Genomic DNA, 52728 nt, shown 5'->3' with positions numbered 1-52728 from the left:
ACCTGTGGTGTCTGTTTTGAAGAATTTCCCATATATGAAAAGCTCAGGCAAGAATTTGAAGGAAACGCAAAGATTAAGTTTTACAGTGCCAATGTTCCTTTACGTCGTGATACACGCGAAAAAACGCTGACTATCATCAAAGAATTGAACTATGATTACGAAACGGTATTTGCAGAAAAATTTGAAATGATTCGTGATAGTCTAGGAATCAACGGATTTCCACATTTACTAATTGTGAAAAATGATACTATTAAGTATTTGGGCGACATGGAAACTGATCGAAAAATTGTGTTAACTAATACACGAAATGTGATAAAAAATATACTAGAATAAATCTATTTTGCATTTTGATAAAAATCGTTAATTCGAGTGAATTTTACGATTGAAAATGAGTGAAATTTGTATCGAGAATAGATTTTTTCATAGTAAAAATGTTCTCGATACTATTCTTCGTACCTCAAAATCACTCGAACCGACGTTTCATGATATTTTTTGAATTCAAATGCTCTATAGGTTAGAATAACATTCAAAATACATACAGAACTAAAGTTTCTACACGAAAAATATAGAGACTTTTTTTGTGCTTAACACTCGTTAACATTCGTTAACCAAATAAAATACTTTTCTATTTCATATTTGTTACATCAAAAAACTACAAAACATTCACTACAAATGAAAAACTACGCACAATCAATCATTGTATTTGTCTTTATCTTAATAAGCACAATTGCAAGCGGGCAGGAATTCCAAGGAGAAGCTACCTATAAAACAAGCCGTAAAATGGATTTCAAACTTGATGAAGAAGGAAAAAATCAAGGAATTGACGAAGACATGCAGAAAAAACTAAATGAAATGCTGCAAAAACAATTTCAAAAAGAATACAAACTTACCTTCAACACCTCCGAATCTATCTATAAAGAAGAAGGAAAACTAGCAGCTCCACAACCACAAGCTGGCGGAATGCAAATTATGGTTATGGGAAGTAGCGAATCAAATATTCTATACAAAAACATGAAAGAGAAACGCTATACGAATCAAGAAGATATCTTTGGGAAAGTATTTCTCATCCAAGACTCGCTAGAAAATAAGGAATGGAAATTGGGCACTGAAACAAAATTTATTGGACAATACCAATGTTTCAAAGCAACGCGCACTATTGAAAGGGAAAAAATTGTAACTATCGGGTTAAATGAAAGTGAAGAAGAACCAAAAGTAACCAAAGAAAAAGTAACAATAACCGCTTGGTACACACCAGAAATTCCAGTAAATGCAGGTCCAGCAACCTATTGGGGATTGCCAGGATTGATACTGGAAGTCAATGATGGTTCGGAAACGATCATTTGTAGTAAAATTGTAATAAATCCAAAAGATAAAATTGTCATTAAAGAACCAACAAAAGGTAAAAAAGTAAACCAAGAAAAGTTTGAAGCAATCATACGTAAAAAAACAAAAGAAATGACAGAACGTTACAGAGGAAACGGTAGAAAAGGAGAAAGTATGACAATTCAAATTGGAGGATAAAAACAAGTGAAATCATGAAAATCAATCAAAAAAAATTCAGCGTATACATACTCTTTTGTATCTGTATTGCAACAATTGCACAGGCTCAAGTTGCGAAAATTCCCTTTGAAAATGACAACTTAATGTTCATCAAAGTAAAAGTGAATGCGCATACAACACCACTAAACTTTGTATTTGATACGGGCGCGTCCACAATGGTGTTAGACGAAACGGTTGCTAAAAAACTTGGCGTAAAAGCAGACTATCAACAACCGACAGAAGGCGCGGCAGGCACCGAAATGTACAACATTGCTTTATCGCAACAATTGCATATTCAGGATATTACCTTAACTTCTCATATGGTTTTAGTCGATTTGGCTCGCTTGTCTAAAAAAGGAAATCAAAAAATTGACGGAATCATCGGCGCAGACATCATGAAAGCATTTGTCACACGACTCAATTTTGATGACAGCGTTATTGAATTGTACAAAAATATCGAAGAAGTCAAAAATGTAGAAACCTACAAAGTTGTAAACGCTTCGTTAGATTTTGCAAATATTCCACAAATAGCACTAGAATTTACACTAGAAAACGATCAAAAATTTAATGGTGATTTTCTATTCGATTCAGGTGCAAATATGACTTTCTTACTCAATACACCATTCGCACAAAAACAGAAAATTGAAAATGTCATCGGAAAAACGATTGAAAACAAAGCGGAAAGTTTAACAACATCTTCCACATTTAAAATAGGGAAAGTTGCCAAAGTAAAACTAGCCGATTTTGAATTTGGTGAAATGCCAATGGATATTTCTCATAGCGAACATGGAGTCATGGCTTCGGAAGTCTACGCTGGAATTTTAGGAATCAAAATCATCAATCGTTTCAATACAATTTTAGATTACAGCAATAAGAAAATCTATCTGAAACCGAATGCTACATACAACAACAAGTTTGAGTTTCCTTTAAGTGGTATTTCTCTTGAAAAAGAAGCAGAAAAGATTCAAATTTCCAATGTAATAAAAGATTCAGAAGCATTTGCAAAAGGCATTCGGGAAGGCGATGAAGTAGTGTCTATAAATGGTAAAAAATTGACAAGTGTAAAAGTATACCGAGAACTTTTAAAACAAGAAAATAAAAAAGTACAAATCGTTCTAAAAGATAAAAAAGGAATTGCGAAAACGGTTATCATTACCTTAAAACGGCTCATTTAAGTCATTAATAATCAGGAATTAAGATAATTTTAACAAAAGATGATTAAACTCATGCGGAAATATTAGGTCTTAATGGTGTTAAAAGTGTAACTTTTCACAAACTTGTGTACTAACACTAAAACTATAAAAAACACCTAATAACAATGAAACGTATTTTAATTTGGAGCTTACTTTTATGTACAGTAAGCACGTTTGCTCAAGGTTTTCAAGGGAAAGCATATTATCAGTCTAAAACGACAATGGATATGGATTTTGGCGGAAGACAAATGTCGGAAGAACAAAAAAAACGAATTGCCGAACGTATGAAAGGCTTTTTAGAAAAAGTATACATTTTAGATTTTAGTCAAACGGCATCTACATACAAAGAAGAAGAAAAAATTGAAGCGCCAGGACAAGGTGGTGGAAGAGGATTTGGACGTATGATGATGGGAAGTTTCTCTCCAGGGAAACAATATAAAAATGTAAAAGATGGTGTAATGATGGAATCGAAAGAATTCTTCGGAAAAGAGTTCTTAATCAAAGATAGTTTGCCGAAATTGGAATGGAAAATGGAAGGCGAAACCAAACAAATTGGAAAATATCTATGTTTCAAAGCAACAGCATTAAAAACAGTTGATGAATTCGACTTCAGAAGTATGCGTAGAAGACGTGATAATAATGATGATAAAACAGCTGAACAGAAAAAACAAGACTCCATAAAAGCAGCAGACGATCCAATGAGTCAAATAGAAGTGCCAAAACAAGTATTAGTGACCGCTTGGTATACGTTAGACATTCCTGTAAATCAAGGTCCTGGAGAATATTGGGGATTGCCAGGATTAATCTTAGAAGTAAGCGCATACAAAACGACCATCTTATGCTCTAAAATTATCATGAATCCTGATGAAAAAGATCCTATTGAAGAACCAACAAAAGGAAAAGAAGTAACACGTCAAGAATACAATGACATCGTAAAGAACAAAATGGAAGAAATGCGAAACATGTATCGCGGTCGTGGCGGCAGAGGCGGCAGAGGCGGAAGAGGATAACCAAAAATCCTAGCCGAACGGCAACTAACCAACAGAAACAAAATCAATGAAAAAAATAGCATTTATCTTGCTATGCATCTGCATGGCACAGGCTTCCTATGCCCAAATTGCATTTGAAGGTGTGGTAAAAGATACACTAGGAAAACCACTCGAACTAGCCAACGTTATTGCGTTAAACAAAAAAACAAACGCGCTAGATTCGTACGGAATTACCAATGATGAAGGACGGTTTCGACTTTCCTTAAAAAAGAATACAAACTACACTATTAAAGTAAGTTTCATAGGACTTGCCACCATAAACGATTCGCTTACCACAAAAGAAGTCGATCTTAAAAAAGACTTCGTTATGAAAGCAGATAATAACCTACAAGCAGTAGAATTGACCTATGAAATGCCTGTTACCATCAAAGGAGATACCATTGTATACAATGCAGATTCCTTTAAAAATGGTTCTGAGAAAAAACTTGAAGATGTCTTAAAAAAATTGCCTGGAGTTGAAGTGACAGATGATGGAGAAATTGAAGTAGAAGGAAAAACAGTTTCAAAAGTTATGGTAGAAGGGAAAGATTTCTTTGATGGCGATAGCAAACTAGCCACCAAAAATATTCCTGCTGACGCAATTGACAAAGTTGAAGTATTGAAAAATCACAACGATGTTTCACAAATGCGTGGACTTGGAAACGATCAGGATAACATAGCAATAAACATAAAACTAAAAGAAGGGAAAAAGAATTTTTGGTTTGGAGAAATCACTGCTGGAGCAGGTCCAGACGAACGTTACGTCGCCAATCCAAGACTATTTTATTACAGTCCAAAATATAGCATAAACATCATTACAGACTTTAATAATATCGGTTCCATTCCGTTTACACGAAGAGATTATTTCAACTTTACTGGCGGATTTAGAAATGCGGCACGTAACACAGGAACCAACTTCAATGTAGCTACAAGTGATATCGGATTCTTAACCTTACGGAACAATAGAGCGCAAGCAATTGACTCAAAATTTGGTGCGGCAAACTTCAGTTACAACGTAAAAAAAACGTGGGATATTAGTGGTTTTGCTATCTATTCGGGTTCGCGAACGGAAATTAGTGAAAACAGTCTCAACGATTATTTAGATGAAAACATTCCTGATGAGACAACAACGACCAATACACGTCAACAAAGTGATTTAGGATTATTTAAAATAAGTACAACCTACAAGCCAAATAGTAACAATCAATTAGATTATGACGCTTTCGCGAAAATATCCAATCAGGGAGAACGCACAGATTTCTTTTCTTCGTTATTAGGTAATATTGATGAAAATCAGGCGCAAAATCCGTTTAGCATCAACCAAAATGTAAACTATTATTACACGCTTGATGAAAAAAATATCTTCGCGTTTGAAGCACAACATTTACTCCAAGATGAAGATCCTTTTTACAATGCACGATTGGCGCAAAGTGAACAATTTCGTTTTACAGATTTGTTAGGATTAAATACTGCGCAATCTGCATTAAACATAGGACAAGATAAACGTGTGAAAACAAATAAACTAGACGCACGAATGGATTATTGGTACGTGCTAAATAACAAAAGTAACATCAACATTACAGCTGGAACAACGTTAAGTAGGCAAGATTTTAACTCCGAAATTTTTCAGCTCTTAGACAATGGAACTGTATCTCCGTTAACGAACGCTTTAGAAAACGTAACCAATGATGTTGTGTATAATTTTAGTGATTTGTACTTAGGATTGCATTACAAAATCAAAGCTGGAAAATTTACATTTACGCCAGGAATTACAGCGCATGCGTACGGAATTAAAAATACACAGTTAAATACTGAGTTTAAAGATAACTTTACACGATTTCTACCAGATTTAGACGTACGATTGCAATTAAAAAGTTCTGAAAACCTAAATTTCAGATATCAAATGCAAACCGATTTTACAGATGTAAATCAATTGGCAGAAGGATTAGTATTTAATAACTACAACTCATTATTTCAAGGAAATAGAACCTTGGAAAATGCACTGTCGCACAACTTGAACTTAAGTTATTTCAGTTTCAATATGTTCAATTATACCAACATATTTGCTTTTGTAAACTACAACAAACGCGTAGATCCAATCAGAAATCGTTCGCAGTTTCTAACAATTCCTGGGACAAATCCTGGCGATCCTGACGTGTTGAGTACCAATAGTGTTTCATCGCCTTTCAACTCTAACTTTGCCGACGAAACAGTTAGTGCAAACGGACGATTTGAACGTACATTCGGAAAATTAAAAGCATCGGTTGGCGGAACACTTTCCCTGTCTAAATTTACCCAAGAAATTAACGGAAACAGAAACGTTAATGAATCGTTTACACAATCCTATCAAACACGATTCAGTACAAACTTTAGAAATGCACCAAACATTGAAGTTGGATACAATTTATCAATCAATAAATACGATCAAGGAAACATTACAAATACATTTACCACCAATAGTCCGTTTGTAAATGTGGATGCGTATTTCTTAAAAAGCTTCATATTTACGGCAGACTATTCATACTTCAATTACAAAAATGAAGAACGTACCATTAACAGTTACAGTTTCCTAAAAGCAGATTTGGCATATCAGAAAAAAGATAGCAAATGGGAATACACGCTTAGTGGAACTAACTTGCTAAATACGAAATCGTTAAACCAAGATAATTCGAGTAATTTTTCAACAAGCACAAGTGAATATTTCATTCAGCCGCGATACATCATTTTAAGTGTAAAGTATAATTTGTAATTTCTTTGCACAAAGCTAGTTCGATATAAAAATAAATAACGATTTTTTTCTTTTCCGAAGTATAGCAGGAATTTTTCGTTAAAAATTTTTGAAGCCTTGGAAAAAATTTAGGAAAATTCATGCGGTTTTAGTTTTTCCCAAAAAGAAAAACTAAAAATACCTCTGGAAAAGTTCCCTTTCTTTTGTTTCTTTTCTTTGGGAAAGCAAAGAAAATGAAAATGAATATATATTTTCATTATTTTAAATGTCGAATAATAAAAAGTTAACTAAATTTTATTTAACTAAAACTTATATTGAATTCACGATGAATAGCAAAAAAGCAAAAGCCTTTCCATCACAGAAAGGCTTTTGTTAATAATACTAAACTGAAAAATTGTTCTTATCCTTTTGTAATAATTTGTTCTACATATACATACGGTCCGTCTGGCGCTGCTTCTGCAATTCGAGCAACATACCATTCGGCTCCAAAAGGCAAATCAGTATTCCAAGGACTTTTATTAGCATCCGCCCAAGTCCAAGCTTTTGAATGGCCACCAGCATCTCTAGGAAATCCTTTTTCAAAAACTACAATTCTATCTTTTTGTGCTCTAAATGGTGCGTTTGTTCTCCATTCTACAAACAATTTTCCTTGTTTTTCATACGTTACCAATTCCCAAGAATAGGTTTTTTTTGCTGTTTGCTTTCTTGTTGCTTCTTCCATAATACACTATTTTAAATATTTGCCTACTCTGAAAAGGATTTTCGGCTTCTTCCTGTTTGGTTGTTTGATGTTTCAAAATTGGTCATATCACAGGAAAAATAATAGCCTGTAAGTACGGAAACTTCACTTCCGTAGATTCCCGCAATGAATGGTGGTTTATACGTATTTATCCGTTAGTTCTTAGCAACCACGCCGTTTTTTGTTTAGTTTTAACAGCAATTGAAAAAAGAAAACAACGTAATCAGTCACAAAACTAAATGACCATGAAAAAACCAAATACACACACAAAAGAATATTCAAAAGAAATGGAACGCTGGAAACATGAAGATGTATTACAACTGGCAAATCATTTCCATAGATTGAAAGAAAATCAATTTGAACGATCGAACGAATTTGCAATGCAAGACGATGATGTGGCACTTTTTGAAACTGTAAAAGAACATATAAAAACGATGAAAATATATTTGGCATTGGACGCAAAAGAGAAAGAGAAATTTACCTTTTTTCCAATACTTTATATAGATGATCATGATGGCAACAAATATCATTTTAAGATGTATGATAAAGCATCGGAATCAAGTCATGGAGAAGCAGAATTTGTGCCTGAAATATTTAAAAATATGATTGCTAAAAATTGGAGTGAAATTGATTTTCATTTAATTGATGACTTATTTACAGCACGCCAAAAAAAGGAAAATGCTCCAGAAGTTACGGTACGTGTAGAACATTATAAAATCTGTGATGAAATTATCGTGGTGTTGCAAAAATTACCAACAATCAACGGAATAACATTCTATTCAGGAATTGATATGAATAAATTTTCAGATAAATATCAAATATCTTTTACACCAGTTTTGGGTTTTAAACACGATCAAGCAACTTCGGAGAATTTTACACTTGGATTCCAAAGTGTGTTAGAATTTTCAAAAGGAGAAGTTTTTGTAGAATATACAAGTCCGTGTCCACCAACATGTTAAAAATTATGCAATGAGTAAAGAATTTTTTGGAAATCTTCGATTACTATCGTCACTTACAATAGTACTTCCGTTGCTAATCGGCATTTGGAAGTACTTTCGTTTGTCAACGATGCAACGAAAACTATTCTATTTAATCGTATTGTTTTCCATTACGGAACTCATTGCAAACATTTTATGGTATCAAAAACTCAACAACTTACCTGTATATCACTTTTATACAATACTTGAATTTCTGTGTATTATTTATATTTACAAAGATGTTTTATATAAACTATTTCCCGAACGTATATGCATCCTAATTGCAGGAATATTTACGGTATTTTGCATTGTAAATATGCTGTTTTTTCAAAGTATATATGTCTTCAACTCAAACGCAACCACAACCTTAGGTGTTTTGGTCATCTTTTTATCCATCAGTTATTTTTACACTTTACTCAAAGAAATTAAATATACTTCGCTAGAGCGCAATCCAATGTTTTGGTTAAATGCAGGCTTTTTGATCTATTTTTCAAGTAACTTGCTCTTATTCTACATCAGTAATAGTTTGTCTACCGAAGCTGCTGAGGTTAATTACCTCGTTTGGGGATTGCATGCTGTTGTTAATATTGTATTAGTCATTTTTTTCATAATAGCTATATGGGTCAATCCGAATCAACACTAACGTTACAAGTCATCATCATTGGAATGATCATGCTTTTTGTACTTGCATTAGCGGTCATTTTATTTTTTATCGTGTATCAAAAACGGTTGCTTGCACAACAAAAAAATCATCAAAAAATTGAAGCCGATTACCAACGAGAATTGTTAGCTGTAGCTATTGAAAGTGAAGAAAAAGAACGTACTCGAATTGGCAAAGAATTACACGATGATGTTGGCGCGTTACTAACAACGACAAAATTGTATTTGGGTCAAATTTCTTCGAAACTTTCGCCAGAAGAATTAACGACGACTACAGATAAAATGAAATCACTATTTGATAATATGATTCAAGGTGTTCGAAACATTTCACAAGATTTACGTCCTGTCATTCTGGAAAAATTAGGACTGTTAGAAGCTGTTGATAATTTGGTGCAAACGGTCAATAATGCTGGAAAGTTAGAAGCTACTTTCGTCGATGTTACAACGAGTCCAATCGCGAAAGCAAACGAATTAAATACCTATAGAATCATTCAAGAATTGATCAATAATACCTTAAAACACGCTATGGCATCCAACCTTTCTGTGACTATTGGACACGAAGGCGATATGTTGAAAATTGTATATGAAGACGATGGAATTGGGCTGCAGCAAGAATACTTAAATCAAAAAGGAATTGGACTCAGAAATATAGAAAGTAGATTGTCTGTATTAAAAGGCACCATACATTTCAATGCACAAAAAATGGGCATGAAAGCCACATTAAAAATCCCTTCATAATCATGAGTGAAAAAACAATAACATTAGGTTTAGTAGACGATCATAACTTATTTAGAGAAGGTATAAAATCGTTGCTCGATAAAATTCTAGAAGTACAACTTGTGTTAGAAGCTGTCAATGGAAAAGACATGTTTACGAAGTTGAAAAATGATGTTCCTGATATGATTTTGCTAGACTTAGAAATGGAGGAAATGAATGGTGTAGATGCTACGTTGAAGCTTCAAGCTGAATATCCTGAAGTAAAAATTTTGATTCTAACCATGCACAAAGAAGAACGTATGATTTCATACCTAATGGAAATTGGCGCCAACGGATATTTACTAAAAGATACAACAGGAGAAGAGTTGGAAGAAGCCATAAAAACAGTAGTTCGAAAAGGATTTTATTTCAATGAATTTGTCTCACAAGCGTTGTTGAAAGGATTAAAAAATAAATCGGGAAAACCGTTAAAAATCGGGAAAGATTATCACTTAACTGCACGTGAATTTGAAGTGTTAGAATTAATAGCACAAGAATGTACAACCGCCGAAATTGCCGAAAAACTATTCTTAAGCGTACGAACAATTGAAGGACATCGTAAAAATTTGATTAGTAAACTTGGTGTAAAAAATACGGCTGGTTTGTTGATAAAAGCGATTAAAGAAAAACTTATTGTGATTTAATTGCCGTGTTACTTTTGTCTAACAGTTTCTGAATCATTTGCGAAATAAAAATACTAAAAATTACAAATCCCATAAAGAAGAAGAAACCGTTTTGAAGTTCTGACTGATTCGTTGTTAAGATTTCTAAACTTTCAATGCCGTTTTCCAATTGCCCAAGCTGACTTGAAATGATGCCTGTAAATCCAATATACGCCATAAAAATTGCTACAACCAATACATCAGCCATAGACCATTTTCCACTTTTAAACACTAAAAAACGAATGATTTTATTCTGTTGAAATGAACGTTTAAAAACAAGTAATAGGCTTGCAACAAGTTTTGAAACGGGAAAAATGACACTAAACAATAGTACTAAAACACCAACCAAAAGTACTTTCAATTCTCCTTGCAAAAGCATCACTTTTGCGACTTCCATAATACTTTTACTCTTGTAATATAACACTTGATTTGTAAACGAAATCGGTTCGCCCATCAATTGTAATTCCATGGAAGAAATACGTGCATCAATAGCAATCATCGGAAGAAATACACCTAAAATCAACAAGTGAAAAGCGGCTAAAACGTACACTGTAATTTTAAAATTTGTTTGGTTTTTCAGGAAGAGCATCATTGCCAAAATACACAGAAAAGCAATAATTAATATTGAATGTACAAGGTTTTGTTTTCCATTGGTAATTTCCAGTTTTTTAGCAATACTTGTGTTGCAATCTGTTGCTGATGCCGCATTATATTTGCTAAGAATGTTGTTATATGTAGTATAATCGATCTTTTGAAAAGTTCCGTCGGTATACGTATTAATTTGTTCAAGAATGTACTTTTTAATATTGTCACGATTTTCATCATTCTCTAAAAAATCGAGAATATCTTCAGTAATCACAGGGACATGTTGTTTCAATTCGCCAAAAATTTCAAAAAAATCAGCACCAGCATTTCGCAATAAAGAACTAAAACTAGCTTTTTGATCATTTTTAGATTTATAAGTCGTTTCAAACTTTTCAATCGCTTCATACAAAAAGGCACGAATTTTAACACGCGCTTCTTTTCGGTCGTCGCCAGTAAGTTTGAGTTCTTTCAGTTTTTTCGTGATAATTTCAGCAAACTGTTCTTCCCAAGCATCAATATTAAACATGCCGTATTTAATGTCTGAAAGTTCAATTTTATCAGCGGTTAACGTTCGTTTTTCAGTTTCAAACGTATAACTAAAAAACGTCGCAAAACTTATCGCGATAAGCAACAAAACTAATATACTATTTAAGATGTGATTTTTAGACACTTGAATTGGTTTGGTGTACATTATTGTAGACGAATGAATGGCTATTTTGTTTCAGAAAATCAAGTTGCTTTTAACTATATTTCAATCCAATTTCCGCTTTCACGCGATCGATAATTTTGATCAATTGTTCGCTAAATGCTAATGGCAATGTAGCACTTTCCGTTTTACCATCGCGGATACAACGGTTTACTTCTTCAATTTCGTGTACATATCCGTTTCCCGTATGCGGAAGATCAAAAACGGTAATTTCTCCATCTATATCAAGTGAAATTGTATTTGCTTCATGAAAACTACGATGCAATTTTATACTTCCTTTTGTTCCATGAATAAAAGCTTCGGTTGGTGTATTGGCTTCAAAAGTAGATGTTAACACAGCTTTTTCATTGGTTGAATAATGAAACAACATGGCGCAAAAACTATCAATTTCTGTTGGAGTCATTCGCGCCACAGCATGAATATCCGAAGGAATTCCTAAAACCAAAAGACTTAAAAAAATAGGATAGATACCAATATCTAATAGTGAACCGCCAGCTAATTTTTTATTAAACAAGCGACTTTCTGGATCAAATTCAGTCCGAAAACCAAAATCGGCATGTACACTACTAATATCTCCAATCACTTTCTCATTCAGAAGTTGCAGCATTTTTTCAATAGAAGGCATAAATCGTGTCCAAATGGCTTCCATTAAAAACAAGTTTCTAGCTTTCGCTTCGGCGATCATGGTTTGGGTTTGTTGCGTATCAATTCCCATAGGTTTCTCGCATAAAACCGATTTGCCTTTTTGAAGACACATCATTGTATTTTCAAAATGAAACACATGTGGCGTTGCAATATAAACGACGTCAATTTCAGGATCATTTACGAGTTTTTCATACGAATCATACGCTTTTTTTGCATTGTATCTTGATGCAAATTCAGTTGCTTTTTCCATACTTCGTGAAGCAACTCCGTGTAAAATTGCTGAGTCTGAACGCTGTAAATCAGCAGCAAATTTATGCGCAATACTTCCCAAACCGATAATTCCCCAATGTATTTTTTTTGACATATTTTTTAGTTGACATGCTAAAAATACGGAAATTGTTTTTTGAAGACTAGGTATAGTCTATCTGTTTTAGTCTAAGGATTATACAACCTCTGGATTACGGAAAACCTTTTTCCAATCATTTTTCATGCTTACTATACTCCAGCCTTGAGCTTTTCCCGCTTTTATTGAAGGATCATTTTTTTCTGCATAAGCAACTTCTCGTTCCGCATCATCATGATTAATTAACAATTGGAAACTTTGAAGCGGATTGGATTTGCAAAAAGTTAAATGTGCTATATCGCCACCATTCAAAACATTCCCAGCAGAAAAAATTGGAATTCTACCTGTGTGTGCATTAATGGCTTCGGGTTTTCCACCGTGCGATGTGTTGTGGAAATTTGCTATTTGTTTGTAAAAAAATGTGTCTTCAGGTTCAATGCCTGCACCAAAAACATATCGGTTAACAGCAAAAGAACCAATTACATTTTCATGTGGAATTTCGTATAATTCTTCAGCAAAAACACGCATAAAATCATTACTGCCACCAGAACAAAGAAATATTTTAAAATCATTGGCTCGGAGATAATCCAATAACTCTGACATAGGCTCATATGTCAACTCTTTGTAGGTGCGTCCTGTTAATTTTTCATTTCCAGTTCCGTCGTGTTTCCATTGTGCCAAGAATCCTTCGACGTTTTCTTTAAACTCACTAAGCGAAATATTGCCTTCAATTTGTTCAAACAATATTTTTTTAAGTGTTGTATTCATTTTGACTTCACCATGGAGAAAATCATTTACTAATTGACTAATTTTTTTATCGGTATTGGTATGGATGTTTTTGGTATTGTTATGGATGTTTTTAAAAAGCTGATATTTTAAAAATTCTATTTGGATGGTTGGTTTTTCGCACCAAAGTGTCCCATCATTATCAAAAGTTGCAATTCTTAGTTTGGGTTCTACATAATCTTTGCCGTTTTCTTTTGTAACTTTTGTGACAAAATCAATGATGTTTTTTCGGGATTCCGATGCTCTCCATGAGGGTAAAATATTTTTAGTCAAATTTTTTGGATTTAATTAATATTTGGGTAAGTTTTTTCGCTGTTTAAAACTAAGGATAATTTGTTAAATAAAACAATAATAAAATAAGTTACGAAAGAAAATACGACATTTTTGTTCTCACATTCATGAAACTTCATGAAAATCTACGCAAATCATCGTATGTTTTTGAGTTATTAGTTTTTCTAATTTTAAAACTAAAATAGCTTCTCAATGAAAAATAGTTTAAAATTGATTACGTATGGTGTTTTGATATCCGTATTCTGTATTTCGTGCGCTTCCTTGCCAATTTCAGAACGAAAACAAGAGTTTATCATTCTAAAAAATAAAGACACGATATATGGTGATAAAGTTCGAGGTGTAAAATGGTTCAACAAACTTGGTCGCGTGACAGTTATAAATGGTACAGGCGAAAATGAAGTTAAAAAAGTATATCCGTATGATGAAATATATCAGATACACTATTATGATCGGAAAAACAGAAAAACGGTGCAGGAAATCGTTGAAGAAAATCCTGAATACAAAAATACGCACATGGAGATGGACGTTGTAATCAATGAAGGAAAGGTAAAATTATACAAACACGATCCTGGACAATGGGCAGACAGACCTTTTGTTGTAAGTGATATTTTTTATGGATATGCATACAAAAGCGGATACAAACAATTTTTGAAACAACTCGATAAATGTGAAGCGTTTCGTGAAAAATTTACCGAAAAGGAACAACGACGACGAAAATATTTAGCTCAATTAATTGAATTTTATAATGCTAATTGTGATTGATAAAATGAAAAATCATGGTAAAAATTACACAATCAGTCTTCAAATACTATGCATCATAAGCCTGCAATTTTTGATACATGCATGTGGCACGACTTCACAGATAAAGAATGAACAAACCGCGGAGAAAAGTTTCATCGTCCTACAAACTAAAGACACAATTTATGCTGAAAAGATTCGATTTTCAAGAAAATTTAATCAAATAGGTAAGGTAAAAATCATAAAGGGAAATAAAGAAAAGATGGTATATGGTTATGATGAAATATATCAAATACATCAATATCGAAAAGATGGAAATTATTATGTAGAAGAAATGGTCATGCTTGCGCCAAATGATACTGTTTCATTGACATTAATGGACGTTTTGATTAACAAAGGAAGTGTAAAACTATACAAACACAATCCGACCAATTGGGGAAACACACCTTTTGTGGTGAGCAATTTTTTTCATGGATATGTACGAACCCGAAGCGATGTTGATAAACTGTTACTACAATTAAATACATGTGTTCCTTTTCAGAAGAAGTTTGATAAAAAAGAGCAGCAAAAAAGTAGTTTGACAACAATGCTGACGTTTTATAATACGAATTGTAACTAAAAAACCGCTTCTGTTATAACAAAAGCAGTTTTCTAAAATGTATAACAAGGCTCAGAATTTTACAATCCGAAAGCTACTTTTTTATAATTTTTAAAGTTTATTTCGCTTTCGCAAAAGTCCAAGCATCGATTCCAGACCAATACCAAAATAGGTGCGATCTTTGTTAATTTGAAAAATTGGAGAAATAGCAAGTCCAGCATATCGTGTCAATGGAAATTCTATTTTTGGATTAATGATAAAACTTATATTCTGAAATTCATTATAATCCCAGTTGTAATTTCGTGAAAATAAAAAAGAGTTAGTACGTTGCCAATTTTCGGGTTCTCTACTATTTGTTAAACCGAGTCCAATTGACAAATTCAGACGGATTGTTCCTCTTTTATTAAACTTATACACTCTTCCGACCATAATTTGATACGTTTCTAATTGATCAAAGTGATTAAATAGTGAAAGAGCATCAAATAGCCCTAAAGAAAAATCATCAGGTTTTGAATCTGGTTCTCTTATATAAATACTATATCCAATTCGAAAGGAATACTTTTCTTTATACACATAATCGATATTAGAATTCAACCCAAAATAATTTCCAGCGTGTAAACCACTAGATGCATAAATAGCATGATTTTCTCCAAATTGAGCATTTGCTGAATACGCGCTTAGTAAAAGCAACAGCAGTACTGTAAAATGTTTCATGATGTAAGTAAAAGATAATAAGGGTTGCATTTCAGAATGAAATCAACCTTGATTTAAATTATTTGATAATTTAATGAATGTAGCTATTTCAAAGATAGTTTTTTAATTGAAATGATGATGCATATGAAGATAAAAATAGAATACATCTTAATTCATGATCAAAATAATATAGATTTTTGACACAAAAAAACCGCTTCTGTGATAACAAAAGCGGTTTTCTAAAATATATAACTAAGCTCTGAATTTTACAATCCGAAAGCTGATTTTACGTTGTCTACATAATCTAATTTTTCCCAAGTAAACAATTCAACGTCTAAGGTTTTGCTTTCTCCATTTGGTGTTACAAATGTTTTAGAAACTATTTCGTTTTTACGTCCCATATGTCCGTAAGCTGCCGTTTCGCTATACATTGGCGTGCGTAATTTTAAACGACTTTCAATCGCCGCAGGACGCATATCAAATACTTCTTTTACTTTTTCAGCAATTTCTCCGTCTGATAAATCAACTTTTGCAGTTCCGTAGGTATCTACAAAGATTCCCATAGGCTCTACAACTCCAATTGCATAGGAAACTTGTACTAAAATTTCGTCAGCAACGCCAGCCGCAACTAAATTTTTTGCTACGTGACGTGTTGCATATGCCGCACTTCTATCTACCTTACTTGGATCTTTCCCTGAAAATGCTCCACCACCGTGAGCACCTTTTCCTCCATACGTATCAACGATGATTTTTCTTCCTGTCAATCCTGTATCTCCGTGTGGTCCACCAATTACAAACTTTCCAGTTGGGTTAATGTGATACTTAATATCATCACCAAATAATGCTTGAATTTCTGGCTTTAATTTTGACTTCACACGTGGAATTAAAATTTCAACAATATCCTTTCGGATTTTTGCCAACATTACTTCATCATTTGCATCAAAATCATCATGTTGTGTCGAAATTACAATAGCTTCCACTCGTGAAGGAACATTATTGTCATCATACTCAATAGTTACCTGACTTTTCGCATCTGGACGTAAATAGGTAATTGCATCATTTTCTCTGCGCAACGCTGCCAATTCAATCAACATTAAATGTGATAAATCTAACGCCAACGGCATCAAGTTTTCAGTTTCTTTTGTTGCATACCCAAACATCATTCCTTGGTCACCAGCACCTTGCTCTTCTTTTGTAGCTCTGTCAACACCTCTATTGATGTCTTCAGACTGCTCGTGAATAGCCGATAAAACGCCACAAGAATTTCCGTCAAACATGTACTCACTTTTGGTGTATCCAATTTTGTTAACGACTTCTCTAGCAATCTTTTGCACGTCTAAATAGGTGTTCGATTTTACTTCTCCTGCTAAGATAACTTGCCCTGTAGTAACTAAGGTTTCACAAGCTACTTTTGACTCAGGATCAAATGCTAAAAAATTATCAATTAAAGCATCAGAAATCTGATCTGCTACTTTGTCTGGATGTCCTTCTGAAACCGATTCAGAGGTAAAAAAATATGACATAATAAATCTTCTTTTTAAAAAATTATAAAAATGAGGAATAAAAAAAAATGATTGCTTGGTCGGCTAAAGGAGTATAAAATTACTGCTTTAGCATTTTTTAATATCCTGAATTTAATTCAGAATCTAGTCTATATTATATACACTAGGTACCGAAGTAAATTCAGTACTTGAGGTTGCAATCAGTTCAAATTTTTCCTCAAAAATCAGATGCAAATGTATGAAAATCTACTTACAAACAAACAACAAAAAAATAGAATTTAACATTTGCTTGTAAAACTGTTAAAATGAAATATTTTTCAAAGAAACATTTGGATATTAAATAAATATAACTTTACCTTTGTAACAAACAAAGACGAAAAATGTTTAAAAAAGTTTGTAATATGTGTTGTATGATGTGTAGCAGAAATGCCGCAGAGGACACTATTGTATTACGCTAACTTTAAAAAAAGCATCTATCAATAAATTTAAGCCTCTGCAATTGCAGAGGCTTTTTTCATGATTATATTTTAAGTTAATTTTTTTTCAAAAAACCAAATGAACACAATTTTTCAAATAGCGGAATTCAAAATGACAATGACTATGTGTTGTTGTATGATGGTTATGTGCATGCTATGCTGTAGCCAACTTCGCTATTATCGAAAAGTTCCAGATAAACTATAGTTAGTTTATTCTATTCATAGAAAAGGTCCTTTTGGTAATACACATCCAAAAGGACCTTTTTGTTTGGTTGAAAAACAAAGTAACGTCCTACTCAACAAATCAACAAATCAACAAATCAACAGATTAACAAATAGACAAATAAACAAATCAAAAACACACAAATACTCTAATACTCAAAAACAAGAACACATGAGCACACAGAAATTCGCAACAAAAGCATTACATTCAGGACACGATACGACGCAAAACGGCGGAACACGAGCTGTCCCAATTTATCAATCAACTGCATACGTATTCAACAACTCAGATCATGCATCCAACTTATTTTCATTAGCAGAACCTGGAAATATTTACACACGAATCAACAATCCCACAAATGATATTTTAGAGCAACGCTTGGCGTCACTTGAAGGCGGAATTGCCGCAGTAGTAACCGCTTCAGGAACAGCCGCAATTGCAACAACGTTCCTTACATTATTAAGAGCAGGCGATCATATTGTTGCATCTAACAGTTTATATGGCGGAACATATAACTTACTCAATGTAACATTGCCAAGACTCGGAATCACTACAACATTTGTAGATCCAAACGAACCAAATAGCTTTAGTGATGCGGTACAAGAAAACACACGAGTTGTTTTTATAGAATCACTTGGAAATCCGAAACTAGATGTCTTAGATATTGAAGCCATTTCGGAACAAGCCAAAGCCAACAAACTTCCACTAATTGTCGACAATACAATTGCAACACCTTACTTATTGAATCCTATCAAACACGGTGCAAATATTGTCATTCATTCACTTACAAAATACATCAACGGAAACGGAACCGCTTTAGGAGGCGCTATTATTGACGCTGGAACTTTTGACTGGACAAACGGGAAATTCCCAGAATTTACGGAACCATCCGCAGGATATCACGGTTTAGTCTACAGTGAAGTCCTAAAAGAAGCCGCTTTTATAGCGAAAGTTCGTATTGAAGGTTTACGTGATTTTGGTTCGGCGTTAAGTCCATTCAATGCATTTCAAATTATTCAAGGACTAGAAACTTTACCAATTCGTATTCAAAAACACAGTGAAAACGCTTTAGAATTGGCAAAATGGTTACAAACACAAGATGCCGTAGCTTGGGTAAATTATCCAGGATTAGAAACCAGTAATTACAAAGCATTGGCCGAAAAATACTTACCAAAAGGACAAAGTGGAATTGTAACATTTGGAATCAAAGCAGGATTTGAAGCGGCAAAACGTATCGCTGACGAAACGAAAGTATTTTCACTCTTAGCCAATATTGGAGATACAAAATCGCTCATCATTCATCCAGCAAGTACAACACATCAACAACTCAATGAAGCGCAACAAACGTCTACAGGTGTGACACAAGATTTAATTCGTTTATCAGTCGGATTGGAAGATGTAGAAGATTTAAAAGCTGACTTACAAGCCGTATTTGAAAATATTGTTGCAGGAATTCCAGCATCCTAAAAAGTACACCATGGGAAAACGTATTGCACATATTACCATTACAGACTTTTTTACAGAAAGTGGCGCGTACTATCCAACGATAAAGTTGAGCTATCAATTTTTTGGACCAGATCGTGCAGACGCGCCAATTGTATTGGTAAATCATGCATTAACAGGAAACTCAGAAGTCACAGGCGAAAATGGTTGGTGGAAAACATTAGTTGGTCCAGAAAAATGTATCGATACCAATCATTACCGCATATTAAGCTTCAATATTCCTGGAAACGGACATACGGAAGAAGCCGGACTCATCAAACAGTACAAAGATTTTGTTGCTAGAGACATGGCAAAAATTTTCATTAGAGGTTTAGAACATTTGAAAATTCAAAACCTTTTTGCTGCCATTGGCGGATCGTTAGGCGGAGGAATTGCGTGGGAAATTGCCGCTTTAGAACCCAATATGATTCAACATTTAATTCCGATAGCTTCTGATTGGAAATCATCCGATTGGTTAATTGCGAATTGCTTCCTGCAAGAACGAATTTTAGAAAATTCCAATCAACCGATTCAAGATGCGCGTATTCATGCCATGTTGTGTTATCGTTCTCCTTTTTCCTTAAAGGCAAAATTTCAGCGAACGCGACACAAAGAAAAAGATTTATTCAATACCGAAAGTTGGTTGCTCCATCATGGCGAAAAATTGCAGGAACGGTTTCAGCTAGCTGCATACAAACTCATGAATCAATTGCTAAAAACCATTGATATTACTAGAGGTCGCGAACCGTTGGAAAAAGTTGTGGCAAACATCAATTCCACAATTCATATGATAAGTATTAACACAGACGTATTTTTCACAGCGGCAGAAAACAAAGAAACTTTTGAACGCTTAAAACATATCAAATCGAACATATACTACGATCATATTGATTCCATTCACGGACACGATGCTTTTTTAATAGAATATGAACAATTGAGTCTATTACTCAGAAATATTTTCAGAGTGCCATCAACATCAAAAGTGTAAAAGAAAAAGAAAGAAAAAACATGAAGGTTTTAAAATTTGGCGGAAAATCGCTTGCAAATGGAAAAGGAATTGATACGGCAATTCAAATTATAACAGACAAAGCTGAAAAGAATGAGCAAATTGCTGTTGTACTGTCTGCGCGCGGAAATGCGACAGATGAATTGTTAGAAATTTTAGAAAAAGCGGCAAATCAAGAAGCGTATAAAACGCAGTTAGAATCGTTTAAAAATTATCAAAATCAACGCGATACTTCCGTAGATTTGTCTGAGGAATTTCAAACCTTAGAAACCATTTTTCAAGGTGTTTCCTTATTGGCAGATTATTCAGAAAAAATACAAGATAAAGTCGTTTCGCAAGGAGAAATTATCGCAGCGAAATTGGTCACAAAGTTACTCAAAGACAAAGGTGTAAACGCACATTTTACAGATACGCGTAAGTTGATAAAAACTGATGATGTATTTGGTAATGCGCGACCTATAGAAGCAATTTCGAGAAAAAATATCATCAATCATTTCAAATCACATAATGGCAATACGGTCAATATTGTCACAGGATTTATAGCTTCTAACCAAAAAAATGAAACGACCACATTAGGAAGAAATGGAAGCAACTATACTGCTGCTTTATTGGCAAATTTTTTAGATGCGGAAGAGTTGCAAAATTACACACATGTAGACGGAATTTTTACGGCGAATCCAGAATTGGTCTCAGATGCTAAAAAAATAGCAGCACTTTCATTCAACGAAGCCAATGAACTTGCAACTTTTGGCGCAAACATATTACATGCAAAGACGATTGTTCCTTTAATTGAAAAAAATATTCCGTTGCGAATTCTGAATACTTTTAACAAGGAAGATAAAGGAACAATCATTGCTGAAAACGCCGCCGAAAAAGGAATCAAATCAATTTCTGTGCTCGATAATGTGGCGCTAATCAACTTAGAAGGAAGAGGTTTGTTGGGGAAAATTGGTGTGGATGCACGAATTTTTAAAACGCTAAGCGAACATGATATCAATGTAAATGTCATTTCGCAAGGTTCATCCGAACGCGGTATCGGTTTGGTTATCGACAGAAATCAAGCTACAAAAGCGGTCATTGCTTTAGAACGTGAATTTGAACATGATTTTTACACGAAAGATGTTAGTAAAATTGCTGTGGAAGAAAACGTAAGTGTCATTTCGATTGTTGGGCAAGATTTAAGCGAATTTCATAAACCGTATACGGCGTTGATTAAAAATCAAATCGTTCCTGTATTATTCAACAATACGGTTTCTGGAAAAAATGTGAGTTTGGTGGTGAAGAAAACACAATTGCACAAAGCGGTTAATGTCATTCACGGTCAAATATTTGGCATTTCTAAAAAAATCAACATTGCCGTTTTTGGAAAAGGTTTGGTTGGTGGTACCTTATTAAATCAAATCATACACAGTAAAAAAGACATTTTAGACAAAAATAATATCAAATTAAATGTATTCGCTGTGGCGGATTCAAAACACGTTTATTTAGATAAAAACGGAATCACTGACGATTGGAAAACTGGATTTCAAACTGAAAAAACGGCATACACGTTAGCACAAATCATTGATTATGCAAAAGCAAATCATTTAGAAAACCTATTAGCAGTTGATACGACAGCGAGTAAAGAATTTGTACATAATTATATACATTTAGTTACAAATGGTTTTGATTTGGTTTCGGCAAATAAAATTGCAAATACAGTTGACTATACATTCTATGAAGAATTGCGGACACAACTAAAAAAACATCAAAAAAGTTATCTGTATGAAACCAATGTTGGAGCAGGTTTACCACTTATTGATACAATAAAACTATTGCACAAATCAGGCGAGAAAATCAAGAAAATTCGCGGTGTATTTTCGGGTTCATTAAGTTATCTATTCAATACATTTTCGGTGGAAGAAATTCCGTTTAGTACTGTATTGCAACAAGCAGAAAACAAAGGATTTACGGAGCCGGATGCACGCGAAGATTTATCTGGAAATGATGTAGCGCGGAAACTTTTAATTCTTGCGAGAGAACTCGATTTAAAACATGAATTGTCAGACATATCCATTCAAAACTTATTGCCAAACGACTTGCAACATATTTCACTAGAGGCTTTCAAAAAGAAAGTCACCGAATTGGATAAAACCTATCAACTCATCAAAGCAAATCAGCAAAAAAATCATGTTTTGCGGTATGTTGGCGATTTATCTACAGAAACAGGAATCTTAGAAGTAAAGCTAATTTCAGTTCCTCAAAACAGTGCTTTGGGGCAGATAAAAGGTTCAGATTCTATCTTTGAAATCTACACAGAAGCTTACGCAACACAACCGTTAGTCATACAAGGTGCTGGAGCTGGTGCGGCTGTAACCGCCAGAGGTGTTTTTGGCGATATATTGCGGTTGACAGAAAAACTATAATCTTAAAAAATACAAGCGTTTCTTTTTTTTCACTTTATATATCATGGGTTTCAACAAAATCGTATAGACAATGTTGAAACCTTGTTTTTTTGATGATTATTTTTAGTAATTAATCATAAACATAAAAGCTTCCAGCTGCTTTTTAGTTGATACCACTTTGAATTCATGTTAAGTATGGTTTTCCCGTAAACTATATGGTAAAATAATCGATAACTTATTCATTAATAATCTTAAAACATAAGAAATCATGAAAAAAAAGAATCTAAAAAGTTTAGCATTGAACAGAAAAACCATCTCAAATTTGGACGCTAGTAAAAATACGGGCGGAGCTGCTCGAACATTTTTATGTGTGTTTACATTACCTAATCCAAATGGCGTAAATACTTGTTTGCAGTCAGCTGAATGTCTTCAAACGCAAACAGGTTGCCCAAGTATTCTAATCACATGTATAACACAAACAGAATTTCTTACCTGTAGAGATTGTGAATAGTAGAAAATAATACGTTTTAACCCGAAACTGTCTCAAAAAATATAAAACATACAACTGAGACAGTTTTTTTATGCGAAAAAATATAAAAATCACAGTATGAATACAATAGGTTGTAATTCATAAAAAAAGCATTAATAGTGTGGAAAGTACCGTAAACAGTGAATTAAGAGCGAAAATAACTCAAGTCGTTGGTATTGTAGTGATATAGGCATTATAAGAATGTAATTTGTTAAAGATTAGATAGCTATACATTTGAAAACTAGAAGAAAAAAAATTATAAATCCGACGAAATGTTCGTTTGCGACGATGAAATGCAATTTTCTACAGATGGTCGTCAAGAGGTATTTAGCTAATTTTAAACAATAACTTCGAAACCCCCAAATCACTATACAATGAGAGGAAAACTACCATTTACTCTTATCTTCATGTTTTTCTGTTGTGCAGAATTTTATGCCCAATGTAATGGAATAGCCAATAATGCTTGTTCTACAGCAGCACCTACAATTATCGGAAATAGCATTACATGTACACCGCCAGCAAATCAAAGAGGAAGGAGAAATTTTTTAGTCACCAACATGATTGCAGGTGCAACCTACAGAGCTTCAAACTGTGGTTCTGGATTTGATACACAAATGACAATCAGAGATGCCGCAGGGAATTTTGTTGGTTTTAATGATGATAATGGACCAGCATGTACAGGAACAGCCGCATCAATCGATTTTACACCAACAACTACAGGCGATTATAGAATTCATCTGAATAGATACAACTGTTCTACAGCATCAAACGTATTAAATGGTGACATTGTCGTAACACTTATTACAGCAGCTCCAACAGGTCCGTTAAATGATGATTGTACAAGTGCTACTTCATTAAGTGTAAGCCCAACAAGTACTTGTGTAACACTTACTAGCGGAGACTCCACAAACGGAACACAAACCATAGGAGCAATAAACTGTAATGGCTTTACAGGAAATGCTGATGATGATGTTTGGTATAGCTTTGTCGCATTGGGAACTAGTCATGATATTACAGTAAGTCCAGGAACAATAAATGATTTAGTAGTAGATCTACGTTCAGGTTCGTGTAATGGTACTACTATAAATTGCGCAGATGCAACAACAGGAGGAAACGATGAAGTGATAAACGCAACAGGATTAACAGTAGGAAACACATATTATGTCCGTGTATACAGTTATGGAAATGCTACAAATGAAGGAACTTTTGATATCTGTGTCACAACGCCCGTAACAATTCCGTCAAACGATGATTGCGCTAATGCAATTAGTTTAGGTGTGAGTTCAACAAGTATTTGCTCAACAGGTACAACAGGAACTACAGAAAATGCAACGCAAAGTATTGCAGCAATTTCGTGTAACGGAAATACAGGTAATGCTGATGATGATGTTTGGTACAGTTTTGTAGCAACGGCTTTTGAACATGATATTACAGTAACACCAGGAACCATAAGAAATGTGGTAATCGATTTGCGTTCAGGCGCATGTAACGGAACAAATATAGACTGTGCAGATAATACTGGAGGTGCAAATGTAGAAGTAGTCAATGCTACAGGATTAACCTTGGGAGCAACATACTATGTACGTGTGTACAGTAGTGGAAATGCAACAAGAGCAGGAACTTTTGACATCTGTGTTACAACGCCACCACAACCACCAACAAATGATGATTGTACAAACGCAATAGCGCTAACTGTTAGTGGTGCTACTTGTACAACCAGCGTTTCAGGAACTACAGAAAACGCAACACAAAGCATAGCTGCCATAAGTTGTAATGGATCTACGGGAGATGCAAGTGATGATGTTTGGTATAGTTTTACAGCAACACAAGCTGAACACGATATTACAGTAACGCCAGGAACACTATCAAATGCAGTAATAGAATTATTATCAGGAGCTTGTAATGGTACCAATGTTGATTGTGCCGACGCTACAACAGGAACTAATAATGAAGTCATAAATGCTACAGGTTTAATAGCAGGAAACACCTATTACATTCGTGTGTACAGTTTTGCAAGTGCTGGAAATTCAGGAACGTTTGACATTTGCGTTACTTCGCCAATAATTCCGCCTAGCAACGACGATTGTACTAGTGCAACCTCATTAGCAATAAGTCCGACATCAACTTGTGTAACAAATACTGCGGGAACAACCATAAACGCATCACAAACTATCGCTGCTGTAAGTTGTAATGGCTTTACAGGAAATGCAGATGATGATGTTTGGTATAGCTTTGTCGCAACAGCAGCAAGTCACGATATTACAGTAACCGCAGGAACACTAACAGATGCGGTAGTAGATTTACGATCAGGAAGTTGTACAGGAACCAACATAAACTGTGCAGATAACACAACAGGATCAGGTACAGAAGTTATAAATGCTACAGGATTGTCCATCGGAACCACATATTATGTTCGTGTGTATAGCTATGGCGGAACTGGTCAAGGAACGTTTTCTATTTGTATAACTACACCGTCATTAATCAGTTGTCAGCCAACAACAGATACGCCTGGTACCATGTACATTGAAGAAGTAGCTTTTTTAGGAACCTTAGAAGATGTCACAAATACAGGTTCTGGCTTCAGTACAGGATATCAAGATTTTACAGGACTTCCTACATTAGCAAGACAAGTAGAAGGAGAAGGAATCAACCTTTTTGTACAAGCTCCGTTTAGATGTACATGGAAAGCATGGGTAGATTGGAATCAAGATGATATATTTGATGAAGCTACAGAAGAAGTATACAATTCAAACTTCATCTCAACAACAACAACTACTTTTGGTTTTGTCATTCCATTAGGAACAACCGCTGGGAATTATAAAATACGAGTACGAAACTATACAGGATACGATTATTCCATAGCAGACTATAACAACTCTTACGATTTTAATCCTTGTGAAAATTTTAATGATACAGGAACAACTATTGATGAACTAGGAGAAGCAGAAGATTACTTATTCACGGTAGAACCTTTTTGTGATGCACTTATTGACACCATTACAGAAGGCGAAACCTGCGGAGATGGAACAGTTGACTTATCAGTAACAGCAACTGGAACACCAGCAATTACAGAATACAGATGGTATGATGCGGAAACAGGAGGAAACCTACTGGCTACAACACTCACAGGAAACTGGACAACTCCTTCAATCTCTACCACGACAACCTATTATGTAACTGCGTTTAACGGACTTTGCGAATCTTGGGTTCGTGAACCAGTAATAGCAAAATTTAATCCAATACCAACCGTAAATATTACACCAGATATCAGTAACAGAGTTGTATGTGGAGAAAACGACATGTTAGAAATCTCAGTTTCAGGAGATGTAGAAGATGTTTTCTTAATCAATGAAGACTTTGAATCGGGAGGTTTGGGAAGTTTTACAAACGTAGTTATCATAGACAATGGCGCAACCATTAATGCACGTTCTGCATGGCAAAATCAAACAAGTACCTTTGTGCCAGCGGAAGAAGTTTGGTTTCCAGCAATCTCATCTGGATTTGGTAATGATCAATTTGTAATATGCAACTCTGATGTTGGAGCAGACGGATCTGGAACTTCTTACATCACACACAATGCATTACAATCTGCAAGTTCATACGATACAACAGGTTTTGTAAATCTATCATTAAACTTTGACTGTTACTACTCTCACTATTTAGAAGATGGAAATGGCGCGACTGACGATTACTTTACTGTAGAAGTATCTACCGATGGAACCAACTGGACAGCCGTTACTTCAAATGTAGTTGCAGATGTTGGAATCGGAACCAAATTTGAAACTCTAACCTATGATTTATCAACATATACTAACGAAACAACACTAAGTGTGCGTATCCGTTTCTATGCGGTTTGGGCAGATGGTATAGCGGTAGACAACATACAATTATTCGGCGATAAAGATGTAACAGCTGTAGATTGGACGACAACTCCTTCAGGAATCATTGATTTATATGTCGATACCGACAATGATAACATTGGTGACACACCGTATGTTTCTGGTAGTTATGAAACGGTATATGCAATGCCAACACTAGCACAATTAGAAGAAGCAAATTATTCATTTACCATCGATGCCAATCTAGCCAATGGTTGTGGCGCAGTAAGTTCTAACTTTAATGTAACCAACAACACAAGAGTGTTTGATAGTACAATTGATGGTTGGGGAACCGCAGGAAACTGGTCACAAGGTATCGTTCCAACAGCTGATGATTGTGTCATCATAAAAGACAATGGAATGCCAATAGATACCAGAACATCAGGTATTGGTTTGGCCAAAAATATTACCGTAAAAAATGGTGCATATCTTGAAATGGATTCAGGTTCTTCCTTAACGGTAACAGACTGGATTACAGTTGAGCCAGGCGGAACCATTCATGTCGGTGATGGAGCCAATCTAATTCAAGTAACTGATGTCGTAACCAACAACAATACGGGGAACATTAACATGGATCGTACCGTAACAGGTCTCCACAGTTCTGACTATATATTCTGGTCATCTGCGGTAGAAGGATTTGATGTTGCCAATGTTTCTCCAGGAACGCAACCATGGTTCATTTACCGCTGGGAACCAACAGTATCAGGTAATGGAGCAGGAAACTATGGAGAATGGCAAAGTGCTTCGGGAACTATGGCAGTAGGAAGCGGATACATCATTCGTGGAGTATCTGGAACTACGGTAGCTGATACTGCCGAATTTGTAGGTCGTCCAAACAATGGCATCATTAACACAATGGTAACTAGAGGTTCGTATACAGGTGTTGACTATCCAGGTGCTGGCGGAACCAACGCAACTGCTTTAGATGATAATTGGAACTTAATTGGAAATCCATATCCATCAGCAATATCCGCAGATGCTTTCATAGCAGCAAATGCTTCTGTAATTACAGATGATACAAATCCTGGAACTATAACAGGAACAGTATATCTATGGAGACACTTAAGCACACCAAGTGACGCATATGTAGATCCTTTTTACAGCAACTATGCGTACAATTACAATGAAGACGATTACATTCAATACAACGGTACTGGTTCAAATCCAGTTGGGTTCAATGGAAACATTGCCTCAGGGCAAGCATTCTTTGTACTAATGGATGACGCGGCACCAGCGACGACAACGATCGAATTCAACAATTCAATGCGTGGAGCTGCTCACACAAATGATCAATTTTACAGATCTAATGATGATGCAACAACGGGACAAATAGAAAATACACCAATTGAAAAACACAGAATTTGGTTAGATATTATAGCATCCAACAATACTGCAGCATCAACCCTAATAGGATATATTACAGGAGCTTCCAACGATAGAGATGGACTTTTCGACGGAGACAATCTAAGTAGTGCTAGTATGCAAATCTATTCTATGATTAATGATGAAAAAATGTCCATTCAAGGAAGAGCTGTACCTTTTCAAGATTCAGATATCATACCATTAGGAATCAAAACAGGAACAAGTGGAACGTTCACTATAGCTATCAATGCTGTTGACGGGTTATTTGAAAACACAAATCAAGACATCTATTTAGAAGATATCTACTCAGGTATAGTACACAATTTGCGTAGTATGCCTTACAGTTTCACTACAGATTCAGGAACTTTTGAAGATCGTTTCGTACTACGATTTGTAGACAATAGCACACTAGATGTTGAAGAGTTCAACGCAAATACAGGAGTAATCATCACTACAGATATACATCAAATAAAAGTGCGAGCATATCAAAGTCAAATAGATGAAATAACAGTATACGATATTCTTGGAAAACGTTTAATCGATCGCAATAATATCAATCAAGACACATTCAATATTACCAACTTAAAATCAACAAACAGTGCACTTATCATAAAAGTAACACTTGAAAACGGGAAACAAAAAATACAGAAAGTCATTTATTAGCAATGAGTAGATTAAGGCAAAAAATATGGAATTGTGCCATAAGTGACTTCCGTAGATACTTTTACTAAGTATGAAAAATGCAAACGAAAGCTTCTCGTAGCAATGCGAGTAGTTTTCTGATGCGTTTAAAATCTTCCTAAAACAGACTTTCAAACATTACATACGATATCTATATCTATATCAATTCAATTTAATATAAAACCTCTCCCAAAATAATTACATTCATAAATTTCTTAAGGTAAAAAATAGGCTTGTCAGTAAAAACTACAAGATAAAACACATAGAAATACGGGTTGCTAAATACAAAAGGTTCACTTACTTTTATGGCAAATCAAAACCAGCATGTTAAAAAATACCATCAAAGAACTCTCAACAACGATACTCAACAATCAATCAGATTTTGACACTATAAAAAATACAATTGACGAAATTCATACGCACTACCTAGAAACCACAAACATTGGCGACTTGGGGAATTCCATGCAAAACTTAGCGGCTGTACCAACCGCAAGTGGAATGGCACTTTCGCTCAATCATGCTGCAGCTTGCTTACTCGATTATCGCAGAACCGCAAAATTCTTGCAAGCCATGGTATCTCTTATTCGCGAAAAGCAACAACAACATCCAAACGAAACCATCAACATATTCTATGCAGGTTGTGGTCCGTATGCACCGTTTATAACCTTAGTTGCTCCACTATTCAAAGCTTCAGAAGTACAATTCGCAATCCTTGAAATCAATGCAGCGTCTTTGCAAATGGCAGAAAAACTCATTGATAAACTACAACTAACTGATTACGTTACGGAATATCATACGGCAGATGCTGTTACCTTCCAAATCCCTGATGCAAAAAAATACCACATCCTATTCAGCGAAACCCTCGATGCATTACTTTACAGAGAATCCTATGTGCCAATTCTTTGGAACATGTTGCCGCAACTCAATGAAAACTGCGCGGTCATTCCAAACAATGTCATTGTGCAAGCAAGCATGACATTTCCCCAAAAAGAAGGAGAAGACGTGCGTAAAGAAAAAGAAGCAGCCGTAATACTCAACGTTCGCGAAGCGGTAAAAATCAATAACGGAAGCAAAACATTACCAAACGCATTCGACCCAATTACCATCAATCTCGCGGGAGACGAAAAATACAGTACCATGATTGTAGACACCAAAGTACACATACACAACGACATTTGGTTGTACAGAAATGAATCGTCACTAAGCATTCCTCTCGAAATGGAAATCGTATATCCGCTCGATGCGCCAAATGTAACCTTCTTCTATCAACTCAAACCATCGGTAGAGCTCAAATTGAAAAACTAAACTTCTAAAATTTATAAGTTCACAAACAAAACAATCCAACATTCAACATTTAAAATCTAACATTTCATAAACACCGTCATTTCGAGTGGCAAATCTCTGATTTGTTGTATTAAGAATAACCAAGTACAAAAGTTTTAAGTTTACACGTTTATAAATTGAAAAGTTTACAAGCACAACATTTAACATTCAACATTTAACATCTAACATTCCTCAACCACCGTCATTTCGAGTGGCAAATCTCTGATTTGTTGTATCGAGAACAATCAAGTATAAAAGTTTAAAGCAAAACAATCCAACATTCAACATTTAAAATCTAACATTCCACAACCATCGTCATTTCGAGTGGCAAATCTCCGATTTGTTGTATCGAGAACAATCAAAAACTAAAGTTTAAAAGTTCAAACGACAAAATCCACCATTCAATATTTAGCATTTAAAATTTAAAATCCACCATTTAACATTCTAAATTCTTCAACGAAAACGTTATAGCCCAAAAATCACAAAAAAATACTTGCATCTTTCTATCGCAAACCGTTTCTTTGTGTCAACAAACAGTTCATACCTATATTGACGTTATCAAGAAAGGCAGAGGGAATAGACCCGATGAAGCCTTAGCAACCCTTTACTCATAAAGAAGGTGCTACATTCTACTGCGAAAGCGGATAGATAACAAAGAGAAATTCTCATCATTTCCTTACACTTTTTTTGATAACAATACCTTGGGCGTTACCCAAAGGGTCAGGCTATTCGCAGTCGCTTTTGCGTGCTGTCATTCCTGCGTAGGCAGGAATCTCACCACACAAAGAGCTTCAACAATGCTACTATCCTTAACGCCGAAGTCCTCACATAAGTGAGAATCTCATGAAAATGAGGAACTTGTAACAAACAAGAAAAAAATAAAAGAAGTATATAAAAAACAAGACGAAGTTCATTGAGCGAAGTCGAGATGAAAAGAAAAGAAAAAGAGACAATGAAAAATATCTGGAACGAAATAGAAAAACGAATCCTAGTCCTCGATGGCGCTATGGGAACCATGTTACAAGCGTATAAATTTACAGAAGAAGACTTTCGTGGCGAACGTTTCAAAAACTACAAAACTCCATTGCAAGGTAATAACGACTTACTTTCCATCACACAACCACATGCTATCAAAGAAGTACATGCAAAATACTTTGAAGCTGGTGCAGACATCGTAGAAACTAACACTTTCTCAGGTACAACCATTGCCATGGCTGACTATGAAATGGAAGACTTAGTATACGAACTCAACTACCAATCGGCAAAAATTGCCAAAGAAGTCGCAGACGAGTTTACCGCAAAAGAACCGCACAAACCACGATTTGTAGCAGGTTCCATCGGGCCAACAAACCGCACAGCAAGCATGTCGCCAGATGTAAACGATCCAGGATACCGAGCTGTAACCTTTGACGAATTGCGAATAGCGTACAAACAACAAGTAGAAGCCTTGCTCGATGGCGGTGTAGACATACTCCTAGTAGAAACTGTTTTTGACACGCTAAATGCAAAAGCGGCACTATTTGCCATCGAAGAAGTAAAAGCCGAACGAAACATCAATGTGCCAATAATGCTCAGCGGAACCATTACAGACGCTAGCGGGCGCACACTATCTGGACAAACGGCAGAAGCATTTCTAATATCAGTGTCGCACATTCCGTTACTCTCAGTTGGGTTCAACTGTGCTTTAGGAGCAAATCTATTACAACCACACTTAGAAGCCATTGCCAACAAAACTGACTTTGCCATATCGGCGCATCCAAATGCAGGATTACCAAACGCCTTTGGAGAATACGACGAATCGCCAGCAGAAATGGCTGCCCAAATAGAAGAATATCTCAAAAAGAATCTCATCAACATCATTGGTGGTTGCTGTGGTACCACACCAGCACACATTACCGCCATTGCTAATGTAGCAGCAAAATACAAACCACGTCAGGTAGTAGTTAGTTGTTAGAAATTAAAATGAGAGTCCTATGAAATCTTATACAGAATTAGAAGTATGGATAAAAGCAAGAGAACTTGTAAATTTAGTATATGAATTAACTAAAAAATTCCCAAAAGAAGAAGTCTTTGGAATTACCAGTCAAATACGAAGAAGTGCGATCTCGGTTCCTTCTAACATTGCAGAAGGATGTGGAAGAAGCAGTACAAAAGAAACCATACATTTTTTGTTCATTGCTAGAGGTTCTCTTTATGAATTAGAGACACAATTATACCTATCAAATGATCAAGAATATATAACAGAAGAAGAATTAAATGAAATCCAAAGTCAAGTTATTGCTTGTAAAAAGTTGTTAAATGGGTTTATAAACTATTATAAAAAAAGATGAGGAATACTGAAGAAGAAACCAACAACGAGCAACCAACAACGAACAACCAAGTGAAGACTAAACAAACAAAATTCATGCGACTTTCAGGTTTAGAACCACTAGTTCTAAACGAAAATAGCAACTTTATAAACGTTGGAGAGCGTACCAATGTAGCAGGTTCACGTAAATTTTTACGACTCATCAAAGAAGAAAAATTTGATGAAGCGCTGGCAATTGCCAGACATCAAGTAGATGGTGGCGCGCAAATCATTGACATCAATATGGACGACGGTTTAATTGATGGAAAAGAAGCTATGGTAAAGTTTCTAAATCTTATTGCCGCCGAACCAGACATTTGCCGTGTACCAATCATGATCGATAGTTCCAAGTGGGAAATCATAGAAGCAGGTTTGCAAGTAGTACAAGGAAAATGTGTGGTAAACTCTATCTCGCTCAAAGAAGGCGAAGAAAAATTCATTTGGGAAGCTACACAAATCAAACGCTACGGAGCTGCGGTAATTGTCATGGCATTCGATGAGGTTGGACAAGCAGACAACTACGAACGACGTTTAGAAATTGTAGCACGATCCTACGATGTATTAGTACACAAAGTTGGTTTTCCTGAAGAAGACATCATCTTTGATCTCAACATATTTCCTGTGGCAACAGGAATGGAAGAACACCGCAAAAATGCCATCGATTTCATAGAAGCTACACGTTGGACACGCGAAACCTATCCAAATGTAAGTGTCAGTGGTGGTGTGAGTAATGTGTCGTTTTCGTTCAGAGGAAACAATGTGGTTCGTGAAGCCATGCACTCTGTATTTCTATACCATGCCATTCAAGCTGGAATGAACATCGGAATCGTAAATCCCACCATGTTGGAAGTCTATGACGACATTCCAAAAGATTTGTTAGAACATGTAGAAGATGTTATTTTGGATAGGAGAGATGATGCTACCGAACGCTTGCTCGATTTGGCGGAAGCCTTCAAAGGAACTAAAAAAGTAGACGAAGAAAAAATACAAGAATGGCGTAGTTACGAGTTGCAAGATCGAATCACACATTCATTAGTAAAAGGAATAGACAAATACATTGTAGAAGATGTAGAAGAAGCACGCCAAAAAGCAGAAAAACCCATTGAAGTCATTGAAGGAAACTTAATGATTGGAATGAATGTCGTGGGCGATTTATTTGGTTCAGGGAAAATGTTTTTGCCACAAGTTGTAAAATCGGCACGTGTAATGAAAAAAGCAGTTGCCTATCTAAATCCGTTTATAGAAGCAGAAAAAGGCGAGCAACAACAAGCCATTGGAAAAGTATTAATGGCAACGGTAAAAGGCGATGTACACGATATTGGGAAAAATATTGTAAGTGTTGTGCTTGGTTGTAACAACTACGAAATAGTTGACTTAGGCGTGATGGTTCCGCCAGAAAAAATCATAGAAACTGCCAAAGCAGAAAACGTAGATATCATTGGATTATCGGGTCTAATAACGCCTTCGTTAGACGAAATGGTGTATTTGGCAAAAGAAATGGAACGTCAAAACCTAGAAATTCCATTGCTAATTGGTGGCGCTACAACTTCCAAAGCGCATACGGCTGTAAAAATTGATCCGGAATACAAAAATGCCGTGGTACATGTCAATGATGCTTCAAGGGCAGTAACGGTTGTGGGCGATTTACTAAACAAGAAAAAATCAAAAGATTATCGTGATAAACTAAAGCAAGATTACGATGAATTTCGTGAAAAGTTCTTAAAACGTAGAAAAGCAAAATCATACATTTCATTAGCTGACGCGAGAAAGAAAAAATATAAAATCGATTGGGAAACCAGCACTATTGTAAAACCAAAAGAACTTGGAATTCAGAAGTTAACACAATTGAGTTTAAAAGAACTAGTTCCGTTTATAGATTGGAGTCCATTTTTCCGTTCGTGGGACTTACACGGACGTTTTCCAGACATTCTAACCGATGAAATTGTAGGAGAACAAGCGACACAATTATACGCAGATGCGCAAGAAATGATCACAGAAATCATTACAAAACAATCGCTAAAAGCAAAAGCAATTTTTGGTTTGTTTGAAGCAAATACCATCAATGATGATGATATTTCTATTCAGAAAAAGGGAAAAGAAATTGGCGTTTTTAGAACGCTTCGTCAACAGTTGGAAAAGCGTGCAGAAGTTCCAAATATCGCCTTAGCAGATTTTATAGCACCAAAAGAAACAGGCAAAACCGATTATATGGGCACGTTTTGCACTGCCATTTTTGGAGCAGACGAATTGGCAACGCGTTACAAAGAAAAACAAGACGATTACAATGCAATAATGGCGCAAGCAATTGCAGACAGATTTGCAGAAGCTTTCGCAGAATATTTGCACAAACAAGTACGAACAAAACATTGGGGTTATGCCGCTAATGAAGATTTGACAAATGAAGATTTAATCAAAGAAAGTTACAAAGGAATTCGTCCAGCACCAGGCTATCCAGCATGTCCAGATCATTTGGAAAAAGAAACCATTTGGGAATTGCTCGATGTTGAAAAAGTGATAGGAGTGACACTAACGGAAAGTTTAGCCATGTGGCCAGCCGCAGCCGTTTCAGGATACTATTTTGGCAATGAAGAAGCAAAGTATTTTGGTTTGGGGAAAATTACCCAAGATCAAGTGGAAGATTTTGCCAATAGAAAAGGCATTTCCATAGAAAAAGCACAAAAATGGTTGCACCCAACGTTGGCAGAGTAACGCGCGTTAGTGATAAGAGCGACATCCTCCCGATTTTCTCGGGAGATATAGCGGATAGCACGCCCGAAGGAACGCCCAGATTTAAATTATGAATGTTGAGTTATGAATTTTAAATGTTGAATGATGAATTAAAATCAAAAGTTATAAACAACTTGACAAACAACAAACAACAAACAACAAACAACAAATAACGAATAACGAACAAAGAATAATGAAGTTAAAAGTGATCTGTGAAGAATAAGGAACAACTTGACAAATGACGAATAACGAACAACGAACAACGAATGTTAAATGTTGAATGGAAATCAAGAGTTATAAACAACTTAACAAACAACAAATCAACATAAAAAAGAGATAAGAACAAAGATTCCCGTTTTATGGGAATGAAACCAAAAGGATTCAATGAAAGTAACAGAACATATAGAACAAGCCAACGGAGAAACGTTATTTACTTTTGAAATTTTACCGCCGTTAAAAGGACAAGATATTAAATCGATCTTTGACAATATTGATCCGTTAATGGAATACAAACCGCCGTTTATTGACGTTACGTATCACAGAGAAGAATACACGTTTAAAGAACTTGGAAATGGATTGCTAAAAAAGCAAGTGGTGAAAAAACGCCCTGGAACGGTTGGAATTTGTGCCGCAATTCAGAATAAATACCAAGTAGATGCCATTCCGCATATTTTGTGTGGTGGTTTTACGAAAGAAGATACGGAAAACTTCCTGATAGATTTGGATTTTTTAGGAATTGACAATGTAGTAGCGCTGCGTGGCGATGCGGTAAAAAGTGAAACGTATTTTAAGCCAGAAACAGAAGGACATATGTATGCATCCGAATTGGTAAGTCAGATACAAGATTTGAATAACGGGAAGTATTTAGACGAAGAATTGCAAAACTCTTCACAAACTAATTTTTGTATTGGCGTAGCAGGATACCCTGAAAAGCACATGGAAGCGCCGAGTTTAGATTCGGACATTCACTTTTTGAAGAAAAAGATCAAAGCGGGCGCGGAATATATTGTGACGCAGATGTTTTTTGACAATCAGAAGTTTTTTAAGTTTGAAGAAAAATGTAGAAAAGCGGGAATTACCGTGCCAATTATTCCAGGTTTAAAACCAATTGCAACACGAAAACAGTTGAATATGATTCCTCATCGTTTTCACGTAGATTTACCTGACGATTTGATTATGAATATTGTACGTTGCAAAGATAACAAAGCAATACGCCAAGTAGGAATTGAATGGTGTACGCAACAGAGTAAAGAATTGATTGAAGCTGGCGTGCCGATTTTGCACTATTATTCTATGGGAAGATCGAGCAATATTGAAGCAATTGCCAAAGCTGTATTTTAAGATACGAACAAAAAAAGTGGAAGAATACCCTACATTCTTCCACTTTCACTAAACTACAAATTAAATTTACTATTTTAAAGATTGTTTGTCGGATCGAATAATCCGCAGTAGTAATTTCCGTAGCACATAGTGACATCTACAGTTAAGCAAAGGTCTCTAGATTCACAGATATAAACTGAATCTCCAAATCCACCTTTAATAGCTTTCGTATTTAAAGTAGAGATGGATGCTTTTTTTAATCTTAATTTTTGAATTGACTTTTTTTTCATGATTACATATTTTTAAATCTTAATAATACATTATAGAAGCGGAAGAATACCCTACATTCTTCCGCTTTTTGAAGTTTTAAACTGTTAAGACTAACAGTCTACTGTATTTGGATCAAACAATCCGCAATTTAAATTTCCATAACATCTTGTTACATTTATAGTTTGACAGAAGTTATTTACGGATTCACAGATATAAAATGAATCTCCAAATCCTCCTTTAACTGAATTTTCATTTAAATTAGATACAGAAGCTTTCTTTAATTTTAACTTAAGAATTGACTTTTTTTTCATTATTAAACAGATTAGATTATGAAATTAACGCTGTGGATATGGATAAATTTGGCAATAAAATTCTCCATTACAAGCGGTATAATCTATTGTTTCACAGAAATTATTCGATTGGCAAAACAATGTATTTGTGTTGATTCCTCCTGATAACACATCTGTTGTCAATTTGGAAACCGCTTTTTTGTTTAATTTCAATTTTTGAATTGATCTTTTTTTCATGATTTATAAAGGTTTGATTGTGTAAAAATTAACGTTTACTTTTAAAAGCCTTGATCAGTTGGAAACTGATAAATTTGGCATCTGTTTTCAAATCTACATCTTGTGTAATCAATAGTTTCACAGAAATCTCTTGATTCACAAACAATATCAGATAATGATGTGTTTCCACCTTTTACTGCATGTGCATTTAGTTTGGAAACAGAAGCTTTATTCAAGCTCAATTTTTGGATAGATTTTTTTTTCATAAGTAGGTATTTAAAAGATTATTATAATTATCGCTGTGGCGAATCGTAAATTTGACAGAAAAACTCTCCGTTACACGCAGTATAATCAAGAGTTTCACAAAAGTTGAACGAAAGACATATTTGTGTAGGTACCAACGTTCCACCAGCAAGTGCATTTGCAGTTAATGATGAAACCGCTTTTTTATTTAATTTCAATTTTTGAATTGATCTTTTTTTCATGATTTACTTTTTTAGATTAAAAATTAACTTGTGATATTAACGTTCGTTTCTATCGTATAATTGACAATAAAACTCACCATTACATCTTGTATAATCAATCGTTTCACAAATATTCACAGACTGACAAAATACTGTGCCGCCAATAGTTCCTCCCGTCAATGAATTCGCATTCAACGTAGAAATAGAAGCTTTCTTCAGTTTCAATTTTTTAATAGACTTTTTTTTCATGATCTAAGTTTCTTTTGATTCATGCTAAATATATAAAAATGAAATAGTTGATCGTAGCGGTTTTACATTACTACTAGTACGTGTATGCTGTAGTTATTTGATAAAATGTATAAGAAAAAAACTCACAAAAAAAAGACAGTATGAATTACATACTGTCTTTTTTTGAAGCGTTTATCTCGCTCGTGCAGAGGTTTTTACAAATAATCTATACTTTCTTAAAAACTTCGTCTGATGCGCTATTTGCTTTCTACAAAATGGTAGCTATTTCTGGTAGCTTTTAACAATAAAAACTACTAAAAACTAGCTACATAAGTTTAACTTGTGTGAGGATTGTAAATTTGACATTGTGCTTCTCCAAAACATCTAGAAAAATCTTTAGTTTCGCAAAAGTTTACGGATACACAATACACATCAACATTGCTAGATTCATTTCCTCCAGTAACACTTTTCGCGCTTAACATAGCAATTGATGATTTTTTTAATTTTAACGTGTTCATTGATTTCTTCTTCATGGTATAAAATTTTTAGTTCATTACAAAGATAAGCAATGAAGTGCTGTATTTCCGAGGGTTTACAGTACCTTTTGTAGGTTTTAACTGTAGTTAACTCTTTTTAACAATTTTTGAAAAAATTTTAATAAAACTTTAGAACTTTTCATGATTGTAAAAAATATCACTTAAAAAAACTACATTTGTCTTCCCTATGAAAAATGTAGTTTTTATCTTATTTCTTTTTACAATAATTAGCTTTGCGCAAGAAGCAAAAACCAAAGCAACAACACTTGATGTCAATTATTTTACTGGAAATATTGTGCGTCATAATGACGATATTCTACATCTAATTACAGGACATCCAGAAGGTGTTATTATTAGCTACAACCAAAAGACATTTGGTGATGATGATTGGTCACAATTTTACAACTATCCCGATTATGGTTTTTCGCTAAGCTATCAGAATTTAAAAAATGAATTCTTAGGCGAAAATGTTGCCGTATATGCACATTACAATTTTTACTTTCTCAAACGAAATTTAATGCTTCGTATCGGGCAAGGTTTGGCTTATACAAGCAATCCGTACGACAAAACAGAAAATTTTAGAAACATTGCGTTTGGTTCTCGATTGATGAGTAGTACGTATTTAATGTTCAATTATAAAAAGGAAAATATCTTCAAGCGTTTTGGCGTACAAGCCGGTTTGTCCTTCATTCACTATTCTAATGCCAATGTAAAAGCACCAAATACGAGTATCAATACATTAGCGTTTAATGTTGGTGTCAACTACAATTTAGACGATACTTCGCTGATAGAATTTCAAAAAAATGAAGTAACACAAAATTTTGCAGAACCTATAAAGTTCAACTTCGTATTACGCGCAGGAATCAATGAAAGTGATGCCATCGGAAGTGGACAATATGGTTTTTACATACTTTCTGCTTATGCTGACAAACGTATAGGACGCAAAAGTGCCATTCAGTTAGGAACAGAAGTATTTGTGTCTAATTTCTTAGAAGAATGGATTCGATACCGATCAATTGCATTTCCCGAAGGAAACGTCAAAGGCGATGAAGATTACAAACGTGTCGGTATCTTTGCGGGACATGAATTATTTATCAATAAACTTTCTGTGATTACGCAATTGGGATACTATGTCTACTATCCTGTTGACTTTGAAGGACGCACGTATGTACGTATCGGAATGAAACGATATTTTGGCAAAAAAATGTTTGCGGCATTAACGCTCAAATCGCACGGAGCCAAAGCGGAAGCCGTAGAACTTGGCGTAGGAATCCGATTGTAAAAAACATAAAACTGTAACATTTTCTTTTTCAAGCGCTCTTTACCATAACAATCAAAAAAAGCGTCATGAAGAAAAAAATGTGCATCTGCATCGTACTATTCGGTCTTCAATTTGGAATAGCACAACTAGCTCCTGAGGAAACCATTACTAGCAAAGAAACAACTGTCGATGAAAGAAATCCTGCATTACGCGGTATTATTTTAGGTGTTCATGGTGCTAGAGAAACCATGTTTGAAGTTGGATATTTCAATTATGATTGGGTAGAATATCTAGACACTAAAATTCCTGCTATTGGCGGATTAGGATATTCAATCTCAACAGAACATTATATAAATCATAATTATATCATTGCACCAAAAGCGGCTATTTGGGCAAATGTTTGGTATATAAATGTGGGAATGAGCTTTCCTTGGTATTTTGATATGGAAAAAAATAATAGTCTAAAAATTCGTCCCGAAATCGGAATTGGTTCGGGAGATTTTAAATTGACATATGCTGTAAATATGGCAGTTACAAACAAAGATATGCGCTACATTAGCAAACATATGGTATCTGCAATTTACTTTTTAAACTTTAATAAAGAAGCAGGCAAGGAAAAACAAAAATGGTAATTATGTGGAGAAAAGATATTTTTGAAAAAAGAATCGCCAAAAGGTATGTATTACTATTCTTATTAGTCGTTCAATCAGGTACAGCGCAAGTAGCTCCAGAAGAGAATAAAGAAACAAAGGCAACGAATACTTCTGAAAAAGAACCGCATTTAAAAGGATTACTTTTAGGTGTTCATGGTGCTAGAGAAACAATGTTTGAAATTGGTTATTTCAATTACAAGCTTATCGAAAATAGAGGGAAAAACGATCAAGGAAGCGGTTATTCCATCTCAACAGAGCATTACATCAATGACAACTATATCGTAGCACCAAAATTGGCCATTTGACGAAGTCTTTGGGGATTTCACATGGGAATCGCTTCATTATGGTATGTTGACTTAGAAAAAAATAACAGTTTCCGAGTTCGACCCGAAGTCGGAATTGCTTGGGGAAGATTTACATATACATACGGATTCAATATGGCGATAACCAATAAAAATATGTCGAACATTAGCAAGCATATGTTTTCCGTTACTTACTTTATAAATCTAAATAAAAAAGCAAAATGGTAATACATAGTTTTAAATTGAAAATAATAAGTTAGTTTTGAAAACTGAACACTGAACACTGAATACTGAACACTGAACACTGAATGTTGAAAAAATACTATTTTATACTTATACTAACAATATTTATTTCTTGTGATAAAGAAGACGCGAACGATTGTTTTCAAACTTCTGGAACCATGATTACAGAAGAAGTTCTAGTAGAAGCATTTACGAAAATTGAAGTCAACGAAGGTGTCAATTTGGTCATAAAAGAAGGCGAAAATCAGGAAGTATTGATCGCAACTGGTGCTAATTTAATCAATGACGTAGAAGCAAAAGTAGTAGGCGAAACGTTGTTTTTATCAGACAATAACGATTGTAATTACGTGCGTGATTACGGAATTACTACAATATATGTAACTGTTCCAAACCTCACGGAAATCAATAGTAAAACTCAGTTTGAAGTACGTTCTGATGGAATTCTTACTTTTCCTAGTATAACGTTGATTTCAGAAAACTTTACCAACAACAATCCAGCATCTGGAAATTTTAACTTGCAGATAGAAAATGAAGAATTGAGCATTACGTTCAATAATTTATCAAATCTGTTTATTTCAGGAACAACGACACTTTTTACAATTAGTATTCCAGGTGGAAATCCGAGAATAGAAGCAGAAAATCTTTTAGCTGATACAGTGATTATTTCGTCACGCGGAAGCAATGATATTTTAATCAATCCAAAACAGGAACTTCGAGGCGATATTTACGGAACAGGAGATGTAATTGCGTATACGAAACCGTCAATTATAACACTAATAGCGCACTACACGGGAAGCTTACTTTTTAACTGATCTCGCTTACAACAGCACAATTTTTTCATACTTTTCAACTTTCTGATTGGTCGCTGCCGATTTTACAATGAGTTTATAAACATACACACCTTTCCCAAGTTTATCTCCAAAATCATCACGTCCGTCCCAAGTAATATCTCGCGAAAGCGAACTAAAATCTTTACTACTCGATCCTGTATTTGCTTTTCCAACAAGGGTACGCACTACTTTTCCAGAGATTGTAAAAACCTGTACGGTAATGTCTAATTCGCTTGAACTGTTGTGATTGAACCAAAATTCGGTATGACTTACAAACGGATTTGGATAGTTTAACACGTTGGTAATGGTTAACGAATTATTTTCATTGAAGACTGTAAATTGTATTTCAGCAGTCGATGAATTGTTGTACACATCCCAAGCTTTTAGCAAAAGTGTATGTGTTCCTTCAGAAAGATCTCGGAAAGGAAATTTTACAATTCCGTTGGTATAATCGTCTAATGCTGTTTCGTAATAATCATTTAAAATGATCGGATTAGATTCGTCGCCATCAAGTATTCCGACAATATCATGTCCAATTCCACTTGCGGTATTAATGCCGTTTTCATCAGATAGTTTTGCAAGTAAAAAAGGCGATTCGTTCGTAATACCACCAGAAATAAAACTTTCGTCATTCATGTACAAATTTACAATTGGCGGTTCATTGTCTAGCGGAGCATCTTCGTTGAGTTCGCCAATTTTCAAATTTTCGCTGGCACCTGTATGATCTTCTAAAACGCCATCTCGCTTCGCATAAAAACTAATACGACCGTTTCCAACAGGAATTACAATATCACGCGGAACAATAAATTCAAAAGAAAATATTCCGTTGGTTACAGAGGCCTTTCCTCTAAAAATAATTTCGCCCAAAGTAACAAAATCCATTGTGATTTGATAATCAGGATCATTCGCAAGTGTTTGTCGCTGAATCTGTTTGTCATAAATAGTAGAAAACACCGTTCCGTTGTAGTCTGAAAGTAAATTGCCAGCGTTGTTGGTAATATTTCCAGAAATTTTCACTCTACTCAATGCTTTTAGCGTGTCAGTTGCTTGCGAAATTGGCACATCGTTGATTGCTGTTAAATTTACTCTCGGTTTCGGAATTGCAATTTTGAGCGCAGGATCGCCAATATAGAACGCAACACGTTTATTAGGATTTGTTTCTTCATTTTTAGCCAATCGAAACGCTTCTGAAACGGGCATGTATGTATCTGATCCGTAAGAAAATAGAAATTTTGATAATTCCTGATTCAAATTGAGTCCAATATTTTTATAAATAAGTCGCGTTGTGGAAACTAAGGCAACTGCGCCACCTTTTTCGTTCCAAAACATAAATTCGCCAGCAGTTTGTCGCAACGGATTGTCAAATCGAGTATATTCACAAGTAATAGTAATAAATAGTGGCAATCGACATTCGTTCGTAAGTTCTTGCGATTCTGTTTTTTCAAAAATGCGTTCGCCAGCCAATCCGTCTTCGCCACCGTGACCAAAATAGTTGACAACCAAAGAACCCAAAGCAAGATTGTCTGTAATTGTTTTATTTACTTCAGGATAACGAGCTCCACCAGAAGACGATTCTTGGATGTATGAATCAGAATGTATTTTAACAACATTGATAAACGATTTGTTGTTGGCGATCAGATTTCCCAACGCATCCAAATCATTCTGTAATGTAGAATCACTTTCATTATCTGCATCGTCTGATATAATCGTGATATTGTTTCGCCATCGTCCATATGCTCCTTCGGCGTAATAAGACAGCGTTTTGTCAACCAATGTTTTTGCCTGACTTGGAGAGTTGATTAACATTCTACCGATAGCAATGTCTAGAAATTGTTGTCTGGGTAAAATATCAAGATTTCCTTCGTGATCGTCCATCATTCCGTAAAAATCATCTGTCATATAACCTCCAGCAAGATTAAAACTTTCATACACATGAAACACTGGGACAAAGTTTGTATTTCCTTCAATTCGGTTTTTATAATCAAAGGAAGCATCACCAAACATACAAATGTATTTTAGCTTGTTTTGATCAGAAAGTGCATTATCGTATACATATTTTATAAAATTACGAATGGCGGCAACATCTGGATTTCCTGTATTAAATTCGTTGTAAATTTTTTGCAATGGAACTACTTGTACATTTAAACCTGAATGCGTTCTATGAAAATCGGCCAATCGTTCCGCTTGTGAAGCAAATGCTTGTGGCGTAATTATTATATAATCAACATCGCCAGTAGAAAATATCGTTCCTTTAAGGTTTTGATTGGTAAGTAAACTATTTGGTTCAAGTGTCGGTACTAGCAGTTCGGAATTGTCTAAAGTAATATATTCTCGAATTTCTCCCATTGGCGCTTTGAACGAAAAATTAGCAGCATTCGATTCGTTTGTAATTTTAGTTACGTTCCAAATATTTGAAACATCCCAAACTTGCGAAATGTTTGTAGCATTTCCGATGGTATATTCGCCAATTCCAGTAGTTGATGCAGCATCTTTATACCTAAAAAAGAATTGTTTGTCAGTACCCAATAAATTTCTTTTGGCTTCTACCGTGATATAATCCAAGTATCCTATGGATCCTGCAACGCCACTATTATCATAGTTTAATGCAATGCTAATGTCTTCCGAATTTACTGTAACTTCTTCTTCCAACAAGCCAGTTCTGAGTCCAAATCCAGCAGTATTTTGACTTGCATAACTATTTCCAGCTATTGCAGAAAAAGTAAAATTAAAAATTGGTTGTCCATTTGTGTTTTGTGCCGTTTCTCCATTAATCAATACAGACATAAATGTGTCCACATTAGAAATTGCGGCAGGTTTTATACCAATAGTTACAGGTGCTGAAGTGACAATATTTGGAACATTAAAATTAAATGTTTGTTCGGCTTCAATATTAAAAACTTCTCCAAACCATCTTCTTCCCAAACGGATTAAATTTACGTTGTCTACTTCATGAAATTGATAATCGTCAAATGTAGTAATCGAAGTATTTGCGGTTCCTGACGGTTGTACGGTTTCAGGAATTCTTTTTCCATCGTCGACACCTTCTGTGGTAATATAATAATAGGTTTTGTCTGTAAAGGCATTTACATGAGTTTGGCTATCATCATTCCATCGGTCTGGACCTTCTGCATAAAATAAGATATAATCTTCGGCATTAAATACATTGTCATTTTCTCCAATAACGGTAATTGCATTTTCTGGAATTCCATAATGTTGATTTTCCGAATTTCGCAACGGCAACATGCGTCCGCCATTTCCATAGATTTTAAGTTTTCTCGGATTGATGTTTTCGGTGTTAAATCCTAATTGGTTTAAGAAATTGGCATCAATCCTGTAAATTCCTGATTTCGTTACCGAAAATTTATAGAAGTTTCCTGAAGCTAATATGGAATTTTCAATCGTTTCAGTAGTATTGAAATTAGTAGCATTTTGAAAAGTTGTCGTATAACTTATATCAAAACTAAGTACTTTTTTTACGATACCATTTTCGTTGATCAATGGAGAAACAATTAGCATATGTTTACGAATAGCTCTTGCCTTTGTATTATGAATAGTCGCTTCAATCGTGGTTGGTAATTTTGTTTTGTCAATTCCGCCCAAAGCGTTCGGATTCAAAGTTCCATAGCTAACATTGTCAATCCGTAAAGAAGAAGTATTTGCGTTACGGTTATCTTCCCATTGTGTCACAAAACTGATCGTTCTATCATCATTATACACAAAATATTCGTCGTTAAATGTTGGTAACGTAATTACGGTAGTGCCATTTCCTGTAGAAATATCGGTTGTTGTTTCCTTCCATGTGATGTCAAAATGCTTATTTTGAGCTTGTACATGGATAAGAAAAATGAACAGTACTAAAAAAGTGGTGGTTGTTTTCATCACTTTTTTAACGAGAAAACATGCTTAAATAGTATGAATGCATGCTTTAAAAGTGATAAAAATTTCTGAAATCGTGTTTTTGATTGCTGAAAAATAGCTGTCGATTGTTAATTCAACTTGTACAATTTCATTGAAAACTTAAGAGACAAACAGTCTAATGTGTTAAGCAGTCAACTCTCTAAACAAACTCTCTAAGTTCTTATTCTTCTGATTAATTTGTAAGGCTTTCAAATCATTATCATGTGCAAAATCAAATACGGTAGATCGCATATCTTTAGAAGTATCAAATGTAATTTCGTATACCAATCCGCGGGTGTTGATGACTTGTACTACATGTGGAAGTTTTTCAATCAATACATCTTCAATGCGATAATCAAACTCAACTTCAATCACTTGTTGTTGATCTTTTTGAAGTTTGGCTAACGTAGTGTCAGCAACAATTTCGCCTTTATTAATAATAATCACACGATCGCAAATAGCTTCTACTTCTTGCATAATATGTGTCGATAAGAAAATAGTTTTCTCTTTCCCGATAGACGTAATCAAATTTCGAATTTCTGTTAATTGATTCGGATCCAAACCAGTTGTCGGTTCATCTAAAATTAATACTTCAGGATCGTGCAACAATGCATTTGCCAATCCAACACGCTGTCGATACCCTTTTGACAATTCGCCAATCTTTTTACTCGCTTCAGGAATCAAACCTGTCATTTCAATCACTTCTTCAATACGTGATTTTGGCGATTTATACACATTCGCATTAAATGCTAAATACTCACGAACGTGCATATCTAAATACAACGGATTGTGTTCTGGTAAATATCCAACACTTTTTTGTACGTCTCTAGCATTTGAATTCGTATCAAAGGTATTTACAGAAGCTTTTCCTGTTGTTGCTTTCAAATACGTAGTCAAAATTTTCATCATAGTAGATTTTCCAGCGCCATTTGGACCTAAAAAGCCAACAATTTCGCCTTTCTTTACCGTAAATGACACATTATCTAATGCTTTCTGTTTCCCGTAAATTTTTGTGATATTTTCTACAACTATAGACATATGCTAGAATTAGAAGTTCAAAACTACATAAATTTTTATCAGTATTTCTTACCTTTCAATTAAATAAAAACAAAAAATAGCGCAGATTATTGCTAAAAACGTTTTTCTTTAAAAAATATTGGAAAACGATTTTGAATTTTAAAATTAATCAATACTTTAGCTAACATAAACGAAAACAACATGTTTACAGCAAATTATTTCTGGCAAGGTTATTTTTACTTCTTTTACGAAAAGAAGCAGGAACTCCTTGTTGTATAGTTTTATGTAAATAAACAATATATAGAAAAAGAAAGTTCCGAAATATATCGGAACTTTTTTTTTGGACTCATATGAAACAAACAATCGCCATACAAGGAATTCAAGGTTCCAATCATCACAAAGTAGCACAAGCGTACTTCGGAAACGATGTACAATTGGACGAATGCTTATCTTTTGATGCATTGGTGCAGAGTTTATTACACGGAAAAAGTACGTATGCCATCATGGCACTCGAAAATACCATTGCAGGTTCTATTATTCCAAACTACGCATTAATTGATGCCAATAATATTCATATCAATGGCGAATATTACCTAAACATTCATCATCATTTAATGGCGTTGCCCAATCAAACGTTGGAAGACATTACAGAAGTTTGTTCGCATCCGATGGCGTTATTACAATGTAAAGAATTCTTCAAGCAATATCCACATATCAAATTAGTAGAAGATGTAGATACTGCCGCCGTAGCTCAGCGCATTCAAGCAAAACAAAGCTCAGGAATTGCCGCAATTGCTACCAAAATGGCAGCTGATTTATTTCAATTGGAAGTATTATCGGAAGAAATTCAAACCATAAAAACCAATGCAACCCGTTTTGTAATTCTTCAAAAAGAAAAACCTACAAATGGCATTGATCAAATAGACAAAGCATCCATTCGTTTTGAACTCGATCACAAAAGAGGAAGTCTGGCAACCGTTTTAAATGTCATGAGCGATTGCAAACTCAATCTCACAAAAATACAATCATTACCCATTATTGAAACACTTTGGAAATATGCTTTTTTCGTAGATGTAACCTTTGAAAACTATGAAAATTATGCAAAAGCTATTTCTATTTTAGAAATTATGACCACAAGCTTAAAAGTACTAGGAACCTACAAAAACCAACGCAACTCATGATTCCTGCAAAACGAATACATACTGTTGAAGAATACTACTTTTCCAAAAAATTACGAGAAGTACGCGGACTTGTGGCGGCTGGAAAATCGATCATAAATCTAGGAATCGGAAGCCCAGATTTGCAACCGCCAAGCGTTGTTGTTGATGCGCTTGAAGCAAGTTTGCACGACGAAACAGCGCACAAATACCAAAGCTATCAAGGAATTCCTGAACTCAGAAACGCTATTGCCGATTTCTACCTGAAAAATTACAACGTTTCGCTAAACGCAAATGAAGAAGTCTTGCCACTCATGGGAAGTAAAGAAGGCATCATGCACATTTCAATGGCGTATTTAGACGAAGGCGATGAGGTTTTAATTGCAAATCCGAGTTACCCAACTTATACATCTGTGACCAAACTATTAGGCGCAGTTCCAAAATACTATAATTTAGAGGCTTCCAACGATTGGTTGCCAAATTTAGAAGCTCTTGAACAGCACGATTTGAGCAAAGTAAAACTCATGTGGGTCAACTATCCACACATGCCAACAGGCGCAAAAGCTTCTAAAAGTTTCTTTGAAAAATTAATAATTTTCGCAAAAAAACATCAAATACTCATCATTAATGACAATCCGTACAGTTTCATTCTCAATGATGAACCGTTGAGTATTCTAGCACTCAAAGGTGCAAAAGAAGTTGCTTTAGAGCTTAATTCGCTTAGCAAATCGTTCAACATGGCTGGTTGGCGCACGGGAATGGTCATGGGAAAAGCGGAACACATCCAACATGTGTTAAAAGTAAAAAGCAACATGGATTCAGGCATGTTCTACGGAATTCAAAAAGGCGCAATCAAAGCGTTGGAGAGTTCTACAACGTGGTTTACTGAACTCAACAATATCTATAAAAAACGACGCGAACTCGTTTGGGAAATCGCAGAAAAACTGCACTGTACATTTGATACGGAAACTTCAGGAATGTTTGTATGGGCAAAATTACCAGCAACAAATACCTTAACATCAGAAGCATTCATTGACAAATTGCTCTATGAAAAAGACGTTTTCATCACACCAGGAAGCATATTTGGAACACAAGGAGAAGGCTACATTCGGTTTTCATTGTGCGTTTCGGAAGAAAAAATAAAAGAAGTCATCAAAAGAATCACAGCAGCATGAATGTATACATCATAGGAATCGGACTCATTGGCGGAAGCATGTCGCTAGACATTCAGGAACACTATCCTGAAGCTGTCATCTATGGCATTGATGCTAATGATGCACACCTAGAAGAAGCGCTGCAACTACAGTTAATTCATAAAAAAGCAACGCTTCAAAACGTAAAAAATGCAGACCTTGTCATTGTTACAATTCCCGTACATGTTTCTATTGACATCATCACGGAAGTTTTAAACACTATTAATGACCAAACATTGGTCATTGATGCAGGTTCTACAAAAGAAAAAATTTGTCAAAGTATTGCCAATCATGAAAAACGAAGAAACTTTTTGGCAGCGCATCCAATTGCAGGAACGGAGTTTTCTGGACCAAAAGCCGCCATAAAAGGACTTTTTGACGGGAAAACCAATATTATTTGCGAAGTGGAAAAAACGGCATTCATCTTGCAGGAAAAAGCACTAGAGTTGTTCAAAAACTTAGGCATGCGCATTCGGTACATGGATCCAAAATCGCACGACAAACACATTGCATACGTGTCACATTTGTCACATATCAGTTCGTTTATGTTGGGAAAAACGGTTATTGAAAAAGAAAAAAATGAACGTGATATCTTTGACTTGGCAGGTAGCGGATTTGCTTCAACGGTGCGTTTGGCAAAAAGTTCGCCAGCCATGTGGACACCAATTTTTGAACAAAACAAAGCAAACGTCATCGAAACGTTGCAAGAATACATTGCCAACTTAGAGGAGTTCAAACAACTCATGTTGCAAGACAATTTTGAAGGAATATATAAAGAAATGGAAAACACAAATCACATTAAAAAAATATTAAACGGAATTATTTAACCGTATTTGGGCGTTCCCCAAGGGTCGGGCTTTCGGCAGTCGCTTTTTACAAACTGTCATTCCTGCGCAGGCAGGAATCCATTTTGCAAAAGAGCTCCAACAAAGCCTGCGCTGAGCGCAGTCAAAGGCCTCAATCCCTAACGCGGAACTTTCGATGACCATAGGAACTTACACAAGAACCAACACAGAGTAACAAAAAGACAAAAAAATAAAAAACGAATAACCAATAGAGAAAAAAATAATCATGGAAAATAAAAAAGAACTTAGAAACTGGCTCAATGCCTTCGGATTAGAACATCCATTAGTAATTGCAGGACCTTGTAGTGCAGAAACAGAAGCACAAGTACTAAAAATAGCGCACGAACTCAAAGATACCGATGCAACAGTATTGCGTGCAGGAATTTGGAAACCGCGTACGCGACCTGGAAACTTTGAAGGTGTGGGCGCACTTGGACTCAAATGGTTGCAAAAAGCAAAAGAAGAAACAGGAATGCTAACGGCTACAGAAGTTGCCAACGCAACACACGTTCGTTTAGCACTCGAGCACGACATTGATGTATTGTGGATTGGTGCGCGTTCAACGGTAAGTCCATTTATCGTTCAAGAAATTGCAGATGCATTAAACGGAACGGATAAAATTGTCTTAATCAAAAACCCTGTAAATCCAGATTTACCATTATGGTTAGGTGCTGTAGAACGTTTACATTCGGCAAACATTCAAAAATTAGGTGTAATTCACAGAGGATTTTCAACCTACGAAAAAACACGTTACCGAAACAATCCAGAATGGCAAATTCCGATTGAATTGCAAAATCGTTTTCCAGACTTGCCATTAATTTTAGATCCATCACATATTGCTGGACGAAGAGATATCATTTTTGATATTTGCCAAACAGGTTTAGACCTGAATTATGATGGATTGATGATAGAAACACATTACGATCCCGACAATGCTTGGAGTGATGCCAAACAGCAAATAACACCAGCAAGACTTGTGGAAGTTATGGAAGATTTGAAAATTAGAAAATCTACAGATACGGAAGCAGAATATAGAAATGCATTAAACACATTGCGTACACAAATTGATGTTATTGATCATCAATTGATTGAAATGTTAGGAAAGCGTATGAAAGTTGCTGACAAAATTGGTGCGTTGAAAAAAGACAAAAACGTAGCCATCTTACAAACAAGACGTTGGAATGAAATCTTAGGAAAAATGATTTTAGAAGGCGAACAAAATCAGTTGAGTGAAGAATTTGTATTGCGTATCTTCAAAGCTATTCACCAAGAATCAATAAACCATCAGGAGAAAATCGTGAATGGTTAAAAATAATAAGTAGAAAGCATAAAAAGGCTGTCTAAAAGGATAAAAAAGCGTCATTCTGAATTCAATCCAGAATCTCATTGCATTGATTTTCAATGGTTATGAGAAACCGAATCAAGTTTGGTTTGACGAAAATTTAGCTTTTCCGACAGCCTTTTTTAATGGTAACATTTTTTATCAAAAGTTAGGCACAACCGCAATCCGTATTTGGAATTACAGAAGCTGGAGAGCATTTTAAAATATCCATTGAATTTGGATTGTGTTCGCTTCCACCAGAAGGATTTCCTGTATTAAATCCTCCTTTGCTAAAAAGGTTAGAAATAGACTTTTTGCGTAATGTCAAATTTTTTAAATTTCGTTTTTTCATAATTTATATTTTAAATTTATTCTTGGCCTGGAAATTGAATATTAGACGGAACATGAATGCTTTCACAATGCCATCCACAAGTTTCGTCCATCGTTTGTTCACAAGCTGTACGATATTCACTTGGACAAGAATTTCCATCTGACCAGCAGCCAATAAAATCAGAGTTTAAGATCGTAATGCTAGGACCTGTAAATGTTCCAGTATCTATATCACTCAAACCACCAGTTAAATTTGATACTGATGCCTTGTTCAATGCTAAACTTTTTAAATTTCGTTTTTTCATTATAATTATAGTTTTGAAATTAATAATGATTCAAAAGAAGAAATAATTTTGTCTTGAAAAAAGAAACACTGTTGCGCATTCATAAATCATCAACAAATCGCATTGACGATTTATGAAAACACAATAAAAAAATACCAGATACTAGAAATTTTTTCTTTGTAAAACTTAAAGTGAGCTTTCATTTAACTCACTTTAAGTAATACTTATTGGTACATAATGTGCGTACTAACAATCACCAGCAACAGAAGGTCCGTGTGGAACACATCCAAGTCCGCCTGTATATGGAGCAGCGATAGAAGGACAATCAATGTCATTATAATTCAATGTTTTTTGACAGAATTTTGCAGTAACATTTTCTTCACAAGAATACGTTTCATAACAGTTTGCTGTTTCGTCTACACTTTCTCCACCTTTTAAACTTGAGATTGCAATTTTGTTTAATTGTAAACTTTTCAAATTTCGT

46 protein-coding genes and 1 riboswitch are annotated in these 52728 nt (G+C 35.0%); of the genes, 29 read left to right on the top strand and 17 right to left on the bottom strand.

Annotated features, from left to right (window positions below; all coding sequences use genetic code 11):
- The 5 genes from AA089_RS25200 to AA089_RS16635 all read left to right on the top strand — a co-directional run.
- Window positions 1-333 (top strand): TlpA family protein disulfide reductase (locus tag AA089_RS25200; RefSeq protein ID WP_046758119.1); only part of this gene is annotated, 333 nt, incomplete at its 5' end.
- Between the two features lie 339 nt (window positions 334-672).
- The gene (locus AA089_RS16650) at window positions 673-1521 is read left to right on the top strand and encodes a GLPGLI family protein (protein ID WP_046758118.1); all 849 of its coding nucleotides are present in this window, start codon (window positions 673-675) and stop codon (window positions 1519-1521) included.
- Between the two features lie 14 nt (window positions 1522-1535).
- Window positions 1536-2714, top strand: a complete 1179-nt coding sequence (locus tag AA089_RS16645) for an aspartyl protease family protein (RefSeq protein WP_046758117.1) — start codon at window positions 1536-1538, stop codon at window positions 2712-2714.
- Window positions 2715-2857: 143 nt separating this feature from the next.
- On the top strand, window positions 2858-3742 hold the full coding sequence (locus AA089_RS16640; RefSeq protein WP_046758116.1) for a GLPGLI family protein: 885 nt from the start codon (window positions 2858-2860) through the stop codon (window positions 3740-3742).
- Between the two features lie 46 nt (window positions 3743-3788).
- Window positions 3789-6509 carry a carboxypeptidase-like regulatory domain-containing protein gene (locus tag AA089_RS16635; RefSeq protein WP_046758115.1) on the top strand — a complete coding sequence of 907 codons (2721 nt, stop codon included), beginning with the start codon at window positions 3789-3791 and terminating at the stop codon, window positions 6507-6509.
- A gap of 379 nt (window positions 6510-6888) precedes the next feature.
- Here AA089_RS16635 and AA089_RS16630 read toward each other — a convergent pair whose 3' ends face one another.
- Complete coding sequence (locus AA089_RS16630; RefSeq protein ID WP_046758114.1) at window positions 6889-7209, bottom strand: hypothetical protein; 321 nt, start codon at window positions 7207-7209, stop codon at window positions 6889-6891.
- A gap of 263 nt (window positions 7210-7472) precedes the next feature.
- On the opposite strand from AA089_RS16630, the gene AA089_RS16625 reads away from it, so the two are divergent.
- From AA089_RS16625 to AA089_RS16610, 4 genes are read left to right on the top strand one after another with little or no spacing between them, the layout of a single operon-like run.
- On the top strand, window positions 7473-8186 hold the full coding sequence (locus tag AA089_RS16625) for a hypothetical protein (RefSeq protein WP_156169070.1): 714 nt from the start codon (window positions 7473-7475) through the stop codon (window positions 8184-8186).
- 10 nt (window positions 8187-8196) lie between these two features.
- Window positions 8197-8847 carry a hypothetical protein gene (locus AA089_RS16620; RefSeq protein WP_046758112.1) on the top strand — a complete coding sequence of 217 codons (651 nt, stop codon included), beginning with the start codon at window positions 8197-8199 and terminating at the stop codon, window positions 8845-8847.
- Window positions 8823-9602 carry a sensor histidine kinase gene (locus AA089_RS16615; RefSeq protein WP_046758111.1) on the top strand — a complete coding sequence of 260 codons (780 nt, stop codon included), beginning with the start codon at window positions 8823-8825 and terminating at the stop codon, window positions 9600-9602. Before AA089_RS16620 ends, AA089_RS16615 begins: the two co-directional genes overlap by 25 nt.
- A 2-nt stretch (window positions 9603-9604) precedes the next feature.
- Window positions 9605-10264 carry a response regulator gene (locus tag AA089_RS16610; protein ID WP_046758110.1) on the top strand — a complete coding sequence of 220 codons (660 nt, stop codon included), beginning with the start codon at window positions 9605-9607 and terminating at the stop codon, window positions 10262-10264.
- Here AA089_RS16610 and AA089_RS23830 read toward each other — a convergent pair.
- The 3 genes from AA089_RS23830 to AA089_RS16595 form a co-directional block, all read right to left on the bottom strand.
- A complete protein-coding gene (locus AA089_RS23830) occupies window positions 10251-11558 on the bottom strand; it encodes a paraquat-inducible protein A (protein ID WP_053002505.1) in 1308 nt (435 codons plus the stop codon). The genes AA089_RS16610 and AA089_RS23830 overlap by 14 nt on opposite strands.
- 49 nt (window positions 11559-11607) lie before the next feature.
- Complete coding sequence (locus AA089_RS16600) at window positions 11608-12582, bottom strand: Gfo/Idh/MocA family protein (RefSeq protein ID WP_046758109.1); 975 nt, start codon at window positions 12580-12582, stop codon at window positions 11608-11610.
- 78 nt (window positions 12583-12660) lie between these two features.
- On the bottom strand, window positions 12661-13620 hold the full coding sequence (locus AA089_RS16595) for an HAD family hydrolase (RefSeq protein WP_046758108.1): 960 nt from the start codon (window positions 13618-13620) through the stop codon (window positions 12661-12663).
- A 210-nt stretch (window positions 13621-13830) separates the two neighbouring features.
- Here AA089_RS16595 and AA089_RS16590 point away from each other — a divergent pair, with 210 nt between their 5' ends.
- Window positions 13831-14400, top strand: a complete 570-nt coding sequence (locus tag AA089_RS16590) for a hypothetical protein (protein ID WP_046758107.1) — start codon at window positions 13831-13833, stop codon at window positions 14398-14400.
- A gap of 4 nt (window positions 14401-14404) precedes the next feature.
- Window positions 14405-14995 (top strand): hypothetical protein, encoded by a 591-nt coding sequence (locus AA089_RS25195; RefSeq protein ID WP_162200453.1) that lies wholly within the window; start codon window positions 14405-14407, stop codon window positions 14993-14995.
- Window positions 14996-15085: 90 nt separating this feature from the next.
- Here the strand turns inward: AA089_RS25195 and AA089_RS16580 are convergent, their stop codons facing one another.
- Together AA089_RS16580 and metK are read right to left on the bottom strand one after the other, a co-directional pair.
- Window positions 15086-15688, bottom strand: a complete 603-nt coding sequence (locus AA089_RS16580; protein WP_046758105.1) for a hypothetical protein — start codon at window positions 15686-15688, stop codon at window positions 15086-15088.
- 245 nt (window positions 15689-15933) lie between these two features.
- Window positions 15934-17190: a methionine adenosyltransferase gene (gene metK, locus AA089_RS16575; RefSeq protein ID WP_046758104.1), complete on the bottom strand. Its 1257-nt coding sequence runs from the start codon at window positions 17188-17190 to the stop codon at window positions 15934-15936.
- Between the two features lie 849 nt (window positions 17191-18039).
- Here metK and AA089_RS16570 point away from each other — a divergent pair.
- The 10 genes from AA089_RS16570 to metF all read left to right on the top strand — a co-directional run bounded on the left by AA089_RS16570 (window position 18040) and on the right by metF (window position 36928).
- Complete coding sequence (locus AA089_RS16570; protein WP_046758122.1) at window positions 18040-19335, top strand: O-acetylhomoserine aminocarboxypropyltransferase/cysteine synthase family protein; 1296 nt, start codon at window positions 18040-18042, stop codon at window positions 19333-19335.
- 10 nt (window positions 19336-19345) lie between these two features.
- Window positions 19346-20338, top strand: coding sequence for an alpha/beta fold hydrolase (locus tag AA089_RS16565; protein ID WP_046758103.1), 993 nt, complete (start codon window positions 19346-19348; stop codon window positions 20336-20338).
- 20 nt (window positions 20339-20358) lie between these two features.
- Window positions 20359-22761 carry a bifunctional aspartate kinase/homoserine dehydrogenase I gene (thrA, locus tag AA089_RS16560; RefSeq protein ID WP_046758102.1) on the top strand — a complete coding sequence of 801 codons (2403 nt, stop codon included), beginning with the start codon at window positions 20359-20361 and terminating at the stop codon, window positions 22759-22761.
- Between the two features lie 247 nt (window positions 22762-23008).
- Window positions 23009-23251: a hypothetical protein gene (locus AA089_RS16555; RefSeq protein ID WP_046758101.1), complete on the top strand. Its 243-nt coding sequence runs from the start codon at window positions 23009-23011 to the stop codon at window positions 23249-23251.
- Between the two features lie 392 nt (window positions 23252-23643).
- A complete protein-coding gene (locus AA089_RS16550) occupies window positions 23644-29172 on the top strand; it encodes a GEVED domain-containing protein (RefSeq protein WP_156169068.1) in 5529 nt (1842 codons plus the stop codon).
- A gap of 342 nt (window positions 29173-29514) precedes the next feature.
- Entirely contained in the window at window positions 29515-30495 is a 981-nt protein-coding gene (locus AA089_RS16545) for an SAM-dependent methyltransferase (RefSeq protein ID WP_046758099.1), read from the top strand.
- A 570-nt stretch (window positions 30496-31065) separates the two neighbouring features.
- Window positions 31066-31168: riboswitch (SAM riboswitch) on the top strand.
- A 297-nt stretch (window positions 31169-31465) separates the two neighbouring features.
- On the top strand, window positions 31466-32467 hold the full coding sequence (locus AA089_RS16540) for a homocysteine S-methyltransferase family protein (protein ID WP_046758121.1): 1002 nt from the start codon (window positions 31466-31468) through the stop codon (window positions 32465-32467).
- A 19-nt stretch (window positions 32468-32486) separates the two neighbouring features.
- Window positions 32487-32843, top strand: a complete 357-nt coding sequence (locus AA089_RS16535; protein WP_046758098.1) for a four helix bundle protein — start codon at window positions 32487-32489, stop codon at window positions 32841-32843.
- Window positions 32840-35569, top strand: a complete 2730-nt coding sequence (metH, locus tag AA089_RS16530; protein WP_053002503.1) for a methionine synthase — start codon at window positions 32840-32842, stop codon at window positions 35567-35569. The genes AA089_RS16535 and metH overlap by 4 nt, the downstream gene beginning before the upstream one ends.
- A 402-nt stretch (window positions 35570-35971) precedes the next feature.
- A complete protein-coding gene (metF, locus tag AA089_RS16525) occupies window positions 35972-36928 on the top strand; it encodes a methylenetetrahydrofolate reductase [NAD(P)H] (protein WP_046758097.1) in 957 nt (318 codons plus the stop codon).
- Between the two features lie 74 nt (window positions 36929-37002).
- On the opposite strand, the gene AA089_RS16520 is transcribed toward metF, so the two are convergent.
- The 6 genes from AA089_RS16520 to AA089_RS16495 all read right to left on the bottom strand — a co-directional run bounded on the left by AA089_RS16520 (window position 37003) and on the right by AA089_RS16495 (window position 38908).
- Window positions 37003-37197: a hypothetical protein gene (locus AA089_RS16520; RefSeq protein ID WP_046758096.1), complete on the bottom strand. Its 195-nt coding sequence runs from the start codon at window positions 37195-37197 to the stop codon at window positions 37003-37005.
- Between the two features lie 315 nt (window positions 37198-37512).
- Complete coding sequence (locus tag AA089_RS16515; protein ID WP_046758095.1) at window positions 37513-37704, bottom strand: hypothetical protein; 192 nt, start codon at window positions 37702-37704, stop codon at window positions 37513-37515.
- Between the two features lie 41 nt (window positions 37705-37745).
- On the bottom strand, window positions 37746-37949 hold the full coding sequence (locus AA089_RS16510) for a hypothetical protein (RefSeq protein ID WP_046758094.1): 204 nt from the start codon (window positions 37947-37949) through the stop codon (window positions 37746-37748).
- A 27-nt stretch (window positions 37950-37976) separates the two neighbouring features.
- Window positions 37977-38168 (bottom strand): class I lanthipeptide, encoded by a 192-nt coding sequence (locus tag AA089_RS16505; protein ID WP_046758093.1) that lies wholly within the window; start codon window positions 38166-38168, stop codon window positions 37977-37979.
- A gap of 36 nt (window positions 38169-38204) precedes the next feature.
- On the bottom strand, window positions 38205-38396 hold the full coding sequence (locus AA089_RS16500; RefSeq protein ID WP_046758092.1) for a hypothetical protein: 192 nt from the start codon (window positions 38394-38396) through the stop codon (window positions 38205-38207).
- Window positions 38397-38710: 314 nt separating this feature from the next.
- Window positions 38711-38908 carry a hypothetical protein gene (locus AA089_RS16495; RefSeq protein WP_046758091.1) on the bottom strand — a complete coding sequence of 66 codons (198 nt, stop codon included), beginning with the start codon at window positions 38906-38908 and terminating at the stop codon, window positions 38711-38713.
- Window positions 38909-39098: 190 nt separating this feature from the next.
- On the opposite strand from AA089_RS16495, the gene AA089_RS16490 reads away from it, so the two are divergent.
- The 4 genes from AA089_RS16490 (at window position 39099) to AA089_RS16470 (ending at window position 42182) form a co-directional block, all read left to right on the top strand.
- Complete coding sequence (locus AA089_RS16490) at window positions 39099-40193, top strand: acyloxyacyl hydrolase (RefSeq protein WP_046758090.1); 1095 nt, start codon at window positions 39099-39101, stop codon at window positions 40191-40193.
- A gap of 65 nt (window positions 40194-40258) precedes the next feature.
- The gene (locus tag AA089_RS16485; protein ID WP_046758089.1) at window positions 40259-40804 is read left to right on the top strand and encodes a hypothetical protein; all 546 of its coding nucleotides are present in this window, start codon (window positions 40259-40261) and stop codon (window positions 40802-40804) included.
- A gap of 2 nt (window positions 40805-40806) precedes the next feature.
- A complete protein-coding gene (locus AA089_RS16480; protein ID WP_156169067.1) occupies window positions 40807-41130 on the top strand; it encodes a hypothetical protein in 324 nt (107 codons plus the stop codon).
- A gap of 305 nt (window positions 41131-41435) precedes the next feature.
- Complete coding sequence (locus AA089_RS16470; RefSeq protein WP_046758086.1) at window positions 41436-42182, top strand: head GIN domain-containing protein; 747 nt, start codon at window positions 41436-41438, stop codon at window positions 42180-42182.
- A gap of 6 nt (window positions 42183-42188) precedes the next feature.
- On the opposite strand, the gene porU is transcribed toward AA089_RS16470, so the two are convergent.
- Together porU and gldA are read right to left on the bottom strand one after the other, a co-directional pair.
- Window positions 42189-46079 carry a type IX secretion system sortase PorU gene (gene porU / locus AA089_RS16465; protein WP_046758085.1) on the bottom strand — a complete coding sequence of 1297 codons (3891 nt, stop codon included), beginning with the start codon at window positions 46077-46079 and terminating at the stop codon, window positions 42189-42191.
- A 162-nt stretch (window positions 46080-46241) separates the two neighbouring features.
- Window positions 46242-47135 (bottom strand): gliding motility-associated ABC transporter ATP-binding subunit GldA, encoded by an 894-nt coding sequence (gldA, locus tag AA089_RS16460; RefSeq protein ID WP_046758084.1) that lies wholly within the window; start codon window positions 47133-47135, stop codon window positions 46242-46244.
- Window positions 47136-47464: 329 nt separating this feature from the next.
- Here gldA and AA089_RS16455 point away from each other — a divergent pair, with 329 nt between their 5' ends.
- The 4 genes from AA089_RS16455 to AA089_RS16440 all read left to right on the top strand — a co-directional run bounded on the left by AA089_RS16455 (window position 47465) and on the right by AA089_RS16440 (window position 51618).
- A complete protein-coding gene (locus tag AA089_RS16455; RefSeq protein ID WP_046758083.1) occupies window positions 47465-48295 on the top strand; it encodes a prephenate dehydratase in 831 nt (276 codons plus the stop codon).
- Window positions 48292-49446 carry a pyridoxal phosphate-dependent aminotransferase gene (locus tag AA089_RS16450; RefSeq protein WP_046758082.1) on the top strand — a complete coding sequence of 385 codons (1155 nt, stop codon included), beginning with the start codon at window positions 48292-48294 and terminating at the stop codon, window positions 49444-49446. Before AA089_RS16455 ends, AA089_RS16450 begins: the two co-directional genes overlap by 4 nt.
- A complete protein-coding gene (locus AA089_RS16445; RefSeq protein ID WP_046758081.1) occupies window positions 49443-50291 on the top strand; it encodes a prephenate dehydrogenase in 849 nt (282 codons plus the stop codon). Before AA089_RS16450 ends, AA089_RS16445 begins: the two co-directional genes overlap by 4 nt.
- 244 nt (window positions 50292-50535) lie before the next feature.
- Complete coding sequence (locus AA089_RS16440; RefSeq protein WP_046758080.1) at window positions 50536-51618, top strand: bifunctional 3-deoxy-7-phosphoheptulonate synthase/chorismate mutase type II; 1083 nt, start codon at window positions 50536-50538, stop codon at window positions 51616-51618.
- 181 nt (window positions 51619-51799) lie between these two features.
- Here the strand turns inward: AA089_RS16440 and AA089_RS16435 are convergent, their stop codons facing one another.
- The 3 genes from AA089_RS16435 to AA089_RS16425 form a co-directional block, all read right to left on the bottom strand.
- A complete protein-coding gene (locus AA089_RS16435; protein WP_046758079.1) occupies window positions 51800-51982 on the bottom strand; it encodes a hypothetical protein in 183 nt (60 codons plus the stop codon).
- A gap of 16 nt (window positions 51983-51998) precedes the next feature.
- Window positions 51999-52265, bottom strand: a complete 267-nt coding sequence (locus AA089_RS16430; RefSeq protein ID WP_046758078.1) for a hypothetical protein — start codon at window positions 52263-52265, stop codon at window positions 51999-52001.
- Window positions 52266-52490: 225 nt separating this feature from the next.
- Window positions 52491-52728, bottom strand: a 238-nt coding sequence (locus tag AA089_RS16425; RefSeq protein ID WP_046758077.1) for a hypothetical protein, incomplete at its 5' end; no start/stop codon positions are given.

Origin of the sequence: Kordia jejudonensis (assembly GCF_001005315.1) — a bacterium.
GTDB lineage: Bacteria > Bacteroidota > Bacteroidia > Flavobacteriales > Flavobacteriaceae > Kordia > Kordia jejudonensis.
This window is presented reverse-complemented; position numbering and strand designations above follow the sequence as displayed.

Bases quoted from the DNA above. Each gene is read 5' to 3' on its own strand.
- AA089_RS16480 (WP_156169067.1), top strand. From the start codon at position 40,807: ATGTGGAGAAAAGATATTTTTGAAAAAAGAATCGCCAAAAGGTATGTA.
- metK (WP_046758104.1), bottom strand. From the start codon at position 17,190: ATGTCATATTTTTTTACCTCTGAATCGGTTTCAGAAGGACATCCAGAC.
- AA089_RS16440 (WP_046758080.1), top strand. From the start codon at position 50,536: ATGGAAAATAAAAAAGAACTTAGAAACTGGCTCAATGCCTTCGGATTA.
- AA089_RS16570 (WP_046758122.1), top strand. From the start codon at position 18,040: ATGAGCACACAGAAATTCGCAACAAAAGCATTACATTCAGGACACGAT.
- AA089_RS16555 (WP_046758101.1), top strand. From the start codon at position 23,009: ATGAAAAAAAAGAATCTAAAAAGTTTAGCATTGAACAGAAAAACCATC.
- metH (WP_053002503.1), top strand. From the start codon at position 32,840: ATGAGGAATACTGAAGAAGAAACCAACAACGAGCAACCAACAACGAAC.
- AA089_RS16590 (WP_046758107.1), top strand. From the start codon at position 13,831: ATGAAAAATAGTTTAAAATTGATTACGTATGGTGTTTTGATATCCGTA.
- metF (WP_046758097.1), top strand. From the start codon at position 35,972: ATGAAAGTAACAGAACATATAGAACAAGCCAACGGAGAAACGTTATTT.
- AA089_RS16455 (WP_046758083.1), top strand. From the start codon at position 47,465: ATGAAACAAACAATCGCCATACAAGGAATTCAAGGTTCCAATCATCAC.
- AA089_RS16490 (WP_046758090.1), top strand. From the start codon at position 39,099: ATGAAAAATGTAGTTTTTATCTTATTTCTTTTTACAATAATTAGCTTT.
- AA089_RS16610 (WP_046758110.1), top strand. From the start codon at position 9,605: ATGAGTGAAAAAACAATAACATTAGGTTTAGTAGACGATCATAACTTA.
- AA089_RS16630 (WP_046758114.1), bottom strand. From the start codon at position 7,209: ATGGAAGAAGCAACAAGAAAGCAAACAGCAAAAAAAACCTATTCTTGG.
- AA089_RS16500 (WP_046758092.1), bottom strand. From the start codon at position 38,396: ATGAAAAAAAAGTCTATTAAAAAATTGAAACTGAAGAAAGCTTCTATT.
- porU (WP_046758085.1), bottom strand. From the start codon at position 46,079: ATGAAAACAACCACCACTTTTTTAGTACTGTTCATTTTTCTTATCCAT.
- AA089_RS16615 (WP_046758111.1), top strand. From the start codon at position 8,823: ATGGGTCAATCCGAATCAACACTAACGTTACAAGTCATCATCATTGGA.
- AA089_RS16650 (WP_046758118.1), top strand. From the start codon at position 673: ATGAAAAACTACGCACAATCAATCATTGTATTTGTCTTTATCTTAATA.
- AA089_RS23830 (WP_053002505.1), bottom strand. From the start codon at position 11,558: ATGTACACCAAACCAATTCAAGTGTCTAAAAATCACATCTTAAATAGT.
- AA089_RS16545 (WP_046758099.1), top strand. From the start codon at position 29,515: ATGTTAAAAAATACCATCAAAGAACTCTCAACAACGATACTCAACAAT.
- AA089_RS16620 (WP_046758112.1), top strand. From the start codon at position 8,197: ATGAGTAAAGAATTTTTTGGAAATCTTCGATTACTATCGTCACTTACA.
- AA089_RS16550 (WP_156169068.1), top strand. From the start codon at position 23,644: ATGAGAGGAAAACTACCATTTACTCTTATCTTCATGTTTTTCTGTTGT.
- AA089_RS16495 (WP_046758091.1), bottom strand. From the start codon at position 38,908: ATGAAGAAGAAATCAATGAACACGTTAAAATTAAAAAAATCATCAATT.
- AA089_RS16470 (WP_046758086.1), top strand. From the start codon at position 41,436: ATGTTGAAAAAATACTATTTTATACTTATACTAACAATATTTATTTCT.
- AA089_RS16445 (WP_046758081.1), top strand. From the start codon at position 49,443: ATGAATGTATACATCATAGGAATCGGACTCATTGGCGGAAGCATGTCG.
- AA089_RS16535 (WP_046758098.1), top strand. From the start codon at position 32,487: ATGAAATCTTATACAGAATTAGAAGTATGGATAAAAGCAAGAGAACTT.
- AA089_RS16635 (WP_046758115.1), top strand. From the start codon at position 3,789: ATGAAAAAAATAGCATTTATCTTGCTATGCATCTGCATGGCACAGGCT.
- AA089_RS16435 (WP_046758079.1), bottom strand. From the start codon at position 51,982: ATGAAAAAACGAAATTTAAAAAATTTGACATTACGCAAAAAGTCTATT.
- thrA (WP_046758102.1), top strand. From the start codon at position 20,359: ATGAAGGTTTTAAAATTTGGCGGAAAATCGCTTGCAAATGGAAAAGGA.
- AA089_RS16515 (WP_046758095.1), bottom strand. From the start codon at position 37,704: ATGAAAAAAAGATCAATTCAAAAATTGAAATTAAACAAAAAAGCGGTT.
- AA089_RS16450 (WP_046758082.1), top strand. From the start codon at position 48,292: ATGATTCCTGCAAAACGAATACATACTGTTGAAGAATACTACTTTTCC.
- AA089_RS16510 (WP_046758094.1), bottom strand. From the start codon at position 37,949: ATGAAAAAAAAATCTATCCAAAAATTGAGCTTGAATAAAGCTTCTGTT.
- AA089_RS16580 (WP_046758105.1), bottom strand. From the start codon at position 15,688: ATGAAACATTTTACAGTACTGCTGTTGCTTTTACTAAGCGCGTATTCA.
- AA089_RS16645 (WP_046758117.1), top strand. From the start codon at position 1,536: ATGAAAATCAATCAAAAAAAATTCAGCGTATACATACTCTTTTGTATC.
- AA089_RS16600 (WP_046758109.1), bottom strand. From the start codon at position 12,582: ATGTCAAAAAAAATACATTGGGGAATTATCGGTTTGGGAAGTATTGCG.
- AA089_RS16485 (WP_046758089.1), top strand. From the start codon at position 40,259: ATGAAGAAAAAAATGTGCATCTGCATCGTACTATTCGGTCTTCAATTT.
- AA089_RS16505 (WP_046758093.1), bottom strand. From the start codon at position 38,168: ATGAAAAAAAGATCAATTCAAAAATTGAAATTAAATAAAAAAGCGGTT.
- AA089_RS16625 (WP_156169070.1), top strand. From the start codon at position 7,473: ATGAAAAAACCAAATACACACACAAAAGAATATTCAAAAGAAATGGAA.
- AA089_RS16565 (WP_046758103.1), top strand. From the start codon at position 19,346: ATGGGAAAACGTATTGCACATATTACCATTACAGACTTTTTTACAGAA.
- AA089_RS16520 (WP_046758096.1), bottom strand. From the start codon at position 37,197: ATGAAAAAAAAGTCAATTCAAAAATTAAGATTAAAAAAAGCATCCATC.
- AA089_RS25195 (WP_162200453.1), top strand. From the start codon at position 14,405: ATGAAAAATCATGGTAAAAATTACACAATCAGTCTTCAAATACTATGC.
- AA089_RS16540 (WP_046758121.1), top strand. From the start codon at position 31,466: ATGAAAAATATCTGGAACGAAATAGAAAAACGAATCCTAGTCCTCGAT.
- gldA (WP_046758084.1), bottom strand. From the start codon at position 47,135: ATGTCTATAGTTGTAGAAAATATCACAAAAATTTACGGGAAACAGAAA.
- AA089_RS16430 (WP_046758078.1), bottom strand. From the start codon at position 52,265: ATGAAAAAACGAAATTTAAAAAGTTTAGCATTGAACAAGGCATCAGTA.
- AA089_RS16640 (WP_046758116.1), top strand. From the start codon at position 2,858: ATGAAACGTATTTTAATTTGGAGCTTACTTTTATGTACAGTAAGCACG.